We start from the raw sequence: 54487 nt of genomic DNA on the forward strand, positions 1-54487 counted from the left end.
GCTGCGCCGCGCCGCCGAACTCACCGCTCCCGGCCCGCAGCGCGACGGAAGATTGCTGGCGGCGGCCGGAGCCGCCCTCACGGCCGGTGCGCCGCGACTGGCCGAACAGCTGCTCGACCGGCTCACCCCGGATCTCGGCATCGCCGCGCTCGACGCCTACGCCATGCGGCTGCGCGGTTTCATGCATGTGATCCTGGGCCGGGAGGGTGCGGTGCCGCTGCTCTTCGACGCCGCCACCGTCTTCGCCGCCACCGATTCCCGCGCCGCGCGCGATACGTTGCTGGAGGCATTCGACGCGGTCATCGTGGTCGCCCGGATCGGTCCGGGGGTGAGCGCGCGGCGCATCGCCGAGGCCGCGCTCACCCTGCCGCCCGCTCCCGGCGCACCGTTCATCGCGGACCTGCTGCTCGACGCCCACGCCGAACTGGTGGGCCGCGACTACGCGGCGGCGGTGCCGCTCATGCGGCGCGGGTTGGCGGCCATGCTGGCCGAGGGCGCGGAGGACGGCGATGCCGCCCGCTGGTTCCTGCTGGGTGTGCTGCTCGCGATCGAACTCTGGGATATCGACGCCCTGGGCGCGTGCTCACGCCGCTACGCCGCGACGGCCCGCCGGCACGGCGCGCTGCGCATGCTCCAGGCCGCGACCCACGGGCTGGCCACTACCCTGCCGCCCGGCAGGCGGCGCTCACCGTATTCGACGAGGACCCACCGCATTTCGGCAACACGGTGCTCCCCGACCTGATCGAGGCGGCCGTGCGCTGCGGTGACACCGCGACCGCCGCACAAGCCCTGGACCGCTTGGCCCGGCGCGCGAGCGCGAGTGGAACCCCGTGGGCGCTGGGTGTTCTCGCTCGCGGGCGCGCCCTGCTCGCCGACGACGCCGAGGCGGAGCGGTACTACCGCGAGGCCCTCGAGCTGCTCGGCTCCACGCCGCTGACCACCGAGATCGCGCGCACCCGGCTGCTCTACGGTGAATGGCTGCGCCGCCGCCGTCGCCGCCGCGATGCCCGCGATCAATTGCACGGCGCCCATGAGCTTTTCCTCGATATGGGTGCGAGCGGTTTCGCCGAACGGGCCCGCACCGAATTGGCGGGCACCGGCGAGACCGCCCGCGAGCGCAGCCCCGGCTCCGCCCGGCGGCTCACGCCCCGGGAGCTCCAGATAGCCCACCTGGCCGCCACCGGCATCACCAATCAGCAGATCGCCGCCGAACTGTTCCTGAGTACCGCCACCGTCGAATACCACCTCCGCAAGGTCTTCCGAAAACTGGATGTCACTTCCCGCAGGGAACTGCCCCGGCAGCTCTGACCCGCCCGTGCGCCGAGTCGCTCACCCGGCGGCGGGCGGGTGTCATGACGGCGTCCCACCATGACGCCAGCGGGCTGGGTTCGGGCCAGTGCACCACCGGCACGTCCCCGGACTCTGTTGCGGCCGTGTCTCTTCGGCGCACGGCCGGGGTCCGGGGCGAGTGGTCGAGACGGCCGTGGGCGCGAGGCATCGCTGTCATGGCGCGGTCGCGGGTCAGGCGTTGATGGCCTGGTGCTCGCGATCGTGGCGGGTGACCTCGATCTTGCGGGGCTTGGCCTGTTCGGCGACCGGGATGGTCAGCCGCAGCACGCCGTCGCGGTAGTCGGCCTGGATGCGGTCGGTGTCGAGGTTCTCGCCCAGGAACAGCTGGCGGCTGAAGACGCCGCGGGTGCGTTCGGCGGCGATCATCGAGCGGCCCGCGTCCAGTTCCGGGCGGGAGGCGCGCACGGTGATCACATTGCGCTCGACGTCCAGGTCGAGGGAGTCCGGGTCGATGCCGGGCAGGTCGAACTCCACGAAGAACTCGTCACCGTCGCGCCAGGCATCCATCGGCATCACGGCCGGTCGGGCTGATGTGCCGAAAACCTGCTGCGTCAGTCGATCCAGGTCACGGAAGGGATCGGTACGCATCAGCATGGTCGCCACCTCCAACTCACTCCATTCTCGATCGAAGAGTTATCAGATAATCTCTGTCATCTGACAGAGATATTATTTAGCACTCTGGCCATGAGAGTGCAAGACGGATGGAGAGGTAATCTCGAGGCAGGTGAACATGCGGGAGAACGGGGAGACGAACAGGATGCTGGGGCGCGAGCAGGGCCACTTTCCGCCGTCGGGACAGGCGGTGTACGCGATCTCGGTGGCCGCCGAACTCTCCGGCGTCGGAGTGCAGACCTTGCGTCTGTACGAGCAGCACGGGCTGATCACCCCCGCACGCAGCGCCGGGGGCACGCGGCGCTACAGCGGTGACGATCTCGCCCGGCTGGCCCGCATCATCGCCCTGGCCGGGGAGGGCATCAACCTGGCGGGGATCGGGCGCATACTCGACCTGGAGGACGCCAACTCCGCTCTCACCGCCGAACGCGACCGGCTGCGCGACCAGCGCTAGCGGGCGGGACCTGGGATACGGACCGGACCCGGCTCAGCCGTCGGCGTCCTCGTCGAGGTCCACCTCGACCCGGTCGCGGTCGACCCACTCCAGCAGCGGCGCGATATCGAAGACCGCCTCGTCGATACCGGCGTGCAGATCGCCGAGTTCCGCGTAGCGGGCGGGCACCGTGGCCATGGTGAAATCGCGCGGATCGATCTCCGGGATCTCCGCCCAGCGCACCGGCGTGGAGACCGTCGCCGCCGCCACGCCGCGCACCGAGTACGCGGCCGCGATGGTGTGATCGCGCGCGTTCTGGTTGTAGTCGACGAACAGCATGGCCGGATCGCGGTCGCGCCGCCACCACGCGGTGGTCACATCGTCGGGGGCGCGGCGTTCCACCTCCCGCGCGAAGGCGAGCGCGGCCCGGCGCACCTCCTGGAATCCGTAGCGCGGCTCGATGCGCACGTAGACGTGCAATCCCTTGCCGCCGGAGGTCTTCGGCCAGCCGACCGCGCCGAGTTCGTCGAGTATCTCGTGCACGACACCGGCCACCCGGCGCACCCGCGACCATGGGCAGTCCGGCATGGGATCCAGGTCGATCCGCCATTCGTCGGGCAGTTCGGTGTCGAAGCGCCGGGAGTTCCAGGGGTGGAACTCCACGGTCGACATCTGCACCGCCCAGATCACGTCGGCCAGTTTCTCGACGCACAGTTCGTCGGCGGTGCGGCCGTAGCGCGGAAAGTACAGCCGCACGGTGGGTATCCAGTCCGGGGCGCCGCCCGGCAGTCGCTTCTGGTGCACCTTTCCCCCGGGCAGGCCCTTGGGAAAGCGGTGCAGCATGCACGGCCGGTCCCGCAGCGCGTTGACGATGCCGTCACCCACGCTCAGGTAGTACCGCACGAGATCGAGCTTGGTCGCCCCGGTCTCGGGGAAGTACACCCGGTCCGGGTTGGATACGCGCACCGCGTGCTCGCCGACCGTCAACTCCACGGCAGGTGCCGACTTGCTGGCCACCCGTCCGACCATAACGGGCGAATCGCCCCCACGCGTGTCAAAACACGGCCGCCCGGTATTCCAGCGCGACGATCGGGTAGTTCCCGAACGTCGCGGGATGTGGTAATTTGGGCGAACGCCCAAGGCAAATGCCCAAGCATCAGGGCGCATCGAGAGACCCATGGCAACGGCGATCGAACAGGGCAGACAGACACGCGCCCGGCTGATGGCGGCCGCGGTGGAACTGATCGTCGAACGCGGCTGGGGTGCGGTGACCACCCGCATGGTGGCCGACCGCGCGGGCGTGCGACCCGGACTGGTGCACTACCACTTCCCGTCGGTCACCGACCTGCTGATCGAATCGGCCCTGGACGTGGCCCGCACCGAATTCGACGCCGTCATGGCGCGATTGACCGAGGTGGACGGCCCGGAGGGGATGCGCCGCGTGCTCGCCACGGTCGGCTCCTACTCCGCCACCGATCCCTCGATGGTGGCCCTGAGCGAGATGATGCTCGCCGCCACCCGGCACCAGCGGCTGCGCGACGAACTCGGCCGCTTCGTCGCCCAGGCCCGCGCCGGGCTCACCGACTGGTTCCGCGCCCAGCCCGGCGACGCCGATCCGGAGGCCACCGCCGCCGCGGTGCTGGCGCTGCTCGACGGCTTGATACTGCACCGCCTGATCGACCCTACGCTGGCCGCCGTGGATGTGACGGGTCCGCTGCTACGCGCCGCGGGACTCACCGACGACGAGGGGAAATCCCATGTCCGACAACACGACAGCGCACCCGACGACTGATGCTCCGCGCGGCGGAATCCGCCTGCGCGGGGTCGGCAAGACCTACGGCACCGGCGAGGCCGCCGTGCACGCCCTCACCGACGTCGATCTCGATATCGCGCCCGGCGAACTGGTCGCGGTGCTCGGGGCCAGCGGCTCCGGCAAGACCACCCTGCTCAATATCGCGGGCGGAATCGAAACCGCCGATACCGGCACCATCGAGGTTGCCGGACAGGACATCTCGCGACGCCACCCCGCCTCCCTCGGCGAATTCCGGCGCGACCACATCGGATTCGTCTTCCAGTTCTTCAACCTCATCCCGAGCCTCACCGCCCGCGAAAACGTCGAGGTCATCATCGAATTGACCGGCCGCGGCAACCGCCGTGCGGTTCCGGACCTACTGGCGTCGGTCGGGCTGGGCGAGCGCGCCGACCACTTCCCGGCGCAGCTGTCGGGCGGGCAGCAGCAGCGGGTGTCCGTCGCTCGCGCCCTGGCCACCGACCCGGACCTGCTGCTGGCCGACGAGCCCACGGGCGCACTGGATGTCGCCACCGGCCGCGAGGTACTGGTGGTCCTGCAGGAGACCAGCCGAGCGGGCCGCGGTGTGGTCATGGTGACGCACAACGAGGCCGCCGCCGCCATCGCGGACCGGATCGTGCGCATGCGGGACGGGCGGGTGGTCGCCAGCGACCCCAATCCCGAGCCCGCCGACGCCGCGACGATTCGGTGGTGAGCACCCATGCTCCGACATCCGGTGCTGTTCAGAAAGATTCGTCGCGAGTTGCGGCGGCGGCCCGCGCAGGTCGTCGCCATCGCCGTCACGGTACTGCTGGGCGTGCTGCTGTTCATCGCCAGCTACGACTCGTTCCGCAACCTCGAAACCTCCTACAACCACACCTACGACCGGCTGCACCTGGCCGACTACACCGCCAGCGGTGGTGATCCGGAGGCGCTGGCGGCGGCCGTGCGCGGCCTGGACGGCGTCGACCGGGTAATGGTCCGCACCCAGGCCGATGTGCCGTTCACCATCGGTGACACCAAACTGCTCGGCCGTGTCACCGGTCTGTCCGCACCCGGCGCACCGGCGGTCGACGAGATCGACCTCACCAGCGGCACCCTCCCGAACCCCGAGCGTCCCGAGGTGGTCCTCGAACACCATGCCGCCGATACCTTCGGACTCGGTGCGGGCGACAGCTTCCGGATCTTCGACGGCGACTCCTGGCAGTCGGTCACCGTCAGCGGCGTCGCCCGCTCGGCGGAGTACCTGTGGCCCGCGCGCAGCCGCCAGGAGGTGCTGGCCGATCCGCACTCCTTCGCGGTCGCCTTCGCCCCGCAGTCCCGGGCACTCACGCTGACCGGGCGGCCCGGTCCGAATCAGACCCTGGTCGAGATGTCGGATGCCGCGACCGATGCCGAGCGGGACCGGGTCACCGCCGCATTGCGTTCGGCCGGGGCGACGGCGATCGAACCGCAGTCCGAGCAGCCCTCCAATGCCGCTCTGCGCGAGGATCTTTCCGGCTTCTCCAGTATCGCCGTCGGCTTTCCGGCGCTGTTCCTGACCGCCGCCGCCATCGCCGAGTACATCCTCATCACCCGACTGGTGCAGACCGAACGCCCGATCATCGGCACCGTGCTGGCCATGGGCGCGAGGCGGCGCACGGTCGTCGGCCACTACGTCACCTACGGTGTCGCCATCACGATCGCGGGCGCGGTGCTCGGCGTGCTCGGCGGGTTCGTGGCCACCTCGGCGGTGACCTCGGCCTACACCTCCACAATCGGTATTCCGGACACCGTGGTCGAGCACCGGATCGACACGGCCGCCATCGGTTTGGCGCTGGGGTTGCTGGCCGGGCTGATCGCGGCGCTCGCACCCGCCGTCGCGGCGGCGCGCACGGCTCCCGCGCAGGCCATGCGCGGTGACGGCGGCGTGCCCACGCGTCCGGGGGCAGTCGCGCGACTGTCGGCACGCTGGACCCGGGTGCCCGTGGTCGTCCGGATGGCCGCGCGCTCCATGGCGCGTGGCCGCCGCCGCACCCTGGCCACCATGACCGGCACCGTGTTGGCGCTGGTACTGATCCTGACCTCCGTCGGGATGATCACCAGCATGCGCAATGTGCTGCACCTGCAATTCGATGTCATCGAATTGCAGGACGCCACCGTGCTGGTGGACGGCCGCGACCCTCGACTCGCGGACGCGCTGTCGGCGGTACCCGGCGTCGTCGCGGTGGAAGCGGGCAGCATCACGCCGGTAACGCTTGCCGCCCACGGGAATTCGTACTCGACCACACTCAACGGCCTGCCACCCGACACCACCATGCACGGCTTCCGCACCGCCGCGGGTGCTTCCGGCCTGCCCGCCGAGGGCCTGATCACCGGGAGCGCGCTCGCCGACCGCCTGGATGTCGCGGTGGGCGACACCCTCACCGTCACAACGGCTTTCGGCGCACCACAGGATATCCGACTGGCCGGGCTGGTCGACGAGCCGCTGGGCACCTTCGCCTACGCCAGCAGCGATACCGCGGAACGGATCGGCGGCACCGGCATGCGGGGGTATCTGCTGCGCTTCGCCCCCGACGCCGATCGCGACGCGGTGCGCGCGGCCGTCACCGGCATGCCCGGCGTCGCCGCGTATACCGACACTCACGCCCTCCAGGCCCAGTTCGACCAATTCCTGGGTCTGTTCTGGATTTTCGTCATCGTCATGCTGGCCCTGGGTGCCGTGTTGGCCTTCACCGTCATCTACGTGACCATGACGGTCAGCTTCACCGAGCGCACCATCGAACTCGCCACGCTGCGCGCCACCGGCGTCCCCGCCCGCCGCATCACCGCCATGCTCGCCCTGGAGAACCTGGCCGCCACGGCACTCGCCGTTCCCATCGGCTTGGCCGCCGGCCTGCTGTCCGCCTGGGCGTTCCTGAACTCCTTCGACAGCGACATGTTCGATATCGAACTCACCCTGGGCTGGATCGCCCCATTCCTCGCGATCGCCGCGGTACTGGCCGCGGCGGCACTGTCCCAGCTACCGGGCACCCGCATGGTCCGCGGCATCGACGTCGCCCGCGTCGTGCGCGAACGTGCCCAGTAGTCGTGTCAACGGCGAAAGACCAGCCAGCGCATGCAGGCGTACAGGTAGACGCCTTCGCCGAGGCCGCCGACCATGCGGGCCAGGTGGTATTCCACGCCGAGAGCCGCCATACCGCTGGTCACGCCCAGGATGAAAACCAGATAGTTCACCGTCACCACCACGATGTAGACGGCCAGTTGTGGGCCGACGGGGGCGTGCGAGGAGAAGTTGAGTATCCGGTTCAGCAGGAAGCTGGTGGCGAATGCCGTGACGTACCCGAGGGTGACCGAGACCGGCAGCGGCAGGCCCAATCCCGTGTGCAGGGCGGTGATCAGCAACAGGTCGAGGGTGAAGGTGCAGGCGCTCACCAGCAGGTAGCCGACGAAGGTCGGGGGCACCACGCGGGCCAGTCCGAACGGCAGACGGGCGGCAACCCCCCAGCTCACCCGGTGAAACCACCGTACCGGGGCCGAGTCGCTGGGCCGCGCCGCCGGGATGTCGATCCGCACCCCGTTCACGGTGTCAGCGACAGGTGGCGACCGGGTGATCACGAAGCCAACAGCGGTTGTGCGCTCGGTGGTGCCCGATTACCAGGGCTCCGGCAGCGGTGGGGCGGGCGTGAAGGTGACCGGAAGGGCGGTCAGGGCGCGATGGAACGGTCCGGGCCGCCAGGACAGTTCATCCGACGGTACCGCCAGCCGGATGTCCGGGAGGGCGTCGAGGAGCTGGTCGATGGCCTCCTGGGCGATGAGGTACGCCAGCGAACTGGCGGGGCAGGCGTGCGGACCCGCGCCGAAGGCCAGATGGGAGCGGTTGCCCGCGAGCTGCCCGGAGCGGATCTCCGGATCGGTGTTGCAGGCCGCCATACTGATGACGACCGGCTGATGCGCGGGCAGCCAGACATTGTCGAGCACGACGGGCTGCCGCGGAAAGCTGATGCAGAAGTTGGCCATCGGCGGATCGTCGAACAGCACCTCGTCCAGGGCGTCGCGGGTGGACAGGCTGCCGCCGAGCACGTCCCCGCCGAAGCGGCCGTCGAGCAGAATCAGCAAGAGCGCGTTGACGATCAGGTTCTGCTGCGGCTCGATGCCCGCGCCGTAGAGCGTGGCCAACTGATGCACCATCTCGATATCGCTGAGGTCGGCGGGGTGGCGCAGCAGCCGGGTGGTGATGTCGTCGCCGGGCTGCGCCCGCTTCTGCCGGGCCAAGCGCGACAGGGCGTCCACGAGCAGACCGTTGCCGCGGTCGGCGCCGATGCCCTCGAAGATGGCGCGCAACCCCTCGGCCGCTTGCGCGGCGATATCGACCGGACAGCCGAGCAGATGGTTGAGCACGTCGAATGCCAGCGGGAAGGCGTAATCGCGCACCAGATCCGCCGCACCGGCCACGCAGATCTCATTGATGAGCGGTACCGCGATCTGCTCCACGACACCCGGCAGTGCGAACTGGTCGATACCGGCCAAGCCCGCGGTATTGGCCTGCCGGTAGCGCGCGTGCGCGGCACCGGCATTGCGCAGGGCATTGGGCCGCCACTGCATCATCGGCAGGACCGGGCAGTCGGCGGGCACGCTCTCCTGCCATATCCGCGGATCGGCCGGAAAGCGGTCCGGATCATTGAAAATCCGCACCGCCGTGCGATATCCGAGCACCAGGGTGGCGGGTATACCCGGGGCCAATTCCACGGGTGCCATCGCCCCGAACTTCTGTCGCATCTCCCGGTAGGCCCGATGCGGGTCGGCGGCGAATTCCGGAGCGTACAGCGGTACACGCGGTCCGACCACCTCGAACGGCGCGGTATGCGACGGATGGACGGGCAGCGAATCTGACATCGACAAGTGACTCCCCGCGGTGCACGACACGTCACCGCTGCCGAACACCGCATATCCCGGACGCGGACCGGGGCCACCCTACCGACGCGGTTGCCCGAATGTGCCGGAATCGGCGAGGATTTTTCGTGTAAGCCCCCTAGGCGGAAAACCCGCCTTTCCGCCGTATAGTGATAGTTTCTGGCTATGGTCGAACGGACCTGATACCCAATGCGCATCACAGGGAGAAGCCGGTGTGCACGGCTGCGAAGGTTGCCGCCGCACGAATGTGCGGAGTAATTCTCGGACTCGTCGTCTGCGTGTTCGGCGCGGGCGCGGCCCACGCCGAGCGCGCGCCCGGCCCGATACTGGTCGGGGACACCGCGTATTTCGCCATGGGCGGGTGGAACTGTTCGATCCGCTCGACCGGCGCCGTGGGCTGCGACCTGGAGGTTCCGGCCGCGTCGATGAACGTGCTCTTCGCCGGTATGCAGATTCCGCTGCCCCATGTGCCCGCCATCGTCATCGATTCCGTCATGTGGCCCGCGCATCCCCAATGGAACTCCCATGGCAGTCATACGCTGCCCGGCGGGAATCCGCCGCTGCCGCGACTCGCGGCGGTGAACTTTCACGACCCGAGGATGTCGGTCACCCATGCCGGGGCGACCTGCCAAATCACTTTCACGGGTGCGGCCGTGTGCACCTCGATGGGGCATGGATTCAGTCAATGGGGACCGGTGCCGCATGGCTACTGATCCCCATGACCGCTACCGGTTACCGGTACCAGACGCCGGAATCCCAAGGGCCGTAATTCCACACGTTGAAATCGTAACGACTGTGCGCACCACCGAAGAAGTAGCCCCACCAGCCCGCGGAGGTATCGCAGATCTGATCGTCACGGTTGCACACAGTCAGCACCGGAAAGCCGCCGAACCAATCGTCGACACCGGCCAGCGGATATCCGACGATGCCACTGCCGGGAGTCGACGACAATCCGCCCCACCCGGGGCCGGGAGCCCGTTTCGGATCGGACAGCAGAATGGCGTTGGCATTGCCGACATCCTGATGCGCGGTGACCCAGGCGTGCAGGATGCCCGCGCCCTCACTGTGTCCGATGAGCCGGATGTGGTCACCCGGGCACTGATTGCGATGCGACCAGAACAGCCGGTCGAGTTCGTTCAACCCCGACATCGGGTCGAGCGAGTTGTAACCGACGGGCTGATTCACGAACGGGACGAACACCGACGATGTGTTGTCCCCGAGGCCGCCGATTCCGATGGCCCAGTCGCCGCCGCAGGGATCGGCGTGCGCGGTCGGGCTCATCGGGTGTGCGATGGAAAGGAAAAATGCCAGCAGTAATGCGGCGAAGAGCGCCGTTGCTCTACGCATGGTCGTAACTTTCTGAAATTGTCAGGACTCCGGGTCCGGCCCGGCTTCAGCCCCGGGTACCCGGAAATTGCTGGTGTTCTTGATTCCTGGCACAACGGTTACACAGGCCGTGCGCTCCGATGCCATTACGCGATGTCGTGGGCCGACGGCCCCATCCGGGTCCGGACTTGCCGGACATTTTCCGGGCCGGGCACCCTGGCGCGGACCGCGCCGCGCGAGGACACTGAGGGCGTAGCGCCGAATTCGTCCCCCAGGAGTAGATGCGATGGCGAACAACGGGCCCTTCGGGGTCGATCCGGAAGACTTCGAACGCGCCCTGCGGGAGGCGGGCATCGAAATCCGCGACCTGCTCGACAAGGCGTCGGAGTACCTCGACCGCACCAGCGCGAATCCGCTGACATCCCTGCTGGGCCAGTTCGTCGCGCCACAGCGGCCCCGGCCGCCGCAGCCGGAGGGCGAGACCACCGGCGAGACCGGCAGCGGAGTGTGGGCCATCTACACCATCGAGGAAGACGGCGGGGCGCGGGTGGACCAGGTGTTTCCCAATGAACTCGAGGCCCTGCGCGCGCACCGCGACAACACCGACGCTCGCCGCCGGGTGCGCTTCCTGCCCTACGGGGTGCCCGCCAGCGTGCTCGACACCCCGTGAGGGTCGTTCAGTCCTTGCCGCGACCGGCTCGAATGTCGAAGCCCCAGTTGTAGAGTCGGGCGATCTCGGCGACACCCGCCCCCGGCTGCCCGGCGGGCGGCCGGATGAAGGTGCACTCGCGACGAACGACCAGTTCGCCGTTGATGTTCTCGATGACCGCGAGGACCGCGTCGCGGGAATCGTCGACGCAGCCGTCCAAGGTCATCTCGATCGGGGCGCTGTTGACCGGGTACAGGGTCGCGGTCGCCTGCACGCCCCGGAAATCCCTGGCGCCCTCGTAGATCGAGGTGAACACCAGGATGCGGCGGAAGAATTTGGTGAAATCCAGGTTGATGTCGAGGTTTTCACCGGTGGCGCTGGAGCCGGTGCGGTCGTCCTGGTCCAGTCGGATGAACGGCGGGTTGTGCAGGTCGCCGAAGCGTCGGTCCAGGGCGCGCACGGAACCGATCGCGCCGTTGATCAATTCGTAGAAACAGCACAGATCCAGGTCCAGGCTGTTGCGTTTGCGGCCGAACAGACCCGCGCCACGGGCGGTGGTCCAGTTCAGGTTGACCCGCATGGTGCCGCCGGTGACGCCCGATTTGGTGAGCGAGACGGTGGGGGCTTCCTTGGTCAGCGAGATTTTGGTCAGGTTGACCGGAGCCGGTGGCGGGGTGTGTTGCGGCGGGGGTGGTGCGAACTGCTGCTGGGGCAGCGGCGTGGGCTGCTGCTGGGGCGGCGGCGGTGTGTGCCGCTGCTGGGGCGCGGGCGGCGGTGGCGCGTACTGCTGCTGAGGCTGCGGCGGTGTGTGCCGCTGCGGCGTATGCGGCTGTGCGGGGGCGGGTTCGTCATCGACGGAGATGCCGAAATCCGTTGCCAGTCCCGCCAATCCGGAGTCGTACCCCTGTCCGACGGCCCGGAATTTCCAGGCACCCTGCCGCCGGTACAGCTCACCGAGTACGAAGGCGGTCTCGGTGGTGGCGTCCGCGCTGTCGAAACGCGCCAGTTCCGCGCCGTTCGCGGCATCGAGCACCCGCACGTACAGGCCCCGGAACTGCCGGAAGGTCCCGCCGGTCGTGGAGGCCGCGAGCACGATGGTCTCGATCTGCGGCTCGACCTGCGCCAGCCGCACCGACAGCACATCCAGCACCGTCGGCCCGTGCTGCTTGCCCTCGTGACCGACCGCGCCGGACGGATGCGCGGGCTGGTTGTAGAACACGAAATCGGCGTCGGAGCGGACCTTTCCGCCCACCAGCAGCAGCGCCGACGCGTCGGCATCCGGAACACCCTGGCCCGCTTGCCATCCCAGTTCGACCCGCACCGCGTTCGCCGGGACCGCTACATTGGCCCCCTTCATCATCCCCACGGCAGTCAACATATACGATCCGGCCGCTCATCGCCCCCGACACCGTGGAGTTCCGCCGACGCGACGTCGGCCATCGCCCACGGCACCGTGGAGTGCCGCCGACGCGAAGCGCTCATCGCCCCGGCACCACGGAGTTTCACCGACGCGACGTCGGCCATCGCCCACGGCACCGTGGAGTTCCACCGACGCGACGTCGGCCATCGCCCACGGCACCGTGGAGTTCCACCGACGCGAGGCGCTCATCGCCCCGGCACCATGGAGTGCTGCCGACGCGACATCGCCCCTGTCGACGGACTCCCCGACCGTGCTGGACCTTCGGCCGACCCGCGACGTCGCCGTGGTCTGTCACGGACCGGTGGCGCACCCGTCCTCGGCGGGCATCCACGCACCCGAGGTCTCCCCCCTCATTTGGCGTCGCCGTAGCACTCCACCACCGCCGTGGTGAACGGAAAGCGCACCGGGGTGCGGCCGAACGCGATCCGGCCCGCGGTGTCCGCCGCCTCGGTGATCGCCGTGGCGACCGTCGCCGCCTCCTCCTCCGGACAGTGCACGATCACCTCGTCGTGCTGGAAGAAGACCAGTTCCGCGCGCAGCCCCGCGCGGTGCAGGGTGTGCCGCAGGCCCGCGAGTACGAGCAGCGTCCAGTCGGCGGCACTGCCCTGCACCACGAAATTGCGGGTGAACCGGCCGCGGGCGCGGGCGGCGGCGCTACCGCCGTATCCGCCGGACCGGTCCCGCTCGGCGTCGGTCTCGTGGTCGACGGCGGCGGCGGGCGGGCAGGTGCGGCCGAGCCAGGTGCGCACCAGGCGGCCCTCCACACCGGCATGGGCCGCATTGTCGACGTACGCCATGGCGGCCGGATAGCGGCGGCGGAGTTCGGCGATATGGGTGAGGGCGTCCCCCGAGGTCTGGCCGTAGAGCGCGCCCAGCATGGCGAGTTTCGCCTGGGCGCGGTCGCCGCCGAAGGCGCGGGCCGCCAGATCCGCGTACATGTCCTCGTCGCGCCCGGCCACCTCCATCAGTCCCGGATCGCGCGAGATCGCGGCGAGCACCCGCGGCTCCATCTGATCCACGTCGGCGACCACCAGTCGCCAGCCCGGATCGGCGCGGATGGCGGGCCGGATCACTTTCGGAATCTGCAGCGCGCCACCTCCATTGGTGGTCCAGCGACCGGTCACCGTGCCGCCGGGCAGATATTCGGGCCGGAAGCGACCGTCGCGCACCCACTGGTCGATCCAGGACCAGCCGTGCGCGGTGTGCAGGCGATACAGCGATTTGTAGGCCAGCAGCGGCGCGACCGCCGGATGGTCGATCTCCTGGAGCTCCCATTTCCTGGTGGAGGACAGTGAGATTCCGGCACGGCCGAAGGCGCGGATGATGTCCTGGGGCAGGTCCGGCCGGACCCGCGCGCCGAAGGCCCGTGACACGGCGTCGGCCAGCTCGGCCATGCGCCGCGGTTCCGTCCCGCCCGAGACGCGTTCGCCCAGCATCGAATCGAGTAGTTCACGGTGGATATCGGCCCGCCACGGTATGCCGGCGCGGGACATCTCCGCGGCCACCAGCATGCCCGCCGATTCGGCGGCGAGCAGCAGCCACATCCGTTCCGGGTGCTCGGTCCGCGCCACCCGGGCCACCTGCCCCGCGTAGACCTCCAGCAACGCCGTCAACTCGTCGGTGTCGGGCGGGAGCGGCACCGGACCCGAGTCGAACAGGGTGGGCTCGGTGTCGGCGGCGCGGGCGGGCGCGTCCGGCGGCACCGGCAGCCCGCGCGACCGCGCCCAGGCGGCCGCCAGGGAGCGCGCCTGCCCCGACTGCCCCTCCTCGTGCCCGATCAGCAGCGCCTCGGCGGCTTCCACGTCGTAGCAGCGTTCGACCCGCACGCCCGCCGCGAGCAGACGCCGATAGATCTCGCCGGTGGATCGCCAGACCCAGCGCTGCACCTCCGGGCGCGAGCGCACCGCATCGGCCAGTGCGGGCTCGTGCACCACCGGACCCGCGGGTCGGCCGTCCGGACCCAGCGGACACAGACGTGCCCCGCCGTCACCGGACTCCGCCACCGCCCATCGCATGGTCAGAGTCTCGCACCGGGCACGGACATCCTTCGCCCGTCCACCGTGGGACGGGCTCGGCGGCGCGTCGGTTCAGAGCACCTTCACGCTGAGCACCTGGTAACTGCCGCCGCGGTAGCCGCCCATGATGCAGCCGGTGACGGCCGCCGGACTCACCTCCGGAGGTGCGGTCACGACCTGCAGCATCTTGCCCGACCCCAGGCCGCCGACGATCTTCAGATGATTGGTCGCCTGCTGACCAAGCGTCCACTCCCAGGAGCCGATCACATGGCTGTTCACGCCGTTGTCCCAGATGACGAGCAGATCGGCACGTCCACCGCGACTGCCGTAACAGGTCGCGGCCGGTTCGAAGGTGGTGCCGATGATGGTTCCGACCCCGATATCGTCGGGAGCCCCGTAGCAGCCCACCAGGTGGCCACCGATATTGCTGGCCACCGGTGCCTGGGAGCTGCCCGTGATCCCCGGTCCGTTCGCCTGCCAGGCGATCGAGCCCGCCGTGCAGCCGCCGCTGTCGAGTTCCGGCTGAGCCGATGCGATGCCGCCGGTGCACACCCCGGCGACCGAGAAACCCGCCGCCACCGCGGCGATGAGCGAACCTCGAAGAGTCGACATGTCCCACACCTCTCTGGAGATCATCGTTGATCGAACAAGAGCGGCTTCAACATCGTCTGATTCGAGATTAGGCAGCGACGATCCGGCGCGCAATCGGGGTACGGGTAGTGCGATCCCGATTGATGTGACACGCTGTTACGTCAATACCGTGAGCACAAGGAGGTGCACATGTCGACCGCCGCCGACCCATCCGCACGCGACCAGGACGACAGCCCGCGCCGCATCACCGCCTTCCACCGCGACGGCCTGACCTTCCCCGTCACCGATTCCGGTCCGCTCGACGGCGCGCCGGTCCTGCTGCTGCACGGCTGGCCGCAGGACTCGCGCAGCTGGGACGCGGTGGCTGCCGCCCTGAATCGGCATGGCTACCGCACCTTCTCGCCGAACATGCGCGGCGCCAGCCCCACCGCCGCACCCCGCTGGCGCTGGTCCTATCGACTCGACGAACTGGCCCGGGACGTGCTGACCATGGCCGACGCGATCGGACGGCCGGTGCACGTGGTCGGCCACGACTGGGGCGCGGCCGCCGCCTGGGCCGCAGCCACCGACGGGCAGCACCGAATGCGTTCTCTCACCGCCCTTTCCGTCCCGCACCCGACCGCGTTCCTGCGCGCCATGCTCACCAGCCGCCAAGCCCTGGCCTCCTGGTACATGTACGTCTTCCAGCTCCCCCTGCTCCCGGAACTGATGGTCCGCACCCCGCTGTTCCGCCGCATGCTGGAACGCACCGGCCAACCGGCCGATGTCGCCCGGCGCGACGGAAACCGCCTGCGCGACAGGACAATCGCCCGCGGCGGCCTGCACTGGTACCGCGGCATGCCCTTCTCCGCCCCCGGCCGCCTCCGCGCCCGCGTCACCATCCCCACCCTCCAGATCTGGAGCGACGGCGACACCGCCGTCCTCGCCACCGGCCCGAAACTGTCGAGCCGCTACGTGGATGGCCCCTTCCGCTTCGAGGTGCTGCCCGGGGTCTCCCATTGGATCCCCGACGAGGCACCCGAGACCGTAACTCGGCTGCTGGTCGAGCATTTCGAGGCGAACAGGAGCGGAGACGACGCACCGTAGGGCGGGACCGGTCACTGCCTCATGACGCGCCGCCACGACGCGCCAGCCAGACCGCACACGCCGCACATGCGCCCGCGACGATCAAGCCGGGGACGACCAGGTCCGGACGCGGGACGAACGGCGGCGGTGGCGTAACCGCCCAAGCGATGAGGGTATGCGACGACTCCGCCACGGTCCCCGACTGCGGGTAGACATCCGGCCGGTACGCCCAGTCGGTCACCGTGGGAATCGAATCCGCGTCTGTTCGCGACGACAGTTCACGCGCCGTCAGCACTGCCAGCATCGGCAGCACGGACCAGCCCGCGAGCAGTGCGGGCTCCGCGAGTACCACGGACGCACCGGCCATCGCGATGGCGAACAGCACCAGCGCACCGGCGCCGAGCCGCACCCAGCCGAGGTCGGAGAGCTGGGACAGTGCGGCCCCCACGGCCGCGACGGCGCACACCCCGACCGCGAGCGCCGGTTGCCCCACTCGCCAGCCTGCGGTGAGGCCGCCGACCACCGCGGCGCAGCCCACGGCGAACCCGGCGGCCGACGACTCCCGATCCCATCCGGGATCGACGACCACCAATGCCGCCGCGGCCGTCATAGCCGCCAGTGCCACGGCCGACCGCTCCGGCAGCCATCGGGTGCCCGCCACGCACACCGCCACCGCCAACGCGGCCGCCGCCCACGGCAGCCATCCCGTTCCAGCCCACCACCACACGACCAATAACGCCGCGACCGCCAGTCCGACGCCTACCGCCACCGACGGACCCGAAACCTGTGGTTCGACGCGTTCACCACGCCACCACCACATCGCCGCCAGCAACGCACCGACCAGCACGAGCGCCACCAGCAACTGCCACGACTGTCCGTTCACGCCCACCGCCGACGGAAAATCGCGGTACCGATAGCGTTCGGAATCGACGAGATTGTCCACCTGGTAACCCAGCACCACGGCCGCGATCAGAGCACCGAAGAACCAGATCCGCGCCGACCCGAGCACTACCGCCGGCACGATCAGCGCCCCGAACCCCACCCCGAACGCGATCGGAAACTCGTCCCACTCGTCCGGAGCCGGCAACGCCGCCACGGCGCACAACACGGCGACCCCGCCCAGCCCCGCCCCGAACACCACCGCGTACCGGACCCGCCCCCACTCGAACAACCACACGGCCACCAGCGCGGTCAGGGCGCAGACCACCGCCACGGTCATCGCGGCACTCCCCTGACCGCCCGCAATCGATCTCCACCCGGCACCCACCGTGCGCTGCACGCCATACCCCGTCCAGGCACCGCCCAGCGCACCGATAACGGCCGCCACCGCTCGTCCCCCGTAACGCACAATCCCTCATCTCGAGTGCGTCTCGCGAATCCTCACCACGCTGCTGTGAAGATCCCTCTGCATCGAGTTAGCAACCCAACGGCTAACCAGTCCGCAACACGATATCCAATGCCGTGCACCGTGGACAGGCGCGAACGACTCATCAGGGCATCCGATACGCGGCGTCCAGCGGAACCCAAGACCACGTATTGACCCCGCCGTGACAGATTGAGAATCTTTGAGCTTCATCTACTCAACTACGGCGGGAGAAACCGATATGGCCGACGACGGCGGACGCTTCGGCGAGGAGACGTATTCGACGATCACCTATGCGGTCGAGGAGGCCGTCGCGACCATCACGCTCGCTCGCCCGCACGCCCGCAACGGCTTCACGCTCACCATGGCCGATGAGCTGGGCGCGGCGCTGACGGCCGCGGACCGGGACGATGCGGTGCGGGTGGTCCTTCTGACTGCGCAGGGTGAATACTTCTGCGTCGGCATGGATTTCGCCGAACCGTCGATCGGCGACCACCACGCGCCGGACTGGGACGAGCCCGCACGCCGCCGGCCTGATCACCAGCGTGCACTCCCCCGACGACCTCCTGCCCGCGGCCTACGCGCTCGCCCGCGAACTAGCCGTCGCCATCGCCCCGAACTCCGCCGCCGTCATCCGCCGGGCCCTGGTGGCCATGGCCGCCCACGGCAGCCCCGAAGCGGCCTTCGCCCTCGACAAGAAGACGATCCCGCACGCCTCCACCAGTCCCGATCTGGCCGAAGGAATCTCCTCCTTCCTGGAGAAGCGTCCACCCCGGTTCACCGGCGTCGCCGCCACCGACCTGCCGGACCTGGCCGCCTGGTTGAATCGGTAGCGCCGCGCGGCCGACGCGACCACCCCGCGCCCACCCGTTCCGGCCCCCGAGCACGTCATCTGCGCATATCCACCCATATCGAGTGGGACGGGAATGGGTGGATCGGCCGATGTGCGACCGGGCGGTGCACCCATAGCGTCGGTGTCCTCACCAGCACGTCAGGGAGGCCGCCATGGTCACGCAACATATCGAGACGCTCATCATCGGGGCCGGACAGGCCGGACTGTCGACCGGACACCACCTGCGGCGGCTCGGGCGACCGTTTCTGATCGTCGACCGCGACAAGCGGATCGGGGACAACTGGCGCAGGCACTACGACTCGCTGCGGCTCTACACCCCCGCCAAGTACACGCGCCTGCCCGGCATGCCGTTCCCGGCGGCCGACCGCTGGAGTTATCCGAGCAAGGACGAGGTGGCCGACTTCCTGGAGCGGTATGCGCTGCACCAGGAGCTGCCCGTGCGCATGAGCACCGGGGTGGACCGGCTGACGGCGCGCCCGGGAGGCGGCTACCGCGCCCGGATCGGCGCGGACACGATCACGTGTGACAACGTGGTCGTCGCGACGGGCACCTTCGGTCGCACCCCGTATCGGCCGGAGTTCGCATCGGAACTGGATCCCGGCATCACCCAACTGCATTCGAGCGAGTACCGGCGGCCGGACCAGCTCCGGGAAGGTCCGGCGCTGGTTGTCGGCGCCTCGCATTCGGGGACCGATATCGCGTATGAGCTGGCCGCCACGCGCCCGACGATCCTGTGTGGGCGCGATTGCGGGCAGATTCCCTTGCGCTGGGACTCGCGCCGGATCAGGGTCGCACTACCGGTACTGGTGTTCCTGTGGCGTCACATCCTCACCCGCCGCACGCCCATGGGCCGCAAGGAGATGCGCGAGGTGCGGTTCCACGGTGGACCGATGCTGCGGGTCAAACGCGCCGACCTCGCCGCGCGCGACGTGCGACGGTCGACCGCCCGGGTGAGCGGAGTCCGCGACGGCATGCCGGAACTGGACGACGGCACCGTGCTGGATGTGCGAAACGTCATCTGGGCGACGGGTTTCCGGCAGGTATTCGACTGGATCGAGGTGCCCGTCATCGGTGCCGACGGCTGGCCGCGGGAGTACCGGGGCGTGGTCGACGAGGCGCCCGGATTGTTCTTCTGCGGCCTCAGCTTCCAGTACGCGTTCTCCTCCATGGTGTTCCCCGGCGTGGGGCGAGACGCGGAGTACGTCGCACGCCGGATCGCCGCGCGGGCGAAGGAGCGGACTGCCCACCGGGAAGCGGCATGAGCCGACCGGCGTCACGCACCGCGCGTATCCTTCCTACCAGGAGTGATGCGCGATGGGCGTGGTCGACAACCTGCTGCGAGCTCGGGAGGCATACGAGCGCCGGGAGTGGCTGGCCGCCTTCGGCACCCTATCCGACCTGGACGCGGACGCACTCGATGGCGACGATTTCACACGCCTGGCGACGGCGGCCTATCTGACGGGACGCACCAATGACTGCGTCCACGCGTTGCAGCGCGCCTACCAGCGGAATCTGGATTCGGGCGAGCCGCTGGCCGCCGTCCGCAGCGCGTTCTGGCTGGCACAGACCTTACTGTTCACCGGGGAGTCCGTCGTCGGCGGCGGTTGGGTGACCAGAGCGCAGCGGTTGCTGGAAGAGGTGCCGGATGATGTGGTCGAGCGCGGTTACGTCCTGGTCGCGGCGATGTTCCGCCATATCTTCGCGGGCGAGTTCCCCGCCGCCGCCCGATGCGCCGACGAGGTCACCGACTACGGACACCGCTTCGCCGAACCGGATCTGACCGCGATGGGACTGTGCGCCCAGGGCAGATTGGCGCTGTACTCCGGTCACGTTCGGGAGGGGCTGGCGCTGCTGGACGAGGCGATGACCTGCATTACGACCGGCTGCGTGTCGACGATGTTCGTCGGCCACATCTATTGCGCCATGATCGAGGCCTGCCAAGAGATCTCGGACTTCGGCCGGGCCGAGACGTGGACGATCGCATTGACCACCTGGTGTGCCGATCAACCCGGCCTGGTGATGTTCACCGGCCAGTGCGCCGTGCACCGTGGCCAGCTGATGCGCATGCACGGCGCCTACGACGCGGCGCTCGAGGAGTTCGAGCTCGCGATACGCCGCTACACCGACACCGAGGCTCCTGCCGCCGCGGGTTTGGCCATGGCCGAACGAGCGGATGTGCTGCGCATTCGGGGCGCGTACGACGAGGCCGACCACGCCTACCATGACGCGCTGGCCTTCGGTCACGAGCCACAGCCCGGACTGGCGCTGCTCTGGCTGGCCCGCGGCCGACAAGCGGCCGCCCTCGGTGCCGCACGCCGCCTGCTCGCCGAAGCGGACGATCCGGTGCATCGGTCCCGGTTGCTGCCCGCCGCGATCGAAATCCTGCTCGCCGTCGGCGAATCCGAGGAGGCCGCCGAGCTCGGCGTCGAGTTGACCCGGATCGGCGCGAGCTTCGGCTGTGCCGCGCTGCGGGCGATGGCCGGTCACGCCCGAGGTTGTATCGCGACGGTACGCGACGACTACCCCGCCGCCATCACCGAACTGCGCCACGCGGCGCGGATCTGGTCCGAGCTGGGAGCGCCCTACGAGACAGCGCGGTGTCGAGTGGCGATCGGCCGCGCGCTGCGCGCACTCGGCGACGAGGAATCCGCCCGCTCCGAGCTGACCGCCGCCCGCCGCGTCTTCACCGAACTCGGCGCCGCCCCGGCGGAACAGGCGGCCGACGAATTCCTGCGCCCGACCAACCCCTGCGGACTGACCGCGCGCGAGCTGGAAGTGCTGCGGCTGGTGGCCGCCGGACACACCAATCCGGAGATCGCGGCCACCCTGGTCCTCAGCGAGAAGACCGTGGCACGGCACCTTTCCAACATCTTCACCAAGATCGACGTGACCTCCCGGACCGCGGCCGCCGCCTTCGCCTACGAACACAATCTGTACCGCGCCACCGACTGAACGGGGCGAACGACGGTGTGGGCCGTACCCGAGCGCCATGCTAGGCGCGCGGCGAGGCAGACCCGGCGGAGTGGTGTCCGCCTGCCGCGAGCGCGGCCAGGGCGGACACCGAATCCCGGACGATCCTTCGCTGGGTCTCCAGCCGGGCGGCCTCGGTATCCGGCAGCTCGACGTGGACGTGTATGTCGGTGCCGGAAGGTGCGGGCACCAGACGCCACTCGAAGCGCAGGTCCGAGATCAGACAGGATATGATCACGCGGCGGTCGTGCCGGTCGGTGCGCAGCGTCTGGGGCATCGGGAAGTCGGGATAGCCGTCGGGGTACATGGTGTATCGGTCCGGCTGGGCATCCGGTGCGGGATCGACGGATCCGATGCCCGCCCACCATTCGGGGAACCGGCCGGGGTCGTAGAGCAGCTGCCAGACATCCTCTGGAGCGGCGGCGCTGTGCGCGTGGTCATCGAAGCTCGGCATGGTCGCTCCCGGCGGCGTCGACGGATGACAGATCCGCGAGCACAAGGGCGAGCTCACGTTCGGGCTCCACGAAGGCGGCCAGCGGTGGACGGCCCAGATCGACGATGGCCGCCGAATAGCGTTCCCCGGTAAGGCTTCCCGCGTCCACGCGCCGCCGCCAGGCACGCTCCGCCTGCCGCAGGCGCATCACGGCCAGCCCCCGATCATCGCGGGCGAGGGCGATCAGGCCCTGGATGCGCTGCATCCGCGCCACCAGGATGTCGGGAAAGTCGCCCGCCGTCACGGGTTCCAGGGCGACCTCCCGGAGCTCTTCCTCCGCCGCCGTGAGATCTCCCGTGCGGGTCAGCATTTCGGCGCAGTGCAGCCTGGTCAGCGCTCGGCTGATCGGCGCGTCGGAATTCAGCGCCCGCCGGAACTGTGCGATGGCCTCGTCCGGATCCCCGCACGCCCGAGCGAGCAGACCTCGATCGTGCCGCACGAGTCCCGCCAGATCCGCGCTACCGAGACGTTCCGCTGCCGCCGCCGCTCCGTCCAGCGCCGCACGGGCTTCGGGCACCCGGTCGAGCCGCAGCAGCAGCGCGCAGCGACCGGACTGGGTATAGACGACCAGTCGCAGCAGATCGTTCGGCACCACCAGCGACAGGCACCGATCGGCGAAATCCAGCGCCCGCTCGAACTTTCCGGCGCACGCCGCCGCACCCGCCGCATTGATCAGGCAGCTGTACGCCAGATCGGGTCGCCCCGCCCGGTCTGCCGCTGCCGCCGCGTCGAGCAGCGGGCCGAAACTCTCGGTGAACCGACCGGCACGCAGCAGGGCGTGCGCGCGTGCGATCTCCACGTCATGGGAGAGCAGGTCACCGATAGCTCTGCCGTCCATGAGTTCGCCCACCGCACCGAGCAGTTCGGCGACCGCACCCGGGTCACCCGCCACCGATTCGGCCCACGCCAGTCCCGCCAGCACCGCGGCCCGGATGGTGGGATCCGAATCCGTTTCGCGTTCGAGCAGATCCAGTGCCGCACGGTAGGAACGCCGCGACTCGCGCGGATGACAGATACCGCCGCGCAACCACATTCCGCGCCGTAGCCAGGCGGCGACCAACGCGCCGGTGTCCTGCGGCGAGAGCAGCCGCAGCGCCCGGTCGAACGCGGCATCGGAGGCATCCAATCGCCCGCGCCACGCCTCCACCTCACCCAATTCGATCAACGCGTCAGGGTTGTCCGGCTCCACCTCGAGTGCCTCACGAAGGAAGCCGGCAGCCTCGGCGAGCGCCGCCATCGCACGGGCTTCGGCGGCCGCGTGAACAAGGTGGCCGACCGCCAGATCATCGCGACCGGCCTTGCGCAGATGTCCCGCGATCTCGGCGGCGCGCCGTGTGCCCGGCACGCCCCGCGCCCGCAACACAGCGGCCAGATCCTCGTGCATCCGGGCCCGTAGCGGTTCGGCGATATCCTCGTACACCGCCACTCGCAGCCGCTCATGCCGAAACCCGATGGCTCCCTCCCGAATTCGTAACAGCCCCGACCCCAGGGCCTCGGTGGCCGCGCGATCCGCATCGCCCAGCGCGGGCAGGCGCACGATCTCCGCGCGACCCACATCGTGCCCGGCCACAGCCACCAGCTCCACGAACAGCCGAGCGGACCCGCTCAATCGCGCCAACTCCGCCCGAGTCGCAGCACGCAGATCCGTGGCGAAACCTTCGTTGCCGAGGGCGAACTGCCGCGCGGCGGCCACAGCGAGCAGCGGGCTGCCACCCGCCACCGCGATGACCCCCGCCAGCTGCGCCGGGCTCAGCGCGCCGCCCCGCTCAGCAGGATCAGATGCGGAGGACAGCTCAGCCACAGCGATTACCGTGGACGGCTCGGTGGGAGTCCGGTAGGCCGTCGTCTCGGCGGGACCCGTCGCGGCGATCGGTTCGACCCGAGCGTGGGCAGCGGGCATCCCGGTCGCGGTCCGGACCGCGGTGAGCTGTGCGAGGGCACGGATCTCAGCGGAATCCATTGGTCCCAACTCTATTTCGGCCGCCAGGGCGCCCTTGGCGCGGAGTGCGCCCAATACTGCCTCGGCGCGCGGGCTCGGTGGAAGACGGCGGCGGGTGACGACGAAAAGGATTGGCAGGCGGGTGATTCGACGGGTCACGTAGCCCAGGAGGTCCAGGCTGGAGGGGTCGGCGAGGTGCAGGTCCTCCAGGGCGAGCGCCAGCGGGTGGCGTGCGGACAGGGTGCCCAGCAGGGCGATCACCGCTTCGAACAGGCGGATGCGATCGTGCTCCGGTCCGACGGCGGGGGCTCGGCGCGCTACGGCGGGGACCAGGCGGGCGAGATCGGCGACCCAGGGCGCTCCCGGGGGTAGCGGGTCGGTAGCGGCGAGCAGGTCGGTCAACAGTGCCGACCACACCTCGAAGGGCATTCCGCCGGGGCCACCGGCCGCACCGCCCGCGGTCCGGGCGCCGTGATGTGCTGCGGCGTCCAGTATCTCCTCGGTCAGCGCTGTCTTGCCTATGCCGCCCTCGCCCGTGATGGTGGCGACCAGGCCGAGGCCGGTTTCGGTGCGTGCCAGGCACTTTCGCAGTTGCTCCAGTTCACGAGTGCGCCCGATGAACTCCGGACGGGGCTGCACAGGCGGGGTCCACGGGGCGAGCACCGGTTCGTGTGGGCGGAGCCGGTGGATGAGGGCTGTCGTCTCGGCGGAGGGGCGCAAGTCCAGTTCCGTGCTCAATGCCCGTCGCAGACGTGCGTAGGCCGCTATCGCACCCTGCTCGTCCCCGGCGAGGCAGAGGAGCCGGATCAGCTCCCGTCCGGCGCATTCGTTCGCCGGGTCGAGGTCGACGCGCCGACGGGCCCAGCCGATGGCGGCTCGCACACTTCCCTCGGCCCCGGGCTCTGTCTCGGTCCCGGATTCACCCCTGGCCCCGGTCACAGGCCCGGTCCTGATACCGGCCTCGGCGCGAGCGGCCAAGTCGCCCAGCGCCGCGGCCAGCCGACGAGCGTGCTCGGTGCGCAGCTCGAGGACCCAGTCCTCGTGCCACCCGGCCAGCAGTTCGCCACGGCACAGGTCCACAGCCGCGACGCAATCGCCGGAGGTGGCCAAACGATCGAACTCCGCGAGGTCAACCCATGGGTCGCCGCCGAGGCGCACGGTATCGCGGTCCGCTTCGAGGCAAACGCCCGCCGGGCCCAGCGCGGCTCGCAATGCCCACACCGCGCTGCGGAGGCTGGCTCGCGCATTGGCTTCCGGGACCTCCGGCCAGAACTCGCCCGCCAGGCGCGAACGGTGATGCGGGCCGGGGTGGACGGCGAGCCAGGCCAGCAGGGCGCACACGCGTTGCCGCCGATCCGGCAGTTCCACCGATCTTCCGTCGAGTTCGACCCGCAGTGGGCCGAGGACCTGTATCCGCAGCATCGCGCGCCCTCTCCGCGAGACTTCAGTCTCTGCCCCCGGCACCGTGCTGGCAACCCCCGACGTGCTGCCGGATCGGGGTTGACGGGCATTTGACGGAAGCCGCGCACACTTCCTCCGCCAGCGAAAACACCAAGAAGAGGGGCATCATGAGCAGCACCGAAGCCGCCCGGGGATTCGATCTCGACGAATTCCGCCGCAGCACCGAGGAGCGCGATGCGGCGGGATTGCGCGCGCTCTACGCCGAGGACGCGGAGATCCGGCTCATCGACCAGAACAATCCGCCGAGCCACCCGCTCGTCCTGCGCGGCCGCGACCAGATCGGGGCTTATCTGGACGATGTGTGCGGGCGGGAGATGACACATGAGATCCAGCACGCCGTCACCGACGGGGTGACGGTGAACTTCTTCGAGTCCTGCCGGTACCCGGACGGCACCCGGGTGCTGTGCGCGGCCACCCTGGATCTCGCCGACGGCCGCATCATCCGGGAGACCGGCGTCCAAGCATGGGATCAGTGAGCGCGATGAACACCGAACATCGTGATTTCGCCGCACCCGACGAGGTGCGCGCCTTCGAATACGGCCGGGCCGAGATCCTGAAGGTCGGCGGCCGGGAGATCGGCAGGCTCGTCCTGCGACCCGGCTGGCGGTGGTCCGAGCACGTCAAGCCGGTCGCGGGCACGGACTGGTGCCTGGCCCCGCACTTCCAATACCACGTGGCGGGCACGATCCACATTCAGATGGCCGACGGCACCGAATTCGACGCCGGGCCCGGACAGGTCACCGCACTGCCCTCCGGACACGACGCCTGGGTGGTCGGCGACGAGGAGGTGATCCTCGTCGACTGGTGGGGCGCGAGCGATTACGCCAAGTAGCTCAACCGATCTCGACGACCCACCTCCGCCACGCGGGTGCGGCGCGGCTCGAGGACACCGGCTTCGCATCGCCGCCAGAAAACAGAAGAAGCCGTAGGTCACTGACCTACGGCTTCTTCTCGAGTGGTTCTAGCTGGGTTCGAACCAGCGACCCCTCGCGTGTGAGGCGAGTGCTCTCCCACTGAGCTATAGAACCGTAGCCCGCCGCCGGAGCGGCTGTTCGTCTCGGCTCTTCGTGCCGCTCCGAACGAGACAGAACATTAACACGCTCCCCCGGCGTCACACCAAATCGCGTGCATATGGGCACAAAAGGTGGGTTCGACCGGGGCGGCAGGGGACTCGCCCGGGGGTGTCGCCGGTAAGGCAACCGGCGGAGCCTCGCATGGTTCGGTGACCGCCGGACCCCGGATGGGCGAGCACCGTGTGGCGGTGCGTTTGCGGGTGCGTGAACTACACCGGTGTAGTTCGGTTTCACCCCCTCCTACCAGGCGATTTGTTGCCGACGCCGATTGTCGGCTAATGTTCTCTCTCGTCAGCGGGACAGCCGAGAGGCGCCCGAGGTGACATGCGGATGTAGCGCAGCTGGTAGCGCATCACCTTGCCAAGGTGAGGGTCGCGGGTTCGAATCCCGTCATCCGCTCGAGAGGCCAACACGGCCTGCTTGGCGGTGTGGCCGAGTGGTGAGGCAACGGCCTGCAAAGCCGTGCACACGGGTTCGATTCCCGTCGCCGCCTCTTCTTCATGAAGAGACAAGACTCGCGCGATTAGCTCAGCGGGAGAGCGCTTCCCTGACACGGAAGAGGTCACTGGTTCAATCCCAGTATCGCGCACCAAGAAATACCAGATCAGGCCCGGTTTTCACCGGGCCTTTCTGCTGTCGTGCACCCATCAGCCCATACGGGTCCAACCGGCTTCGTCGACGGCGGCGTGCAGGGCGTCCAGGCCGAATGCCTCGACCGGGCCCAGAGCGCCGGTGGTGAGCAGGCCGTCGTTCAGGGCCGTGTGTGCGGCCCAGGCCAGCAGGTGAGCGGTGAATTCGTAGGGGTCGCCGCCGGTGAGGGTGACCGAGGCCAGGAGGTGGTCGGAGACGTCGTAGGCTTCGGCGACGACCCAGCCGCGGATGCGGGCGCGAGTGCGGGCGTCGGGGCCTCCGGTGGAGCCCTTGACGATTCGCGCCAGTGCGGATTCGAGTCCGTGTTTCAGCGGCGGGAGTTGCGCCGCGGTGGCGGCGAGTCTCGAACCGAGCCGCAGGCCGTGGGCAGCGACCCGCGGCAGGCCGAGGAACACGTCGATCGAGCGCAGGTTCGGGTGGGTGCGCGGCAGGGCGAAGTGCTCGGAGCCGGGAATGGAGACGGCGGTGCGGGGTTTTCCGGCGACGTCGAAGTCGCGCAGGTGCGCGGCGGCGGGTTCGGTGACGACCTTCCCGTCGCGCAGGGCGAAGCCGCGCTCGAAGAGCATCCCGGCCACCGAGGCGCGAGTGCCACCACTGGTGGCGGGACCGTCCATGAAATAGCCGACGTCGACGCGGACCGCCGAGGGCGCCTCGCGCAGCGCCAGTCCGGCGGCCAGATTGCCTGGGACGTAATCGAATCCGAGCGCGGTCAGCAGCGCCACCCCGGCGGCGCGGGCCTGCTCGTCGTGGTCGAACACGGTGCGGACGAACGGGCCCTCGCCGGTCGAGTCGAGGTAGTGGGCTCCGGCGGCCAGCGCGGCGGCCAGGGCCGGACCGCCGTGGCGCAGGAAGGGCCCGACCGTCGTCACGAGCACGTCGCCACGCTCGAGCAGGGCGGTCACCGAGGCGGGGTCGGCGGCATCGGCGACGGCGGTCGCGGCGCCGCCGAGTTCGGCGGCGAGCGTCGCCAGCGCGGCGGCATCACGTCCGGCCAGCACCGGTGAATCACCGTGTGCGATCAGGGCTTCGGCGGTCAGGCGTCCGGTGTACCCGGTCGCCCCGAACACGACGATCTTCGGCATCGGCTGCCACCTGCTTTCCGTTCGGCGTCCAGGGTGCATGTCTAGCACGCTGCGACAGATTGCTCACATCTTGTTGACATGTCGCCAACAATGCCGCCAGGCTCTCACGGATGCCGATAGGCGAGGTCGGTGCGTTTGCGGAGGTGAGATGACACAGTCGGTGAGCAGGGAGTGCGCTGGGCCGCCGCACGTGCAGGACCGTCCGCGCCTCGGTGCGGATCAGCGGGCGGAGCGGGCGGCGCAGCGCCTGCGGGTGCTGGCGGCGGCGTCCGGGATCTTCGGCCGTCGCGGGTACCACGCGGCCCAGATGGACGAGATCGCCGACGGCGCGGGGATCAGCAAACCCACCGTGTACAAGCACTTTCCGAGCAAGATCGACCTGTACCTCGCGGTGATCCAGTCGCGACTGGACCGGTTGGTCGACGACATTCGCTCCGCGCTGACCGCTCCCGGCGACAATCGGACCCGCACCCGGTCCGCGGTCGCGGTCTACTTCGATTTCATCGACAGCGACCCCGACGGGTTCCGCATGGTGTTCGAAACCGAGGTGCCGAGCGAGCCGGAGGTGCGCGTGCGCGTCGACCACGCCATCGACAACTGCGTCATGGCGGTCGCGGGGCTGTTGACCCGCGACCTCGGGGCGGATGTGGCTCGGGTCCGCGTGCTGGCGGCCGGCCTGGTGGGAATCTGCCGGTTCACCGCGCGGCAGTGGCTCGATACCGACCGGCCGATTCCCAAGTCCCACGCGATCGACCTGACGGCGAAACTGTGCGCACAGGGCCTGTCGGGAGTGCCGCTGATACGACCCCGCGAGGCCGCGAACTGATTCCGGCGGACCCGTCGCACGAATGACCGGCCGCCACCCCGGCTGCCCACGCGACTCCGGTTGCCCCGCCACTCATCGCCTGGTTGGCACCGAGCAGTGAACAGACGTACTCTCAACCTGCGTTGACATGGCGAATGTTTCTACTGGTGGAGGTTGTTCGATCATGCGGCCATCAGCCGTGAGGGAACACTCGTTCACCAGCTCGATAATGGAGGTGCGGATTCGATGAGCGGATTCGGGGAGTTGGCGCGGGAGCTGTCCCGGGTGGGGCGGCGCAGCGGTCGGCGGCTGTCCAGGGTCGGGGCCGACGCCGCCAGTCGGACCGCCGCCGAGGTGCAGGAACTGCTCACCGAGAGCGGGCATCTCGTCCTCGGGGCGGTGCGGGCGAAGGCGCATGACCTGGGACTGCGGGACAAGCGCTGACTCAGCGCAGGTAGGACGCTCCGTTGACGTCCAGTACCGCGCCGGAGGTCCACGCGGCATCCGGCGAGGCGAGATAGCGGACAGCGGAGGCGATCTCCTCCGGGGTGCCGACGCGACCGAAGGGGCTCTGCGCCCGTACCGCGTCGGTGACCCGGTCGGCGACGCGCTCGGTGGCGACGAAACCCGGAGCGACCGAGGCCACGCGGATACCGTGCGGGGCCAGTGACACCGCCAGCGACTGTCCGAGCGCGTGCACGGCCGCCTTGCTGGCACCGTAGGCCGGGTGGTCGGGTTCGCCGCGGAAGGCCCCGCGGGAACCGATGTTCACAATGGTCCCGGCGATACCGCGATCGATCATGTGCCGAGCCACCTGGTACGACACATTCGCGGTGCCGAGCAGGTTCACGTCCACGGTCTGCCGCCAGATCCGCTGCCAGTCCGCGTAATCCGTCTCCGCCAGCGGGTGGGCGATATTCACGGCCGCATTGTTGACCAGCACGTGCACCGTACCGAGCGCCTCGACCGCCGCCGTCACGATCGCCTCGGCGCCGTCGGCCGTGCCGAGGTCACCGCCGATCAGCGTGTGCCCGTCCCCGGACAGGTGCCGCAACGTCGCCTCCGCGTCCTCGCGACGCGAGGAGTAGTGCACCGCCACCCGGTCGCCCTGCGCGGCGAAGGCCGACGCCACCGCCCGGCCGATCCCCCGCGAAGCACCCGTCACCAACACGCCACGACTCTCGTTCACCATGGCCCCACCCTGTCAGGCGGGCGGACCGTCGGCCAATTCGGTGCGCTCGGGTCAGCGGGGCCAGTGGTTCTCCGGCCCCGCCTCGGAGACGGCGGCCTCGGCGGCGGCGTCGAGCCAGTCGGTGATGTCGGTGTCCTCGGTCAGGTTGATGTAGAGGGCCGTGGATTTGTAGACGTAGCGGTAGCTCTTGGAGCCCCAGCCGCTGCGGGTGGCGGCGCCGATGTAGCTGTCGCAGACCGATGCGCCGGGGCCCTGCTGCGGGCACCAGACCGCCCAGTCCTGGACTTGGCCCTTCATGGTCTCGTAGAGGCTGTCGGCGTCGGAGCTGGTGGGCAGGGCGAGCACGTTCACCGAGACCAGGATCTGGTTGGAGTGGTCGACGTAGGAGCCCGCGACCATGTGCGTGCAGTTGTACTGCGCCAGAATGTCTTTGACATTCTGCGACATCTCCGTGGTGATACAGTCCTGGACGCCGCCCGCGCGCAGCGTGTACTCGACGTTCATGGCGTCGCGGAACGAGTGCGGCAGCAGCGCTTCCGATGTGAACGGGGTGGTGTCGGTGGTGGCCGACTGCAGCGTGCCCCAGTCGAAGGCCGGAGCCGTGCTGACCGGAGCGCGGGCCTCGGGGGCGAGCGCCTGCTGACTGGTGGCCGACGATGTCAGGTCGGGCGCGGCGGTTTCGCGCAGGGTGACGGCGACGAGAGCGATGCCCGCGACGGCCAGCGCGACGAGGGCCAGCACCACCGTGCCACGAGAGCCGGTATTCACCGGGGCCACAGCGGGTGTCGGCGCAGGCCGATGGGCGTCCACCGGCCAGGCGCGCTCGAGCGGTGAGCGCGCCGCGTACGAACCGTGCGGCTCGTCGGTCACGACCGGATCGTCGGGCTCGTCGGTCGTGCTCCGATCACCCGGATCATCGGTCGCGACCGGACCGTCCGTCGCGTCGATCCTCGGCGGATCGGCGTCCCCCGCCGCGGAGAATCCCGTGTCGATCGGCCCTGTGGTGTCCTCCGCACGGACGCGCTGGGTGTGCCGGTCGAGCACGGCCACCGCGGCCTGGTTGTAGAACGAGCCGTCGCCCAGCAGGTAGGCGTCCTGGAGCGCATCCAGCCACTCGCTGGCGCGGGGGCGGTCGTCGGTGGCGGTGGGATCGGTGAAGGCGCGGTCGAACAGGGCGCGCAGGCGGGGGTCGAGCTCGGGCGGAAAGCCCGACGGTGCCCGCCAACCGCTGCGGACGCGGGCGGGGGCTTCGGTGGCGAGGAAGAGGCAGCGGTACAGCAGGGCGGCCACGCCGAAGCGGTCGCTGAAGCGGTCGGGCCCGGGGACAGCTCCGGTGAGAAGCCTTGGATCGCACCACTTCTCGAGCAGGATGCCCTCGGGTGCGGCCACCCGCCCGTACCGCAGGCCATCGCATTCGAGCAGGTAGACGTGCGGTTGAAAACGGCTCCAGAGCAGGTTTCGCGGGAACAGCGCACCGTGGACGAGATCGCGCTCCTCGAGCGCGGTGGCGATCTCGCAGATCCGAATCGCCACGGCGACACGGTAATACGCGTCCGGCGGCTGTTGTCCGGCCAGGCACAGTCGGTGCAGGGTCAGCGGCGACCCGTCGGGTTCGAGGAATTCACCCGGCGTCAGCGGCAGGATCGCGCCCAGCAGGTCCCCGTCGCGTCGGACCAGGTCGAGCGGCCAGCCGATCGAGCTCTCGGGTGTGGCCGCTACTCCCCCGCGCCGTTCCGCCGGGAGCACGATCTCGCGGCCGAAATGCGCTGCGCGGGCCGCCCATCCGATGGCGTGCGCATCGGTGACGGCCGTGCCGTACAGCTTGTAGACGCGTTCGCGGCCGTGTCGGTCGCGGCACCGGAACAGCCGCGACCGCCCGCCCGCCGTGCCGTACGGGTTACCCGCGACGAAGTAGACGTCACCGGACGTGCCGGTCACCGAGAAGAATCCCTGCCCTGTTGGCTGCGACGGGTCCGATGCCATCCCCGAGCTGCCCCTCCCTTCACACCACCCTGCTTCGGGAACCGACTGTGCCACAACGGACAAAGGGGCACAAACGCACGAAATACCCGGTCGAGGGGCCGTAGACCAGCCCGATTTGGAGTCTTCACGGTGTTGTGGCTATGGTTCTTCCTCGCGAGCCGGAGCCGAAAAGCCACCGGACGTGCGGATGTAGCGCAGCTGGTAGCGCATCACCTTGCCAAGGTGAGGGTCGCGGGTTCGAATCCCGTCATCCGCTCTGTGGGGGTCCCGCGCGATTAGCTCAGCGGGAGAGCGCTTCCCTGACACGGAAGAGGTCACTGGTTCAATCCCAGTATCGCGCACCAGAGAAATACCAGATCAGGCCCGGTTTCCACCGGGCCTTTCTGCTGTTCTGACCTACTTATGACCTGACTGGCTCTCAGGCGTCCACCTCGAACGCGGCCCTGAAACTGCCGCAGAGGATCGGTGCCTGCTCGTAGACGCTGCATGAGACCTGGGATCTTGCGCCCGCAGTCGTACTCAGCAGACACGCCGTTGTTGTTGAACCTGCGGGCCGCCACGCCGGTTCGATCCCCGGCGACGGTAGGCCCCAGCGCGAATCCCAGTTCGTCCAGTTCCCGCCGGTAGTAGTCGCTGGTCTGCGGTGGAACGGTGGTGGTCGACCATCCGATGATCTTCAGGTCCTGGGTGAGGTAAGCCCGAGTTCTTCGCTCAGGGCGCGGAAGCGTTCGTTGTGTCGGCAGCCCTGACGACTGACGTCCTTGCTGCCGCGTGTGACGGCGACGCCGTGGGCGGCCTCGTGCAGCAGGGTGCCGAGCACGTCGGCCGCATCGCGCTAGAGACCTACTCGCCGTCTACCCACCGGTTCTGGGAGAAGTGCTTGAGGGTGAGGTCTCTGCCGCGGTTCGATCCGACCCTGACGGTTGGTACCACCTCGGGCACGTCGGGATGGCGGGTGCGGATGGCGGACCAAAGTCTTCCAGAGCGCTGCGGTCACTGACTGTGTACTTCGGCAGCGACGAGGCAGGCGGTGAGAGTGTTAGCACCCTTCGCGGGAGACATTGACACGTACGTGTCAACAGGGTGGCAGTCCCGGCAGAGCGCGGAGGTTCGCTGGGCACAAACCGAGAGCAGTATCGCACCAGCCTGTGCACCCTACCACCGTCACACAGATCCGTGTTTGCAAGGCAATGCTTCAAGTTGGCCAGTTGACCGAACAATGATAAGGTCCTCGAAAATGGCTTGAATGGTGTAGACAGGGGGATTTGTTTACTAAGATGACAATCAACTACGTGAATTTCGGATTCAATAGCGACGATCGAGACGACGAGTTCTATTTTACGCCCGGGAAACCCGCTGCTATCCAAAAGCCTACGACGGTAGATCAAACATTAAAGCCTAACGCATCAGGATCTTCCTTCGTATCGATGGATGTCGACAACGGTTTACTTCCTGTACGTTTTGAATTCAGCAACCATTGGCGGCACTATGTTTCCCCCAGCGAGGTAGGCCGAGAGCTTCTTACGGCGTACCGACACGCTGTAAATAGACACCTAAGCCAGTTTAAACAATCCGACTACGATCAGTCATCTTTGACATATCCACATGCGCACTTCATTCCTCATCGACAAAGGCTGATCCTTCTACTGGAGGCCGAAACGTGGACACAGTATTGCAAAATACGAGATGGCCTGTTCAATCTGACCGATTACACAGTCACTGGATACTCAATAGTAGATGATGAACCAGTAGTTATCATCTCCGGCGACAAGGAAGCAATTCGGTCTATCAGGGTGTGGCCCCAGTGGCAAGGGTGCACCGATCCATATGCCATTGAAGGTGAAATATTGGCGTGCACCGCCAAAATTAGAGCCAGTCAGCTCAAATTTGCGATTCATGGCGATTGGTCACAATACTCCGATGAGCAGTTATCTGAATTGAAGGATCGGCATCAGTACCGACTAATAGAAAGCAGGTCGTAGCGAGATGGCAGATGCTTTTGAACTGAAGCTGGGGGTCTTGAAGGGCGCCGCAGATAATTGGCTTATGGCTAAATTGCATATGTATAGCGCCGCCAATAGGGTCAGCAATAGTACGAGTTTGAACCCCAATGAAATGGGACTATTCAGCGAATTCTACAAGAACTACGCAGTAGTCAGCCCGTTTGCGCGAGACCGATTGTATGAAGGCGGGAAGGTATGCAATACAGTTGCCGAAGTACTTCTAACTGGACATGAGACTTACCAAGCTGCTGAGGAACAGAACCGAGAATCCTTCACTGGTTTGAATTAAGGGGAAAAGTGACAACTCAGCAGACGTTAAGATCTTACATCGATCCAATCAAGGAAAAAGAACTAAACATCCTAAATCTAGCGGCTACCGCTGCACGCAACATTAACGATCGACAAAATGAGATCGCTTTCGCGACCTCATTGACAGGAAGCCCGCTTCCAGCTCTAGTAATCAATATCACTATCGACAAGAATCAAAACAAGATTATCGACGCGATAAACAAATGTGTCGACGGTGATCCCGCCAACAATAAGCCTGGTCTGAAGCAGTTTATTGAAGGGATGTATCTGCCCGTCACTCTCATCACTATTGCAGCTGAGTGGGGGAATATCGAAAACGACATACAAACCGCCAAAAACTCTGTCATCGCGGCTAGACTGTCGGGTGACTGGAGAGGCGATGGGCATGATGCCTACGAGGACGTTCGTTATAAAGACCAGCTTCCGGCGTTTACTGGAATGGTTGGATTCGCTAAATCGACTGCCAAGATCCTCCAAGACTTCGCCACGGATGTCCTCGACTTTTACAAGGATCTCCATACAAATGTTCTAAGTTTGATCAACGCCGTTGAGGATGGTCTTGCGAAGCTAGCGTCCCTTCAGTTCCTCGAAGCCTTTGTTGGACTAATACAGGAACTAACAGGAACAATTGTGAATTTAATTCAAAATATAGTGACAGCTCTAGCAAAAGCGGAGATTCATGGTGGGAACCTGGTAACCAACACAAAAGCCGTCGACGGCCTATCACCCGACAACACGTGGCCCCTTCCTAAAGGGGATAGTTTTAAAGATTTTTCAAAGCTGGACGGAGACAAGTCTGATTGGGAAATGGTATGACAATGGTTCGTTATAGCCTCGTAGCGGGTTCAATTGCCTTACTTGCACTGTCAACTGGTTGCGGATTGACTCGTAATTCGAACGAGTCCGACTACAACCGAGGGCAACTATGCGCTGAGTTTGCAGAATTCTTCCAACGCGATTTATCCCTTAGTGTCAAATATGAGGGTGAAAACGATTTCGATCGACCGGTCGAGTACGCAAGTGTTTGCATACCGGAAACACAGGCGGGATCGCGGGCAGGCCTGCTGTCAATGACCTACCATCCCGGTGGAAATATTGATGAACCCGATGCGGCCTACCAGCCTCAAAAAGGTTTTGATGAAAAAGTATGGATTGCGCATGATAATCAGTTCCGTGTCCAAATTGGATCATGGGAAGGGCGAATGAAGCTGCATGACGCTGAACTTTCCGATGAACAAACTCGAAAGTCAATTGAATTCCTAATCCAAGCGACACGCAAAGTCCATGGATGAACTAGCACATAGAATTTGCTCAGGCCCGATTTCCACCGGAACCTTTTCGCTATTCCACATATCTGGGGCCCGACTGGTTCTCAGGCGCCCGCCTCGAAACCGCTCCCGCAATTGCCACAGAGGATCGGTGCCTGTTCGTAGACGCTACGCGACACCCGAATCTTACGTCCACAGTCGCACTCGGCCGACAGGCCGTTGTTGTTCGACGTGCGGCCGCGTCGACCGGGTTCGCGGCGGCGGTAAGCCACCAGCGCAAACGCCAGTTCGTCCAGTTCCTCGCGGTAGTGGTCGCGGGTCTGTGCCGGGACGGTGGTGAGTGACCATCCGATCTTCGAGTGCTGGGTGAGGGTGAGCCCGAGTTCTTCACCGAGGATGCGGAAACGGTCGTTGTGCCAGCGGCCCTGGCGGCTGGTGTCCTTGATCCCGCGCGTGACCGCGACACCATGAGCGGCCTCGTGCAACAGCGTGCCCAGTACCTCGGTCGCGCCGCGTTGAAGTCCTTCACCGCCGATGAAGAGTTCGTGGAGCTCATATTCGCCGCGTACCCATCGATTCTGGGCGAAGTGTCCGAGGGTGAGGTCACTGCCGCCGATCGACCCGGCCCCCACGGTGAGAACGACTTCGGGGACGTCGGGGTGACGGGTGCGGATGGCGGCCCAGGTGTTTTCCAGGGCGGTGACGAGTAGGCCGGTGATGGTGTCGGAGTCGGTCATGGTCCCGGTGTCCTTCACAAGAGGGCATTGACACGTACGTGTCAACCGGCGGCCCAACGGGTTTGACACGTACGTGTCAAGCGGGGGTGGGGTCCCGGCAGAGCGTGGAAGTTCTCTGGGCGCGCGCCGCGCTCTGTCGGGGCAGGCCGCTCGGGGGCCTGCCCGCACCGCCTGCCCAGGGGCCGCAGAGGCTCCAGATTCCAGGAGACGCGCCACGGCGTGCACGACCGAATTTCCCTACCCCTGCCCGCGGCTCCAGTGCTTGCCGTCAGGCGGGAAATTCGGTCGTGCCGGGCGCGGTCCCTGGAATCGCTGGAGGGGCGGCCCCGCACAATGCGGCGCGCGCCCAGCACCACCGGACCGCAGCGCAGCACCGGCCCAAGTCACCTACCCGACCAGCAACGCGACTTAACGCACCTGACCGGACCGCCCATGCCGCCGCGTTCGCACCAGGCGTGCCCGGTGCCCGCTCCGGACGCCACCACCTACTCAACCGCCACGAACGCACCCTTCGTCACACCACGTCGCCATGCACCCAACCGCAACGTTCTACACCCCACGTAACCCCTATTCCCCACATATCCCAAAGTTTGCTTCTCTCTTCCGTTTCCGTCCGCCCCGCCCCTGATCTGTTCTTATTGCTTCACTTGCCGAGGACACCAAAGACCACCGAAGGGGGCCTTTGGTGTCCTCGGCAAGTGAAGCGCCATTCACGGAGACATCCTTGGTCAGGGGCGGGGCGGACGGAACGCGCCGTTGCACAAGGTGATGAATGATGTGTTCGCCCTGCGCGTGGGTTTTGCCGAGGTGTACGCAGTTATGCTCCGGTTGTGCATCCGACGTCCGGACTTCTGCATGCCCAGTGCCTCAATTGTGCAACCGATTTCAATGGTCACAAGCCGGGCTAAGCGGCCTCCCGATCGGCGAGCCAGCCCGCAGACCGGTTAGCTACCGAATGCCCGTCACGTTCGCATGTTCAGGTTGGGGCGCGGGATTGTGCGGGTGCCGCCCCTCCAGCGATTCCAGGGTCCGCGCGCCCACTCGACCGAATCTCCCCGTACGGACGGTGCTCCCGCGACTGTTGGGCGTAGGAGATTCGGTCGGCGCGTCCCCTGGAATCGGGAGCCTCTGCGGCACCCTCCGGCGGGCCGATGAGCGGGCGGGCGACGCCCGCCCGCCGCTGCCCGCGCCCCTCGATCGTCAGGAGTGAAGCCGGGTATCCAACTTCGAAACCGGGCACGCTTACAGAGTGACCAGCAGGCCAGTATCGTTCGCGTAGCGAAAGATAAGCGTTTCCGGTCACCACCTTGCGATAGTATGGCTGCAAGCACACGGTGATACCAGCGCGGTAGTGTCAAGCTGTGAACGACTCAGATTCTGGTCGACGTAGAGCACTGGATGACGAACTACAGCGACTTGAGGAAAGCGCGAAGTATAGCGCCCAGAACCAGTTTGAACAAGCGAAACAGTGGCGCGGAATTAATCTGATGCTAGGTATACCTGCCAGTGCATTGGCTGCTATCGCTGGTGCAGCCGCCTTAGCTTCAACCGCAAGCGCATTTTGGGCAGGCATGCTAGCCCTGGGCGCTGCGGCTTTTGGTGCAGTGTTAACAACAGTGAATGCTAGTCATCGGACCAATCAAGCAGCATCGGCAGCAAACGCCTACCTTGAGATACAGACGGCTGCACGGCAAGCCCGTCTACTCGATTTACCCACGTCCGACATTGATGAAATGCGAGCAATAGTTGCCGAGATTACCGCAAGACGCGATGAGCAGAACAAGACAGCGGAACCCCCTAACCGCTGGGCTCGCAAACGCGCACAAAAGAATATTAAAGATGGAGGACAGACGTACGATGTCGATTCTTCGGATAATGACGGGTGACACTAATGCCTAGAACAGTGGCTCAAGGATTTGACGAATTTCTGAGCCGACTTACTCCGCTGTCCTCACAGCTAAGCGCAGCCAAGGCGCATAGATCACGCATCGAAACCTCCCTTAGCAATGCCCTATCCATTTTTGTCATGAGGGAGACTGGGTCATTTCACCATGGCACGGGTGTTCGCCACCATAGCGATATCGATGTTCTGATTGGCATTGGGAACCCACAGCCAACCCCCGATACTGCGCTAAAGTGGGTTAAGGATGCGCTCTCAGCCTCATTTCCCACAACGACTGTTCGCATCAGTCGTCCCGCAGTCGTGGTTGAGTTCGCAAATGGGGACGAAACCTGGGAGGTTTTACCTGGGTTCATCAAGTCGGCAACACCATCTAGTGTATACGAGATCCCCGGGCCTGCCGGCGGCTGGATTGAGACTGCACCCACGGAGCACTTAGACTATGTGAATGAGTGCAATAGAAAGGCGGGCGCAGAGGGTGGAACAAAGAAGCTAGCTCGCCTAATAAAGGCCTGGAAGTACTACTGCAATGTTCCTATTTCATCGTTCTACTTGGAAATGCGTGCCGCACAACACATGGCTGGACAGGATTCCTTCATAGCAATATGGGACATTTGTTGGCTTCTAGAGTTTTTAGATAGAAACCAGCTGTGTGCAATGAATGACCCCAAGGGTAGAACTGGCCGATTTCAAGCATGCTCGTCCGACTACAAAAAGACTGAGGCTCTTTCTAAGCTGAATACTGCCGCTACCCGAGCCAATAAGGCCCTCAAAGCCTATCAAGACAATGATCATGAAGAAGCATTCCATTATTTAGATCTACTCTTCGGCGGTAAGTTCCCCGCTAGATAGAATAGCAATTAATATGTTGGCAATGGCAACAAAGTTCCATCCCAATCGCGCGTCTGCTAGAACGCACATGGTATGAAAGGCACGGAGACCGTGCCAGGTCGCATGGCACGGTCTCCGCTTGTTCAGTGTTCAGTTGTGTCCGGAGTGGTTCAGTCGAACAGGGTCAGCTGGTGCTGGTGGGCTTTCCGGTCGCAGTCGGTGCGGTAGAGCTTGGCCAGGCGTTGCACCGTGGTCTTCGACAGGTCGAAGTCGACGGCGATCGCGGCCCAGCTGCGGCCCTGGTCGTACTGCTGTTGGATCTCCCGCCCGAGCGTCAACTGTCTGCGCGGACTGAGGGGTTTCCTACGGCGAGCCATGATCGGTGTCCCGATCGGGCTCGTGTGTGGCACATCGACCGCACAGGACGCATACCTCGGTGTATTCGTCGATGCGTTCGGTCCAGTGCTCACACTCGCTGTCAGCGTCGGCGCGCTGGCAATCGCTGTCGCCGATCACGCACCCTGCCTCGTCGCAGAGTCCGCACAGCGACTGTGTGCCGAGGGTTCCCACGGTGATGTCGAAACAGCCTCCGCACCCGCAATACTGGTATTCGCTGTTCATGCCGGCACCTCCTGGGTGTCGGTGAACACCGTGGGCCAGCGGGTGCCGATCGCGGTCACGATCTGTTCGTCGGCGACATCGATGTCACCCACGATCACCCCGACCTCGGCCAGATCGGCGAGAGCGGTTCCGATCACCGCGTACAGCTGTGATCGGTCGATGACATGCACATCGACGAGCATGAACATCACCGCCTTCCCGCGCCGTGTGCCCACCACTCGGGCAGACTTTCACCGCGCGAGAGCCACTGATCCAAGCGGTTCACCTCGTGGGCGAGATCCGCCAGAATCTCGATGACCGGGTCACCGTCGTGACGCTCGTGCACGCGCTCGTCGAGGTCGTAGAAGGCATCGACAAGCTCCCGGATTCGGGTCAGGGCCGCGTTCGGGTCCATTACCGCCTCCTGCGTGTGGTGGGCTGTGGGCAGTGGTCGTGCTGAGCTTGGAGCGCTCCGAGGTCCCATTGCAGGCACTGCACCTGATCGAGCAGTTCGGTGCACTGTTGCTTGAGGTCGTCGCGTTCCTTGATCAGCTCGGCCACGTCGATGGCGCTGCCGCCGCCGTTGAGGACCCGGACCCGTTCGGCCGCAGCATCTTTGCTGCCGTGATCGGACTCGGGTTCCCAGTGCCCATCGGGGGTGTAGAACCCGACCGTCCACAACCGGGGCTCGGTGCGCAGATAGACATAGGTCATCAGGCCACCTCCGCACCAGTCTCAGCCTCGGGTTCGGGTTCGGGTTCGGCGGGGATGGCGTCGTGAGAGCGCTGGTCCTCGTACTCGTGCATCCACCAGTCCGGGGTACTACCCACTCGCCAGATGCGGCCGTGGCAGATCCGGCAGAACACGAACTCCTCCGGCTCGAACCCCGCGGCACCCACGTCAATGGGGGTGTCGGGGTCCTCGACGTCGTTGTCGATGCCGAAGTACTGGTTGATCACCCGGGTCAGGTTGTCCCGCAGGGTGCGGGCCTCGCTGACCGTGACGCCCGCGCGCACGCCGTCGTAGAACGTGACGCGCCAGCGGATCTCGATGTCACCGCGAATGTCCCCGGCCGGGAACAGGGTCACGATGGCCTCGGGCATGTCGTGCCAATAGGTTTCGACATAGCCACGCCCGCCCCGACCGGTGTCGTCGTGGTCTTCGACACGAGCGGCGGTGCTCAGGTACGCCATGATCAGATTCCTTTCTGGGTGTGGTGGTGGTAGGCGTCATCGAGGGCACCGTCGAACAGGTCGTGAACCGCCAGGGCCTGGTCCAGGCTCATCGCGGTCATCAACTCGCAGCCGCAGCCGAACACGATCCCGAACATCACCTGATCGAGGGTTTCGTCGTAGGAGGTGTAGAACCTCGCCGACATGCCACCCTCGGGCAGATGCGTGTTCTCGGGGTGGGCGTCGTTGTTGTGTTCGAAAGGGTTCGACATGATTACGCCACCTCGTCCGGGGTGTGGTCGGGCCACGGGTCGTCACCGACACCGCGTCCGGTCTTGGTCACCCCGCTCGTGGTGGTGCGCTGACCGCCGCCGCTGTTTCCGCCGCCGCTGGTGCGGGTGCGGGTGGATCGTTTGATCGGTTTGGCGACGGCGTATTTGAGTGACACGCCCACCTCGTCGGCGACCAGTTCCACGACGGTGCGTTTGTTGCCCTCGCGGTCGTCGTAGCTGCGCTGCTGGAGCTTGCCGCACACGATTACTCGTGCGCCCTTGGTGAGGGATTCGGCGATGTTCTCCGCGGCATCGCGCCACATCTGACAACGCATGAACAACGCGGCCCCGTCGGTCCACTGATTGGTGCTGCGGTCGAACACGCGCGGGGTCGCCGCGACGGTGAAGTTCACCACCGCATGCCCACCCGAGGTCTCACGCAACTCCGGGTCGGAGGTCAGGTTGCCGACAATGGTGAGAGTGGTCTCTCCGGACATGTCATGTCTCCTAAACATGCTGTGCTAATAAGGTTTTCGAGACTCTGGTCTCGACGGTGAAGCGGTCCGCGAACTCGGATAGGCTGCGGGCGTTCACCGGGTGTCAGGTGTCGTGGCGGTATCTCCTTTCTGGTTGTTGTGGTTGAAACCTCTTGGGCCACACCGGCAGTCGTCACGCCTCGGCCTCCATCTGGGCCTGACCATCGCTGTGGCCGGGGTCGATATCGGCCTCGGCCGCCCGTTGCTTGGTCTGCTGCTCGGTCTGCTGGGCGTGCTGGTCGGCCTGCTGCTGCCCGGTCGCCGAGTGCTGGCCGTTGGTCGATGCCTGCGCTGTGGCGTGGGCGGCGGCCTGGGCTTCGAGCGTGGCCACCTGCGTCTGGAGCGCGGTGTTCTCGGCGGTGAGTTGCTGGACTTGTTTGGTGAGTGCGGCGTTGGCCTTCTTCAACGCGGCCACGCTCCCGGCACCGTCAGCGGGTACGGCGTATTCGGTGGCGACCAGGCGCGTGGCCTGTTGTTCCTGACGGTCGATCGTGGCGGCTTCCGAGCGGGCGGCGGCCTGACGGGCACTCGCTTGCTCCCGCTTGGTCATCGACGGGAACACCCCGTGCTCGAAACGGACTCGTGGGTCGGCTTCGATCTGGTCGAGGGCTTGCACGATCTGCCCGCGTTCCTCGGGGCTCAACGCGTGCACGGTGTGGACGGAGTGCTCGATATCGGCGCGCATCCCATCCAGGAACGCTCTGCGGCGTGATTCTTCGTCGATGCTGAAGTCCCCCGCCGCGATGCCGTGGGCCAGCACCGAGGCTTCCCGCTGGTAATCGGCGACGCGTGCGGTGTACCAGGCTTGGGCGTTCGTGCGGTCGTACTGGTCCAACCGCACCCGCTCTTCCAGATCACGCTGGAACTGCCGGTACTGCTCACGAGTCATCTTCGGCAACCGCTGCCTCGTGCGCGCGTACTGGTAAGCCAAGTGCACGAGCATCTGCATCAACTGCTGATAACTGCGGCTCGTCTCATCAACCTCATTGCCGGGCATCGCAATTCACTCCTCGCGGGGTCAGATAGTGGTGGCGGGCGCGGGCCGGACAGCGGCGGCACGATCGCGGGCGCGGGCGGCCTGCCAGGCCCGCCAGCGGGCACGCGCAGGGCGGGAATGCCGGAACGCGAACCGCGACCCGGCGCGGAAGCCGTGGACGGTGAGGGTGTGGAGGGTGTGGGCGGTGGTGGCGGTGTCGGGGCGACCGAACCCGATCCACACCCAGTAACCGATCCAACCGGTCAGCCACACCAGCAACGGCACCGTCGCCGCCGCCGGGGCACCGGCGTGGGCGACCCACCACATCCCGACTCCGGTGACACCGATCCCGAACAACACCGGCCGTGCGGTGTGCAGGCGGCGGCGGATTCGTGTCGTCCAGGTGGGGCGGTCGGCGTAGCGGGGTTCGATGCCGCTGGCTTCCATCAATGCTTGTAGTTCGCCGTCCCAGTCGATACCGGGGGCAGGATTCGGGTTGTGCGCGTGGCTCATAGCAGGGTTCCTTCGAGGGGCTGGTGGTGGTTGGTGTTGATTTCCGGCACCGACGGCACGGGGCCGGTGCGGTCGGGGGTGGACATCGCGGGAGCGCTGTCGTGGCCGGTGTCCGCCGGGGTGGCCAGGTAGCGGCGCACCGTGCGCTTGCTGACCTGGAGGTCGGCCGCGATCCGCCCGTGTGACCACCCTCGGGCGTGCAGTTCGTGGGCGCGGGTACGGCGGGTGTCCGCCCCGCTGTCCTCGCCTTCCGTGTCGGTGTCCGCCTGTCCGGACACCGGGGACACTCCATGACCGGGGTTGGTGGCCACGGATACAATCGGCTCGTCCGGGGTGGCCACGACCGAATCAAGATGGTGGGGGTCGGTGATCTTTAGTGCCGCTGCTGTTTTCGACGCAGACTGGAGGTCGATGGCGGTTGACCCGTTGTCGGTGGTGGTCATCGACAGCAGGGCGAATCCTGAGATGACCATCAGTCCGTCCAGGGTGAGCGGGCCGACCGACGCCCCCAACGGCCCGTATCCCCACGCCAGCAGCACGTCTCGCACATGGCCGTAGGAGATGACCGCTGATCCGAGAGCGACGGTGCCCGCGCCGCCGTAGCGGGCCAGCGCCCACAACCCACCCCTCCGCCACCGCGCCCGCGACAGCACCTCGACACTGAGCAGCAGGCCGATGGGCCAGATGGCGGCCCCGATCTGCGGGGCGATACCCGGTGTCCACCCCGGCGGCATCGTGTCCGCCGGAAGCCAGGCGTGTAGGACGTTGGCCGCGATGGAGGTCACCGACCCGAACACGAACCCCGCCCACGCCACCACCCGACCGTGCGCCGAACCAGGGATCGTGACCGGGCTGTCTACCCTGTGACCACCCTGAGTGTGCGCGCGGCCACCTCGGGCGTCCGCTCGACCGCTTCGGATGTCCGCGTGTCCGCTGCGGGTGTCGGAGTCTCCGTTGCGGGTGTCCGCGCTGTCCGGGCGCGGCCTCGGGGCGGTCATCGGGGCTCCGGGAAGTTGTCGGCGCTGAACCCGCCCTTGGGCCGCAACAGCTTCGCCACACTGCGCCCGCGTCGCCACAGGTTCCAGGCAGTCACGATCAACCCGATCTGATCCCGATCACTGGTACGCACTCCCGTGCGATGCAGGATGTCCAGGCGTTGCCGCAACGCCAGGATCGGCGACCCCGCGGGCAGGCCCGCCCCGGAATCCCACAGGCGCACGAACTCCGCGGCGGCGGTCTCATCGACCTCACTCAGGCGGATCAGGACCGCGCACGCCACCGCCGGGCGCGCCTTCAACCGGGCGGCGACGGAAGTGAACCGTTCAGCGCGAGCGACGGTCTCGGGGTAGACGGTCGCGTATTCCACGATCCGCGTGGTCGAGATCTTGTTGCGCATGTAGTCGCCGAACAGGTTGCCCTCCAACCACGGGATGTAGACCCGCAGCGCGGCGGCCACGAGGGTGGTGTTGTGGCCGGTGATCCCGGAAATCGTCAACTGGTCGGCGGGGGTGCGGCGCGCGCCCTGATCCATCGTCACCTGCGTATCGCGAGCCAGGCCGCGCACGACCAGCATCGGGAACACCTGTCCGCTGGTGCGGGCGATGGCGGCCAGGCGGTGCTGGCCGTCGAGGAGTTCACCGTCGGGGCCGAACTTGATCGCTTCACCGTTGAACCGCCACCGGCTCGAGGTCATATCCTCGAAGTACTGCTGCACCCGCGCCTGACGAATCGGACGATTGTTGCGATTGTGTTCGAGCATCCGCCGCGCCATCGCGGCATCGATCTCGATGATCTGACTGACCACCCGCTCCGGCTGATCAGGATTGACAAGATGCATGAGAATTCACTCCTTCGTGGTGGGGTCGGGGAGACGGTCGAGAACGGTTTGGATCGCGTCACGCGCCCGGATCAAGTCACCGCGATACCGGTGCGCGAGCTGGGCGGCGTGACGGTCGAACCGGTCATCAGCGGCCAGCCGTGCCAGGGACTCAGCCCGCCTGCCCAGCTCGTAGCGGGTGGTATCGAACGCCTCGGTGATCGGGCGACGCCGCCGCGTCCCAGCTGCACTGTCGTCGGCATGCGAAGGTGAATCACCCTGTCGTGCAGCCGGTTTGGTCGGATACTGCTTGTCGTCCAGGCCGGTGACCGGGCCAGGTGGACAATCTTGTCCACCTGCGGCCAGGTCGTTCTGCACGGTGCCCTTGCTCACCCCGGTCGCGGCGGCGATGGCGCGGGTGCTCATCCCGATCTCCCGCATCGACGCCACGACCTCAGCGCGTTCCTCACGGGGGATGCGCAGTCGGGAGCGGTCGAACTCGCTGGCGCAGTACGCATCCCAGCTCGGATAGCCCAACGCCACCCACGCCCGCGCGGTGAACGCCTGCTCGATCAACGCCCAGACCTGCTCGACACAGGCGCGGATCTGCGCGGTCAATTCCTGCGCCGCCTCGGCGGTGAGGGGCGTCGCCGTTGTGTCTGGGGTGTCGGGGGTGTGGTCGTTCATGCGGTGTCACCGCCCTCGAACCCCAGATCGGCCTGCCGAGTCCGCCCGGAATCCAGGTCTCGCACCCGCAGCAACGGCACCCGTGGGCGTGTACTGTCCGCCCACCGCTTCGGCTGTGGGTCGGCCGGGAGCGGGGCCAGCTCGTCCAGGTCGATCGGGACGACGTGGCCCCAGTGGGCTTGGCGGGCGTGCACCCACACCACGTCGCCGCGTTCGAATTCGGCGAGTTGGTTGGGGTCGATGAAGAACGTCTCCCGCTGCCCCAGCGACCCTTCGTCCCCGAGGCGACCGTGTTTGGTGTGGCGGGTGTTCTCGGTGACCGGGCGGGACCCGAACACCTCCGACACCTTCCCCGCCCCTTCCAACTTCATCAGCAGCGCGCCGGAGGGGCAGGACTCCAGGAGACGGCGGCGGTCATCAGGGGTTTGGCCGAGGCCGAATTGGTTCTGGGCGGCGAAGATCGCCACCACCCCCATCCCCAACAACCGCTCGGCGATGTTGGTTTGGTTGATGCCACCGGTCTTGTCCGCCACCGCCGACATCTCATCGATGATCAACACAACCTGCCGGTCATGCTCACCACACGCGAACTGCTCGATCAACGTCACCAGGGCGGCGACCTGGGCACGGGCGTACTCCCCGCGTACCGTGCCCGGCACCGTCGCATAAATCATGTCGAAACTGTTGAGAGGTCTGCCGCCGTCGAACCCTTCGCCGATGGCGGCGAAGATGTTGCGGAACTTCCCGCTCACGTCCCCTACGGCGGGGGGTTTGTTCTTCTCCAGGGCGTCGATCTCGTCCAGCACCGACTGATCCGCCTTGTATGCGGTTTTCAGCCACGACACCGACAGTCGGTCCAGGAACGCCTGTTTCGAGCGCGGCGGCCCACCCGGGGCCAGGACCGCGAGCTTGGTGACCCGGATGCGGTTCTGCTTGAAATGCTCGGCGCCCGCGTCGGTGGAGGCGACAGGGTTGATCATCGATTCGAGGGTGGCGCACATGTCCTCGGCGTCCATCGCCCACAAATCCAGCCGATTCGTCACCGGCCAGAGAGCGACGCGGCGCGGGTCGACCTTGAGTCGGGCGGCGATCTTCACCAACTCCCGCCCGGTGGCCAGGCCGGGTTTGCCGCCCTTGCAATCCACGAAGATCAACAGCGGGCGCTTCTCGCCGGTGCGGACGTAGCGGTGCCAGTACGCGCAGTACAGGGCGGTACCGAAGCGGGTGAGCAGGGTGGTCTTCCCGGCTCGCTGGGACATGCCCAGCAACACCATGTGGCCTAGGCCCTCGATCGGGATCGCGAGCTTCGAGCCCCGGCGTCCGGCGAGTTCGGTGACCGTGGTCGGCTGGGTGGCGTCGGTGTACTCCGACAGCGTGCCCAATACGGCTTTGGAGTGCAGCCAGCCCGCCGTGATCGGGGCACCGTACTTCGCCGCCTTCCGCGCGGCGCGGGCTTTACCGAGCTGCTGGCGGCGTTGCAGGCGACGGGTCTTCGACGGGGAACCCACGCCCTCGGTGCCGAGCCTGCCGAGGAACCGTGCCCGCCAGGCGGCGGCGGCCCAGAACGCAACCGGGACACCGCCCGCAGCCATTGCCGCCAACGCCCCCGACGCGAGCCCGTGGTCCAGCAGCACACCCGCGCCGTCCCACCACAAACTCAACGGCGCCGTCCAGGAATCCGACGCCCAGATCGCGCCGACCGGCAACACCAACGACCCGGTCGCGTAGTTGCGGACCTGCCGCGCCTCCCACCGTCGCCGCGCCGCCAGGACGTTCATGCCGACTCCGAGAGCGGTGAGAAATCCGGCACCGGCCAGGGAAGTGCCCGCGAACTCGAACGCCTCCGGCACCGACGGCAACCCCACACTCCAGTCCGGAGCCTGCCACCCGTTGGGCAGCGTCGCGTTCTCAAACACCGGCGTACGCGTCGGTTCCGGCGGCACCGCCGCCGCACCCGCGACACCGATCGGCACCTCCGGAATCTCCGGCACCGGCGCAGGCACCGGAGGCGATTCGACCGGCGGCCCGGCCGGGGCGGGCGCGACCGCGTCGCCGCAGTCGTACGGGGTGATCAACGGTGTGCAGTCGCTCATCACCGCTCACCGCCCCGCGCGCTCGGATCGAGTAGGTGTTCCAGGACCGTGCGCATCTCCTGCGCGGGCAGCCGCAGCACGCCCACGTGGCCGGTGCCGGACCAGATCGTGTAGCGGTCGGCTCGTATGCCGGAGCGGGCGAGGGCGTCGGTGAGGCGGCGGGTGATCCGCGACGGGTCTTCCCCACCCGTCGTGTCCGCCACCACCACCAACGGCCGATGCTCGTCTGTCATGTCAGCGCACTCCTTTCCGCGCTAAAGTCACATCCAGGTCATGGATTTCGAGATTCGCCAGCACATCCACCCCCCGCCGACGCGCCAGCTGGGCCGCGATGCCCTCCAGGGCACGGCGCAGTGACTCGCCGCGCACGAAGTACAAGACGCCCGCCAGGTCGTGACGGTCGGCGGACTCCAACGCCGCCGACACCGACCGCAACAACCGGCCCTCACCACGCTTGCGGGACAACTCCACCTCGATCGCCCACACCTTGTCCGGATCAGTGAAGTCCCGACACCACGCGTCATGAACATGCGAACCTGGCTGTCCACCAGTCGGTTTCACGATTCGCCGGAGCAGGCGTTCGCTGGTCCAGATCTCCGGATCGGTCTCCAGGCCGGTCAACGCCAGTCGTAGTTCCGATACCGCTGTCAGGTGCGCGGCAGTAGAGGCTTTCAGGTGCCACTCCCCCGGATCGAAACCCAGATACCCCCACGCGATCTCACGCGTCGGGTACAGCCACAGCGGGCCGTGCGGAGTCTCGTCGGCGGTGTTGAAGTGCTTGGAGCGCCGCCACGGTCCCGGGGACCCGTAACCGACCCGACTCACCTGCGCGCGCCCGGCGTCTTTAAGGCGCTTCGCGAAGGCGTACGCGGTGCGTGGTCGCCGCTGCATCATCGTCATCAGCAGCGACAGCGGCAGCCCGTACTGCTGGGCGGTCCACTCCTCGAGCAGCGTCTGCCACGGCTGCAACCGCAACTCCCGCGCGCTCACGGTGCCACCACCTCACGCGGGCACTCCCGCGGCCACGCCGCGACGTTCTCCGTGCCCGGCGCGGGGCAGACCACCACGGTCTTGGGCAGGCCCTCCCGGGCACCGAACAGCAGCACGCCGAGGAACAGGCCCGCGACGAACACGAACCCGATCAGCACCAGCGCCGCCATCACCGGCGACGGCACCGAGGTCATCGTCCGATGTCGCGACGTACCCAACAGGTCTTCGGTCATCGCCGATCACCCCGCCACCGCCGCCGCGTCGACCACCGCACCTGACGCATGCCGACCCACACGACACCGGCCAGCACCACAAGCACGAACGCCGCCGATGCCAGGCCCGGAACAACCGCACCCGCCACGACCAGCGCGAACCCGATCAACAGTGCCCGCATCATGCCGCACCACCTGCTGTCGGGATGGGGCGCAGCAGGTCCATGACCTCATCGCGGCGTACTCGAATGGTGTTTGGTCCGACCATGTAGCCGGTCAACCGGCCTGCGGATATCCAGCGTCGAACCGTACATTCGTGAACACCGAACAGGTCGGCAACGTCCTTCAGGCGCATATACGCGCTAGTGGACCTGCGGTTCTCGCCTCCCCGCTGCTTCTTCGAACTTGCCAAGACAATCGCTCCTTCCTGTCGCTGCGGGGACGAAACCCGCTGCAATACAGGAGAACTCGCGATCACCCGTCCACATCAGAGGTAGAAGAGAGCAGGGGTGTACGCCGGGCCGCACCGTACGACCTCCGTACGCCCCCCAGATGATTCATCCCACGTTCTCTGCGGGCGCGGTATCTTGGTTCGCGTGGACCATCTGCTACCAGGCGCTACCTCCGCAGACGTACGGGCACAGAACCCCACCGTCGCTGTCTTGCCTATCGGAAGCTTCGAGCAGCATGGCGAATTCCATCCGCTCATAACGGATACCGCGATCGCCTGCGCAATCGCACAGAGGATCGCAATAGACTACGGCTTGTTCTTGCTTCCGCCTGTAACCTTTTCCTGCTCACATGAGCACACAGGGTTTCCTGGTTCGGTCAGCATTCGGGCGACGACGCTCGCACTGGTAATCAGCGATATACAAGAGTCGCTGAAAGCCTCTGGTATAAGGCATTTGGTGCTCGTCAATGGTCACGGCGGAAACTATGTTCTGCAGAATGTTGTTCAGGAGGCGAACACGACTGAGCGCCGGATGACGTTATTCCCACTGCCCCTCGACTGGAATCATGCGCGCACCAAAGCGAAGATGGAAACGAACGCGCACGAGGACATGCACGCCGGAGAACTGGAAACTTCCATCCTGTTGCACATCTCGCCAGATTCCCTTCGGCCCGGCTATCAGACCGCAGACTGGCGCGCGGACGACAGAAAGTTCCTCCTCATCAAGGGGATGACCGACTATACAACCAGCGGCGTAATCGGATTTCCTTCCCTTGGAACTCCCGAGAAAGGCAAAATCGCTCTCGAATCACTCTCGGAATCATTCAAAAGCCATCTTCAAGCGCTGACCGAATAGCCTCGGGGTACCTGGACCGCTCTGGCCAATAGCCCCTTCAGTTCGTTGACTTGCTTTCCGCGAGCGGTTGACAACCGCTTGGACAGATCACGCAATACTGACAATGATCGTGCCGACGGTGCCAGCTGGTACAACTCGACTGCGCGTGTGGCCACCCGCATGGCCTCTTCGAGTTCTCCGACGCGCACGTAGGCCGATGCCAGGCGCGCCGAACACAGCCCTTGATCTCGGCGTTGCGCCTCCGGCCAATCAGCAAGTCCAGAACTGTAAGTCGTGATTGCACGCTCCGGCTCTCCCAGCAAAACCCAACTCTGCGCTGCCTCCATTTCGATATACGATGGCGTGCAGTATTTCGCCAGACGTCCGGGTTCATTCGGATCAGCGTCGAGAACCTGCGCCATAGCACTGTCCAGTGCTCTACGACATTCGTCCTTCTCACCGAAAAGCGCATGGGCGTTCGAGAGCTGCCGGAGGGCTACGGCGCGCAGTTCGGGGGTTATCTCGTCCCATCGCCGCAGCGCGGCATTCGCCAGCCCCAAGCCCTGCGCCGCCTTACCGGCATCGGTCAAGATGTTGCTCTTGCGCATCAGCACATAGGAGATGAGGTGGGTGTCGCCCAACTCTTCCGCGTAGTCCATCGCCTGGTTGGTCCAGTACAACGCCGCCTTCAGGTCGCCGGAGTCCTGGAACAACCAGCCCGCGAACTCGCAAAAGCGGGCTCCGATTTCCAGTAATGACACTCGCATTTCGCCGCGCGCTTTTCCGCACAGGTCTTCGACCAGGGTCAGCTGACCGCGAAGGGATTCGATGATGTATCGCGGTCCTGCCCATGCGTCCATTCGGACGTGTTCGGTCAGCATGAGCTGGAGGTGTTGTACAAAGGCCGGATCGATCGGCTCAGGTACCAGAGTGAGCACGGTCGGACGAACCAATGAAAGGCTCTCATCGACGCCTTGCACCAGTGGTGACTCCGGCTCGGCATACCCCAGCTCCGCGGCTGTCACTTCGCGACCTGCGAACTGACTGAGCACGGCCAGCAGTACTTCGAGGCTCCGTTCCTTGGGTCGGTGGACGCCCGCCTTGTATCTCGCGATCGTGCTGCCGTCCGGACTGATGGGCTCACGGCCATCGGACTGGCTGTGCTCGACCATTTTCCGAGCAAGCGCCTTGTTGGGCAGGTTCAGTTCCGCGAGCAACTCAGCCAAAGGTGTTTGGTGCCTACCAGATTGACGTTCGCCTGTGCTCATCGCCGCCTCCCCATGCTGAACAAGTACAGCATGACCGAGCGACATATTTTCAGGATTCCTCGCATCTCCCCCGTCATGTTCTCGGTCGCCTCCGCTGTGATGTTCCGTTCGAACGTGACCGGCGCGCCTGTCTTCCCTTTGCGCGACCGTTGCCGGTGTCGACGCTGTCGGCCTCGGGTTCAACGAACTTCGACAACGCTACGGCGATGGCCATGTCACGGTCATTCGCTGCGTGCTGATAACGCATCGCTGCCGCCGGAGTCGAGTGTCCAAGGCGGTCCATCAGCTCCTTCAACGTCGCACCCGTCAACGCTGCCAGCACTGCGCCGGTATGCCGAAGGTCGTGCAATGTCAGATCGGCCTTGCCGTCGCCATCCGTGTCTTCACCGTCGCCCTCCGTCCAGCGTCCGGCTGCGCGGCATGCCCGGTACCAATGACGAGCGAACGTGGAGGGCGCAAGATGTCCACCGTGCACCGCAGGGAATAGCAGCGCACTCGGTTCGGGATCTACATGGTCACGGAGGTGATCTTCAACCGCTGGGATCAAGTGCGGCGGCACGGAAACGTACCGCACCCCAGCTTCGGACTTCGGCGCTTTGACCTTGCGGACCGCAACGCCCTTCTCGGTGCTCTTGAGACGAATCACCCCTCGTTCGACGTAGATCCGCCTCCGCCCTAGATCGACATCCTTCCGACGGAGCTCGGCCAATTCGCCGAATCGCAGCGCACACCATGTTGCGAGCAAGGCCATCAGTTGGAACCTTCTGGGCAGAGTCGCGACGATCGTTTCGAGTTCGCCCAGGGTGGCTGGACGGATGATGCGCGCTCGCTTGACGGTGCCAGCGCCCCGTATCCGACATGGGTTTCGATGAACCGGAACCTTCTTGTCGTCAACGGCGGTATTGAAGATCGTGGAGCACAGACCGTAGACCCGCGCACGCAAGGTAGGCGTCTGAGAATTCAGATTGGCGTACCACTTCCTGATGTCTTCTTCTTCAATCGAGCTAATCGGGTACTCACCAAGCACCGGAAGGATATGAGCGTCAAGCCAATCCCGATAGTCGCCTCGGGTCCGGTCTCCAAGGTCACGCTCCTTGATCCACCGTTCGGCGTACTCACGGAAGGTCATTCTGACCTCAATCGGAGTCTCGATATCCGGTGGCTGCCACCGCTTTCGGATGATGTCCGCCTGCACCACCGACAGCCAGGCGCGTGCGTCCTGCTGTGTCAGAAAATAGGTCGGCGCTTTGTACCGCCGTCCATTGGGACCGTAGTAGCGCGCTCGAAACCGCCCGGTCGGCAATTCATCGACCGACCCGAACGTCCCCGACTTCCGGCGCTTGCGGCCCTCCCCACGGACCATAAGAGTTCACCTCAGACTTGCGTACTGACCTGACCCTGACCTCGGCTGACCTAGATTCTGACCCGAGGTAATGACCTAGATCTGACCTGAGAAAAGTGTATCGGTGCAGATCGGTGCCGCCTAGCGCAAAAGACGCATCATCGAAAATTCGCTGGTAACACTGGGTTTCAGCTGGTCAAGGTCACGAAACATAGAACACGCGTCACTGGTTCAATCCCAGTATCGCGCACCGAAGTGTTCACGTACGTCGCTGCCGCAACACGCGCCACGCGAGCGCGCCCTGCCGATCCGGCAATATGGGACGATCTGCGGAGTGACCAGCAGACCCGAGCAGCAGCGGCTACGCGACCTCGCGGTATTGCGGCGCGTCCGGGACCGGATCGACCGGGAGTACGCCCAACCCCTGGATGTCGAACGGCTCGCCCGGGACGCGCACATGTCGGCGGGACATCTCAGCCGCCAGTTCCGGGCCGCCTACGGCGAGTCGCCCTACTCGTATCTGATGACGCGGCGGATCGAACGCGCCATGGCGCTGCTGCGGCGCGGCGATCTGAGTGTCACCGAGGTCTGCTTCGAGGTGGGCTGCGCCTCGCTGGGCACGTTCAGCACCCGGTTCACCGAACTGGTCGGAATGCCGCCCAGCGTGTACAAGCGGGAGGCCGCGAACGAGGCGGCCGGCATCCCGGCCTGCGTGGCCAAGCAGATCACCAGACCGATCAGGAATCGAGAAGCCTCGACCGGCGGCCGGTAACTACCGTGATCAGCATGGACATCAGCATCAATGCCTCCTATCTGCCCCAGGACGATCCGGACGCCGCGCTGGCGTTCTACCGGGACACCCTCGGCTTCGAGGTCCGCAACGACGTCGGCTACGAGGGCATGCGCTGGATCACCGTCGGGCCGGTCGGCCAGCCCGATGTCTCCATCGTGCTGCATCCCCCGGCCGCCGATCCCGGCATCACCGACGACGAGCGGCGCGTCATCGCCGAGATGATGGCCAAGGGCACCTACGCCGGAATCAATCTGGCCACCCGCGACCTCGACGGCGTCTTCGAGAAGGTGCAGGCCAGCGACGCCGCCGAGGTGGTGCAGGAACCGACCGACCAGCCGTACGGGGTTCGGGACTGCGCCTTCCGCGATCCCGCGGGCAATATGGTCCGCATCAAGCAGCTGGATTGAGAGCCGTCCGACCGAACAAGAGGAAGACACCACGAGCTATGGCCAAGAAGACGGACACGCGGTCGCCCGCGCACGCGGCCGACACCCACGATCTGATCCGGGTGGTCGGCGCGCGGGAGAACAACCTGAAGGACGTCAGCGTCGAGATCCCCAAGCGCCGGTTGACCGTGTTCACCGGCGTATCGGGCTCGGGCAAGAGCTCGCTGGTGTTCGACACCATCGCCGCGGAGTCGCGGCGGCTCATCAACGAGACCTACAGCACCTTCATCCAGGGCTTCATGCCGACCCAGGCGCGACCCGACGTGGACGTGCTGGACGGTCTGACCACCGCCATCATCGTCGACCAGGAGCGAATGGGCTCCGACCCCCGCTCCACGGTCGGCACCGCCACCGACGCCAATGCCATGCTGCGCATTCTGTTCAGCCGACTCGGCACGCCGCATATCGGTTCCCCGCAGGCGTTCTCCT

60 protein-coding genes, 6 tRNA genes and 2 pseudogenes (1 of these 68 cut by a window edge) are annotated in these 54487 nt (G+C 66.6%); 31 read left to right on the top strand and 37 right to left on the bottom strand.

The genetic code is table 11. From position 1 onward, the window contains the following. Positions 1-742: pseudogene (locus ON31_RS32730) on the top strand (hypothetical protein); the annotation flags it as partial. After that, positions 727-1308: a helix-turn-helix transcriptional regulator gene (locus ON31_RS32735; RefSeq protein ID WP_039819115.1), complete on the top strand. Its 582-nt coding sequence runs from the start codon at positions 727-729 to the stop codon at positions 1306-1308. The pseudogene ON31_RS32730 and the gene ON31_RS32735, both read left to right, overlap by 16 nt. Positions 1309-1521: 213 nt before the next feature. On the opposite strand, the gene ON31_RS32740 is transcribed toward ON31_RS32735, so the two are convergent. Continuing rightward, a complete protein-coding gene (locus ON31_RS32740) occupies positions 1522-1944 on the bottom strand; it encodes an Hsp20/alpha crystallin family protein (protein WP_029924201.1) in 423 nt (140 codons plus the stop codon). A gap of 163 nt (positions 1945-2107) precedes the next feature. On the opposite strand from ON31_RS32740, the gene ON31_RS32745 reads away from it, so the two are divergent. Continuing rightward, a complete protein-coding gene (locus tag ON31_RS32745) occupies positions 2108-2416 on the top strand; it encodes a MerR family transcriptional regulator (protein WP_029924200.1) in 309 nt (102 codons plus the stop codon). Positions 2417-2449: 33 nt separating this feature from the next. Here the strand turns inward: ON31_RS32745 and ligD are convergent, their stop codons facing one another. Beyond that, the gene (gene ligD / locus ON31_RS32750; protein WP_039819118.1) at positions 2450-3424 is read right to left on the bottom strand and encodes a non-homologous end-joining DNA ligase; all 975 of its coding nucleotides are present in this window, start codon (positions 3422-3424) and stop codon (positions 2450-2452) included. Positions 3425-3572: 148 nt separating this feature from the next. On the opposite strand from ligD, the gene ON31_RS32755 reads away from it, so the two are divergent. From ON31_RS32755 to ON31_RS32765, 3 genes are read left to right on the top strand one after another with little or no spacing between them, the layout of a single operon-like run. Further along, positions 3573-4187, top strand: a complete 615-nt coding sequence (locus ON31_RS32755) for a TetR/AcrR family transcriptional regulator (protein ID WP_051038221.1) — start codon at positions 3573-3575, stop codon at positions 4185-4187. Next, complete coding sequence (locus ON31_RS32760) at positions 4153-4899, top strand: ABC transporter ATP-binding protein (RefSeq protein ID WP_051038222.1); 747 nt, start codon at positions 4153-4155, stop codon at positions 4897-4899. The genes ON31_RS32755 and ON31_RS32760 overlap by 35 nt, the downstream gene beginning before the upstream one ends. Before the next feature lie 6 nt (positions 4900-4905). After that, complete coding sequence (locus ON31_RS32765; protein WP_039819119.1) at positions 4906-7251, top strand: ABC transporter permease; 2346 nt, start codon at positions 4906-4908, stop codon at positions 7249-7251. 5 nt (positions 7252-7256) lie between these two features. On the opposite strand, the gene ON31_RS32770 is transcribed toward ON31_RS32765, so the two are convergent. Together ON31_RS32770 and ON31_RS32775 are read right to left on the bottom strand one after the other, a co-directional pair. After that, the gene (locus ON31_RS32770) at positions 7257-7676 is read right to left on the bottom strand and encodes a GtrA family protein (RefSeq protein WP_255222355.1); all 420 of its coding nucleotides are present in this window, start codon (positions 7674-7676) and stop codon (positions 7257-7259) included. Between the two features lie 141 nt (positions 7677-7817). After that, positions 7818-9059: a cytochrome P450 gene (locus ON31_RS32775; RefSeq protein ID WP_039819120.1), complete on the bottom strand. Its 1242-nt coding sequence runs from the start codon at positions 9057-9059 to the stop codon at positions 7818-7820. Between the two features lie 263 nt (positions 9060-9322). On the opposite strand from ON31_RS32775, the gene ON31_RS32780 reads away from it, so the two are divergent. Then, positions 9323-9790: a hypothetical protein gene (locus ON31_RS32780; RefSeq protein WP_147287147.1), complete on the top strand. Its 468-nt coding sequence runs from the start codon at positions 9323-9325 to the stop codon at positions 9788-9790. Positions 9791-9809: 19 nt separating this feature from the next. Here ON31_RS32780 and ON31_RS32785 read toward each other — a convergent pair whose 3' ends face one another. Then, the gene (locus tag ON31_RS32785; RefSeq protein WP_029924180.1) at positions 9810-10424 is read right to left on the bottom strand and encodes an alpha/beta hydrolase family protein; all 615 of its coding nucleotides are present in this window, start codon (positions 10422-10424) and stop codon (positions 9810-9812) included. A gap of 265 nt (positions 10425-10689) precedes the next feature. On the opposite strand from ON31_RS32785, the gene ON31_RS32790 reads away from it, so the two are divergent. Next, positions 10690-11073: an Rv0313 family protein gene (locus tag ON31_RS32790; RefSeq protein WP_039819121.1), complete on the top strand. Its 384-nt coding sequence runs from the start codon at positions 10690-10692 to the stop codon at positions 11071-11073. A 7-nt stretch (positions 11074-11080) separates the two neighbouring features. Here the strand turns inward: ON31_RS32790 and ON31_RS32795 are convergent, their stop codons facing one another. From ON31_RS32795 to ON31_RS32805, 3 genes are all read right to left on the bottom strand, one after another. Next, complete coding sequence (locus ON31_RS32795) at positions 11081-12412, bottom strand: TerD family protein (RefSeq protein ID WP_063821604.1); 1332 nt, start codon at positions 12410-12412, stop codon at positions 11081-11083. Between the two features lie 410 nt (positions 12413-12822). Beyond that, entirely contained in the window at positions 12823-14487 is a 1665-nt protein-coding gene (locus tag ON31_RS32800; protein ID WP_039819122.1) for a bifunctional 3'-5' exonuclease/DNA polymerase, read from the bottom strand. A 72-nt stretch (positions 14488-14559) separates the two neighbouring features. Continuing rightward, positions 14560-15099 carry a hypothetical protein gene (locus ON31_RS32805; protein ID WP_039819123.1) on the bottom strand — a complete coding sequence of 180 codons (540 nt, stop codon included), beginning with the start codon at positions 15097-15099 and terminating at the stop codon, positions 14560-14562. A 168-nt stretch (positions 15100-15267) separates the two neighbouring features. Here ON31_RS32805 and ON31_RS32810 point away from each other — a divergent pair, with 168 nt between their 5' ends. Continuing rightward, entirely contained in the window at positions 15268-16164 is an 897-nt protein-coding gene (locus ON31_RS32810) for an alpha/beta fold hydrolase (RefSeq protein ID WP_051038224.1), read from the top strand. 19 nt (positions 16165-16183) lie between these two features. On the opposite strand, the gene ON31_RS32815 is transcribed toward ON31_RS32810, so the two are convergent. Further along, complete coding sequence (locus ON31_RS32815; protein ID WP_039819124.1) at positions 16184-17362, bottom strand: hypothetical protein; 1179 nt, start codon at positions 17360-17362, stop codon at positions 16184-16186. 385 nt (positions 17363-17747) lie between these two features. Here ON31_RS32815 and ON31_RS38345 point away from each other — a divergent pair. The 4 genes and pseudogenes from ON31_RS38345 to ON31_RS32830 form a co-directional block, all read left to right on the top strand. After that, positions 17748-17924: pseudogene (locus ON31_RS38345) on the top strand (hypothetical protein); the annotation flags it as partial. Between the two features lie 25 nt (positions 17925-17949). Next, positions 17950-18339, top strand: coding sequence for an enoyl-CoA hydratase-related protein (locus ON31_RS38350; protein WP_370450427.1), 390 nt, complete (start codon positions 17950-17952; stop codon positions 18337-18339). Between the two features lie 172 nt (positions 18340-18511). Further along, positions 18512-19621 carry a flavin-containing monooxygenase gene (locus ON31_RS32825; protein ID WP_039819127.1) on the top strand — a complete coding sequence of 370 codons (1110 nt, stop codon included), beginning with the start codon at positions 18512-18514 and terminating at the stop codon, positions 19619-19621. 52 nt (positions 19622-19673) lie between these two features. Next, positions 19674-21311: a LuxR family transcriptional regulator gene (locus tag ON31_RS32830; RefSeq protein ID WP_051038225.1), complete on the top strand. Its 1638-nt coding sequence runs from the start codon at positions 19674-19676 to the stop codon at positions 21309-21311. Positions 21312-21351: 40 nt separating this feature from the next. On the opposite strand, the gene ON31_RS32835 is transcribed toward ON31_RS32830, so the two are convergent. Continuing rightward, a complete protein-coding gene (locus ON31_RS32835) occupies positions 21352-21783 on the bottom strand; it encodes an SRPBCC family protein (protein WP_051038226.1) in 432 nt (143 codons plus the stop codon). Beyond that, the gene (locus ON31_RS32840) at positions 21767-25183 is read right to left on the bottom strand and encodes an ATP-binding protein (RefSeq protein WP_039819128.1); all 3417 of its coding nucleotides are present in this window, start codon (positions 25181-25183) and stop codon (positions 21767-21769) included. Before ON31_RS32840 ends, ON31_RS32835 begins: the two co-directional genes overlap by 17 nt. A gap of 146 nt (positions 25184-25329) precedes the next feature. Here ON31_RS32840 and ON31_RS32845 point away from each other — a divergent pair, with 146 nt between their 5' ends. Both ON31_RS32845 and ON31_RS32850 read left to right on the top strand, forming a co-directional pair. Then, positions 25330-25698 (top strand): nuclear transport factor 2 family protein, encoded by a 369-nt coding sequence (locus ON31_RS32845; RefSeq protein ID WP_039819185.1) that lies wholly within the window; start codon positions 25330-25332, stop codon positions 25696-25698. A 5-nt stretch (positions 25699-25703) separates the two neighbouring features. Beyond that, complete coding sequence (locus tag ON31_RS32850) at positions 25704-26054, top strand: cupin domain-containing protein (RefSeq protein ID WP_039819129.1); 351 nt, start codon at positions 25704-25706, stop codon at positions 26052-26054. 124 nt (positions 26055-26178) lie between these two features. Here ON31_RS32850 and ON31_RS32855 read toward each other — a convergent pair. Continuing rightward, positions 26179-26250, bottom strand: a tRNA-Val gene (locus tag ON31_RS32855). Positions 26251-26621: 371 nt separating this feature from the next. Here ON31_RS32855 and ON31_RS32860 point away from each other — a divergent pair. The 3 genes from ON31_RS32860 to ON31_RS32870 all read left to right on the top strand — a co-directional run bounded on the left by ON31_RS32860 (position 26622) and on the right by ON31_RS32870 (position 26887). Next, a tRNA-Gly gene (locus tag ON31_RS32860) sits at positions 26622-26694 on the top strand. A gap of 23 nt (positions 26695-26717) precedes the next feature. Continuing rightward, a tRNA-Cys gene (locus ON31_RS32865) sits at positions 26718-26788 on the top strand. A gap of 24 nt (positions 26789-26812) precedes the next feature. Then, positions 26813-26887: transfer RNA gene (locus ON31_RS32870), tRNA-Val, on the top strand. Positions 26888-26942: 55 nt separating this feature from the next. Here the strand turns inward: ON31_RS32870 and ON31_RS32875 are convergent. Next, positions 26943-28028, bottom strand: coding sequence for a saccharopine dehydrogenase family protein (locus ON31_RS32875; RefSeq protein WP_039819130.1), 1086 nt, complete (start codon positions 28026-28028; stop codon positions 26943-26945). A 148-nt stretch (positions 28029-28176) separates the two neighbouring features. Between ON31_RS32875 and ON31_RS32880 the strand changes: the two genes are divergently transcribed. Then, positions 28177-28854, top strand: a complete 678-nt coding sequence (locus ON31_RS32880) for a TetR/AcrR family transcriptional regulator (RefSeq protein WP_081592920.1) — start codon at positions 28177-28179, stop codon at positions 28852-28854. A 225-nt stretch (positions 28855-29079) separates the two neighbouring features. Continuing rightward, a complete protein-coding gene (locus ON31_RS32885) occupies positions 29080-29277 on the top strand; it encodes a hypothetical protein (protein ID WP_029924169.1) in 198 nt (65 codons plus the stop codon). A gap of 1 nt (position 29278) precedes the next feature. Here ON31_RS32885 and ON31_RS32890 read toward each other — a convergent pair whose 3' ends face one another. After that, positions 29279-30025, bottom strand: a complete 747-nt coding sequence (locus ON31_RS32890; protein WP_039819132.1) for an SDR family NAD(P)-dependent oxidoreductase — start codon at positions 30023-30025, stop codon at positions 29279-29281. Between the two features lie 51 nt (positions 30026-30076). Then, positions 30077-31963, bottom strand: a complete 1887-nt coding sequence (locus ON31_RS32895; RefSeq protein ID WP_039819134.1) for a hypothetical protein — start codon at positions 31961-31963, stop codon at positions 30077-30079. Between the two features lie 228 nt (positions 31964-32191). Here ON31_RS32895 and ON31_RS32900 point away from each other — a divergent pair. The 5 genes from ON31_RS32900 to ON31_RS37195 all read left to right on the top strand — a co-directional run bounded on the left by ON31_RS32900 (position 32192) and on the right by ON31_RS37195 (position 35612). Next, positions 32192-32264, top strand: a tRNA-Gly gene (locus ON31_RS32900). 13 nt (positions 32265-32277) lie between these two features. After that, positions 32278-32352: transfer RNA gene (locus ON31_RS32905), tRNA-Val, on the top strand. A gap of 933 nt (positions 32353-33285) precedes the next feature. Further along, on the top strand, positions 33286-33990 hold the full coding sequence (locus ON31_RS37185; RefSeq protein ID WP_157533839.1) for a hypothetical protein: 705 nt from the start codon (positions 33286-33288) through the stop codon (positions 33988-33990). Between the two features lie 318 nt (positions 33991-34308). Further along, positions 34309-35136 (top strand): hypothetical protein, encoded by an 828-nt coding sequence (locus ON31_RS37190; protein WP_147287144.1) that lies wholly within the window; start codon positions 34309-34311, stop codon positions 35134-35136. Continuing rightward, positions 35133-35612: a hypothetical protein gene (locus tag ON31_RS37195; protein WP_147287143.1), complete on the top strand. Its 480-nt coding sequence runs from the start codon at positions 35133-35135 to the stop codon at positions 35610-35612. The genes ON31_RS37190 and ON31_RS37195 overlap by 4 nt, the downstream gene beginning before the upstream one ends. A gap of 80 nt (positions 35613-35692) precedes the next feature. Here ON31_RS37195 and ON31_RS32915 read toward each other — a convergent pair whose 3' ends face one another. Then, positions 35693-36325, bottom strand: coding sequence for a hypothetical protein (locus ON31_RS32915; protein WP_039819186.1), 633 nt, complete (start codon positions 36323-36325; stop codon positions 35693-35695). A gap of 1361 nt (positions 36326-37686) precedes the next feature. Here ON31_RS32915 and ON31_RS36110 point away from each other — a divergent pair. Both ON31_RS36110 and ON31_RS36115 read left to right on the top strand, forming a co-directional pair. Next, entirely contained in the window at positions 37687-38211 is a 525-nt protein-coding gene (locus ON31_RS36110; RefSeq protein WP_081592921.1) for an SLATT domain-containing protein, read from the top strand. 5 nt (positions 38212-38216) lie between these two features. Further along, on the top strand, positions 38217-39077 hold the full coding sequence (locus ON31_RS36115) for an SMODS domain-containing nucleotidyltransferase (protein WP_169335063.1): 861 nt from the start codon (positions 38217-38219) through the stop codon (positions 39075-39077). Between the two features lie 149 nt (positions 39078-39226). On the opposite strand, the gene ON31_RS37200 is transcribed toward ON31_RS36115, so the two are convergent. The 19 genes from ON31_RS37200 to ON31_RS36125 all read right to left on the bottom strand — a co-directional run bounded on the left by ON31_RS37200 (position 39227) and on the right by ON31_RS36125 (position 49278). Beyond that, complete coding sequence (locus ON31_RS37200) at positions 39227-39433, bottom strand: hypothetical protein (protein ID WP_147287142.1); 207 nt, start codon at positions 39431-39433, stop codon at positions 39227-39229. Beyond that, complete coding sequence (locus ON31_RS32920; protein ID WP_039819136.1) at positions 39420-39677, bottom strand: hypothetical protein; 258 nt, start codon at positions 39675-39677, stop codon at positions 39420-39422. Before ON31_RS32920 ends, ON31_RS37200 begins: the two co-directional genes overlap by 14 nt. Then, positions 39674-39859, bottom strand: a complete 186-nt coding sequence (locus ON31_RS32925; protein ID WP_147287141.1) for a hypothetical protein — start codon at positions 39857-39859, stop codon at positions 39674-39676. Before ON31_RS32925 ends, ON31_RS32920 begins: the two co-directional genes overlap by 4 nt. Before the next feature lie 5 nt (positions 39860-39864). Continuing rightward, entirely contained in the window at positions 39865-40071 is a 207-nt protein-coding gene (locus tag ON31_RS32930; protein WP_039819138.1) for a hypothetical protein, read from the bottom strand. Continuing rightward, entirely contained in the window at positions 40071-40370 is a 300-nt protein-coding gene (locus ON31_RS32935; protein ID WP_039819139.1) for a hypothetical protein, read from the bottom strand. Before ON31_RS32935 ends, ON31_RS32930 begins: the two co-directional genes overlap by 1 nt. Continuing rightward, complete coding sequence (locus ON31_RS32940) at positions 40370-40849, bottom strand: hypothetical protein (RefSeq protein WP_039819140.1); 480 nt, start codon at positions 40847-40849, stop codon at positions 40370-40372. The genes ON31_RS32935 and ON31_RS32940 overlap by 1 nt, the downstream gene beginning before the upstream one ends. A gap of 2 nt (positions 40850-40851) precedes the next feature. Then, positions 40852-41100: a hypothetical protein gene (locus tag ON31_RS32945; protein WP_039819141.1), complete on the bottom strand. Its 249-nt coding sequence runs from the start codon at positions 41098-41100 to the stop codon at positions 40852-40854. 2 nt (positions 41101-41102) lie between these two features. Beyond that, the gene (locus tag ON31_RS32950; RefSeq protein WP_039819142.1) at positions 41103-41597 is read right to left on the bottom strand and encodes a single-stranded DNA-binding protein; all 495 of its coding nucleotides are present in this window, start codon (positions 41595-41597) and stop codon (positions 41103-41105) included. Positions 41598-41769: 172 nt separating this feature from the next. After that, positions 41770-42633, bottom strand: coding sequence for a hypothetical protein (locus ON31_RS36375; RefSeq protein WP_039819143.1), 864 nt, complete (start codon positions 42631-42633; stop codon positions 41770-41772). Positions 42634-42654: 21 nt separating this feature from the next. Then, a complete protein-coding gene (locus ON31_RS32960; RefSeq protein WP_147287140.1) occupies positions 42655-43125 on the bottom strand; it encodes a hypothetical protein in 471 nt (156 codons plus the stop codon). After that, positions 43122-43940, bottom strand: a complete 819-nt coding sequence (locus ON31_RS35120; protein WP_157533840.1) for a helix-turn-helix domain-containing protein — start codon at positions 43938-43940, stop codon at positions 43122-43124. The genes ON31_RS32960 and ON31_RS35120 overlap by 4 nt, the downstream gene beginning before the upstream one ends. A gap of 179 nt (positions 43941-44119) precedes the next feature. After that, entirely contained in the window at positions 44120-44962 is an 843-nt protein-coding gene (locus ON31_RS32970; protein WP_115061573.1) for a hypothetical protein, read from the bottom strand. Positions 44963-44968: 6 nt separating this feature from the next. Next, positions 44969-45628: a hypothetical protein gene (locus ON31_RS35125; RefSeq protein WP_051038229.1), complete on the bottom strand. Its 660-nt coding sequence runs from the start codon at positions 45626-45628 to the stop codon at positions 44969-44971. Beyond that, the gene (locus ON31_RS32980) at positions 45625-47721 is read right to left on the bottom strand and encodes a hypothetical protein (protein ID WP_039819147.1); all 2097 of its coding nucleotides are present in this window, start codon (positions 47719-47721) and stop codon (positions 45625-45627) included. The genes ON31_RS35125 and ON31_RS32980 overlap by 4 nt, the downstream gene beginning before the upstream one ends. Continuing rightward, complete coding sequence (locus ON31_RS32985) at positions 47721-47954, bottom strand: hypothetical protein (RefSeq protein WP_039819148.1); 234 nt, start codon at positions 47952-47954, stop codon at positions 47721-47723. The genes ON31_RS32980 and ON31_RS32985 overlap by 1 nt, the downstream gene beginning before the upstream one ends. 1 nt (position 47955) lies before the next feature. Further along, on the bottom strand, positions 47956-48711 hold the full coding sequence (locus ON31_RS32990) for a hypothetical protein (protein WP_039819149.1): 756 nt from the start codon (positions 48709-48711) through the stop codon (positions 47956-47958). Further along, entirely contained in the window at positions 48708-48944 is a 237-nt protein-coding gene (locus ON31_RS32995) for a hypothetical protein (RefSeq protein WP_147287139.1), read from the bottom strand. The genes ON31_RS32990 and ON31_RS32995 overlap by 4 nt, the downstream gene beginning before the upstream one ends. Continuing rightward, positions 48941-49108: a hypothetical protein gene (locus tag ON31_RS37205; protein ID WP_157533841.1), complete on the bottom strand. Its 168-nt coding sequence runs from the start codon at positions 49106-49108 to the stop codon at positions 48941-48943. Before ON31_RS37205 ends, ON31_RS32995 begins: the two co-directional genes overlap by 4 nt. Beyond that, positions 49105-49278 (bottom strand): helix-turn-helix domain-containing protein, encoded by a 174-nt coding sequence (locus tag ON31_RS36125; RefSeq protein WP_081592923.1) that lies wholly within the window; start codon positions 49276-49278, stop codon positions 49105-49107. The genes ON31_RS37205 and ON31_RS36125 overlap by 4 nt, the downstream gene beginning before the upstream one ends. Before the next feature lie 241 nt (positions 49279-49519). Here ON31_RS36125 and ON31_RS36130 point away from each other — a divergent pair, with 241 nt between their 5' ends. Continuing rightward, positions 49520-50230 carry a creatininase family protein gene (locus ON31_RS36130; protein WP_081592924.1) on the top strand — a complete coding sequence of 237 codons (711 nt, stop codon included), beginning with the start codon at positions 49520-49522 and terminating at the stop codon, positions 50228-50230. Here ON31_RS36130 and ON31_RS33000 read toward each other — a convergent pair. Both ON31_RS33000 and ON31_RS36135 read right to left on the bottom strand, forming a co-directional pair. After that, a complete protein-coding gene (locus ON31_RS33000; RefSeq protein ID WP_147287135.1) occupies positions 50212-51477 on the bottom strand; it encodes a tetratricopeptide repeat protein in 1266 nt (421 codons plus the stop codon). The two genes, ON31_RS36130 and ON31_RS33000, sit on opposite strands and share 19 nt — an antisense overlap. Positions 51478-51550: 73 nt before the next feature. After that, complete coding sequence (locus ON31_RS36135) at positions 51551-52840, bottom strand: tyrosine-type recombinase/integrase (RefSeq protein ID WP_081592925.1); 1290 nt, start codon at positions 52838-52840, stop codon at positions 51551-51553. Between the two features lie 313 nt (positions 52841-53153). Here ON31_RS36135 and ON31_RS33005 point away from each other — a divergent pair, with 313 nt between their 5' ends. The 3 genes in view from ON31_RS33005 to ON31_RS33015 are tightly spaced (at most 38 nt apart) and all read left to right on the top strand, a layout consistent with a single transcriptional unit that may run on beyond the window. Continuing rightward, the gene (locus ON31_RS33005; RefSeq protein WP_039819153.1) at positions 53154-53591 is read left to right on the top strand and encodes a helix-turn-helix transcriptional regulator; all 438 of its coding nucleotides are present in this window, start codon (positions 53154-53156) and stop codon (positions 53589-53591) included. Positions 53592-53605: 14 nt separating this feature from the next. Then, entirely contained in the window at positions 53606-54019 is a 414-nt protein-coding gene (locus tag ON31_RS33010) for a VOC family protein (RefSeq protein ID WP_039819190.1), read from the top strand. A gap of 38 nt (positions 54020-54057) precedes the next feature. Beyond that, positions 54058-54487: the 5' end (the start) of an ATP-binding cassette domain-containing protein gene (locus ON31_RS33015; protein WP_039819154.1), read on the top strand. Its footprint extends 1952 nt past the window's final position; only the first 430 of its 2382 coding nucleotides appear in the window; it begins with the start codon at positions 54058-54060; its stop codon lies off the right edge, out of view.

The organism is Nocardia otitidiscaviarum NBRC 14405 (assembly GCF_000308635.1).
Classification (GTDB): Bacteria; Actinomycetota; Actinomycetes; order Mycobacteriales; family Mycobacteriaceae; genus Nocardia; species Nocardia otitidiscaviarum.

What these genes read in the sequence shown, in the direction of transcription:
- ON31_RS32740 (WP_029924201.1), bottom strand. Translation starts at nt 1,944, where the DNA reads ATGCTGATGCGTACCGATCCCTTCCGTGACCTGGATCGACTGACGCAG.
- ON31_RS32745 (WP_029924200.1), top strand. Translation starts at nt 2,108, where the DNA reads ATGCTGGGGCGCGAGCAGGGCCACTTTCCGCCGTCGGGACAGGCGGTG.
- ligD (WP_039819118.1), bottom strand. Translation starts at nt 3,424, where the DNA reads ATGGTCGGACGGGTGGCCAGCAAGTCGGCACCTGCCGTGGAGTTGACG.
- ON31_RS32755 (WP_051038221.1), top strand. Translation starts at nt 3,573, where the DNA reads ATGGCAACGGCGATCGAACAGGGCAGACAGACACGCGCCCGGCTGATG.
- ON31_RS32760 (WP_051038222.1), top strand. Translation starts at nt 4,153, where the DNA reads ATGTCCGACAACACGACAGCGCACCCGACGACTGATGCTCCGCGCGGC.
- ON31_RS32765 (WP_039819119.1), top strand. Translation starts at nt 4,906, where the DNA reads ATGCTCCGACATCCGGTGCTGTTCAGAAAGATTCGTCGCGAGTTGCGG.
- ON31_RS32775 (WP_039819120.1), bottom strand. Translation starts at nt 9,059, where the DNA reads ATGTCAGATTCGCTGCCCGTCCATCCGTCGCATACCGCGCCGTTCGAG.
- ON31_RS32780 (WP_147287147.1), top strand. Translation starts at nt 9,323, where the DNA reads ATGTGCGGAGTAATTCTCGGACTCGTCGTCTGCGTGTTCGGCGCGGGC.
- ON31_RS32785 (WP_029924180.1), bottom strand. Translation starts at nt 10,424, where the DNA reads ATGCGTAGAGCAACGGCGCTCTTCGCCGCATTACTGCTGGCATTTTTC.
- ON31_RS32790 (WP_039819121.1), top strand. Translation starts at nt 10,690, where the DNA reads ATGGCGAACAACGGGCCCTTCGGGGTCGATCCGGAAGACTTCGAACGC.
- ON31_RS32795 (WP_063821604.1), bottom strand. Translation starts at nt 12,412, where the DNA reads ATGATGAAGGGGGCCAATGTAGCGGTCCCGGCGAACGCGGTGCGGGTC.
- ON31_RS32800 (WP_039819122.1), bottom strand. Translation starts at nt 14,487, where the DNA reads ATGCGATGGGCGGTGGCGGAGTCCGGTGACGGCGGGGCACGTCTGTGT.
- ON31_RS32805 (WP_039819123.1), bottom strand. Translation starts at nt 15,099, where the DNA reads ATGTCGACTCTTCGAGGTTCGCTCATCGCCGCGGTGGCGGCGGGTTTC.
- ON31_RS32810 (WP_051038224.1), top strand. Translation starts at nt 15,268, where the DNA reads ATGTCGACCGCCGCCGACCCATCCGCACGCGACCAGGACGACAGCCCG.
- ON31_RS32815 (WP_039819124.1), bottom strand. Translation starts at nt 17,362, where the DNA reads ATGACCGTGGCGGTGGTCTGCGCCCTGACCGCGCTGGTGGCCGTGTGG.
- ON31_RS32825 (WP_039819127.1), top strand. Translation starts at nt 18,512, where the DNA reads ATGGTCACGCAACATATCGAGACGCTCATCATCGGGGCCGGACAGGCC.
- ON31_RS32830 (WP_051038225.1), top strand. Translation starts at nt 19,674, where the DNA reads ATGGGCGTGGTCGACAACCTGCTGCGAGCTCGGGAGGCATACGAGCGC.
- ON31_RS32835 (WP_051038226.1), bottom strand. Translation starts at nt 21,783, where the DNA reads ATGCCGAGCTTCGATGACCACGCGCACAGCGCCGCCGCTCCAGAGGAT.
- ON31_RS32840 (WP_039819128.1), bottom strand. Translation starts at nt 25,183, where the DNA reads ATGCTGCGGATACAGGTCCTCGGCCCACTGCGGGTCGAACTCGACGGA.
- ON31_RS32845 (WP_039819185.1), top strand. Translation starts at nt 25,330, where the DNA reads ATGAGCAGCACCGAAGCCGCCCGGGGATTCGATCTCGACGAATTCCGC.
- ON31_RS32850 (WP_039819129.1), top strand. Translation starts at nt 25,704, where the DNA reads ATGAACACCGAACATCGTGATTTCGCCGCACCCGACGAGGTGCGCGCC.
- ON31_RS32875 (WP_039819130.1), bottom strand. Translation starts at nt 28,028, where the DNA reads ATGCCGAAGATCGTCGTGTTCGGGGCGACCGGGTACACCGGACGCCTG.
- ON31_RS32880 (WP_081592920.1), top strand. Translation starts at nt 28,177, where the DNA reads ATGACACAGTCGGTGAGCAGGGAGTGCGCTGGGCCGCCGCACGTGCAG.
- ON31_RS32885 (WP_029924169.1), top strand. Translation starts at nt 29,080, where the DNA reads ATGAGCGGATTCGGGGAGTTGGCGCGGGAGCTGTCCCGGGTGGGGCGG.
- ON31_RS32890 (WP_039819132.1), bottom strand. Translation starts at nt 30,025, where the DNA reads ATGGTGAACGAGAGTCGTGGCGTGTTGGTGACGGGTGCTTCGCGGGGG.
- ON31_RS37185 (WP_157533839.1), top strand. Translation starts at nt 33,286, where the DNA reads ATGACAATCAACTACGTGAATTTCGGATTCAATAGCGACGATCGAGAC.
- ON31_RS37195 (WP_147287143.1), top strand. Translation starts at nt 35,133, where the DNA reads ATGACAATGGTTCGTTATAGCCTCGTAGCGGGTTCAATTGCCTTACTT.
- ON31_RS32915 (WP_039819186.1), bottom strand. Translation starts at nt 36,325, where the DNA reads ATGACCGACTCCGACACCATCACCGGCCTACTCGTCACCGCCCTGGAA.
- ON31_RS36115 (WP_169335063.1), top strand. Translation starts at nt 38,217, where the DNA reads ATGCCTAGAACAGTGGCTCAAGGATTTGACGAATTTCTGAGCCGACTT.
- ON31_RS37200 (WP_147287142.1), bottom strand. Translation starts at nt 39,433, where the DNA reads ATGGCTCGCCGTAGGAAACCCCTCAGTCCGCGCAGACAGTTGACGCTC.
- ON31_RS32920 (WP_039819136.1), bottom strand. Translation starts at nt 39,677, where the DNA reads ATGAACAGCGAATACCAGTATTGCGGGTGCGGAGGCTGTTTCGACATC.
- ON31_RS32925 (WP_147287141.1), bottom strand. Translation starts at nt 39,859, where the DNA reads ATGCTCGTCGATGTGCATGTCATCGACCGATCACAGCTGTACGCGGTG.
- ON31_RS32930 (WP_039819138.1), bottom strand. Translation starts at nt 40,071, where the DNA reads ATGGACCCGAACGCGGCCCTGACCCGAATCCGGGAGCTTGTCGATGCC.
- ON31_RS32935 (WP_039819139.1), bottom strand. Translation starts at nt 40,370, where the DNA reads ATGACCTATGTCTATCTGCGCACCGAGCCCCGGTTGTGGACGGTCGGG.
- ON31_RS32940 (WP_039819140.1), bottom strand. Translation starts at nt 40,849, where the DNA reads ATGGCGTACCTGAGCACCGCCGCTCGTGTCGAAGACCACGACGACACC.
- ON31_RS32945 (WP_039819141.1), bottom strand. Translation starts at nt 41,100, where the DNA reads ATGTCGAACCCTTTCGAACACAACAACGACGCCCACCCCGAGAACACG.
- ON31_RS32950 (WP_039819142.1), bottom strand. Translation starts at nt 41,597, where the DNA reads ATGTCCGGAGAGACCACTCTCACCATTGTCGGCAACCTGACCTCCGAC.
- ON31_RS36375 (WP_039819143.1), bottom strand. Translation starts at nt 42,633, where the DNA reads ATGCCCGGCAATGAGGTTGATGAGACGAGCCGCAGTTATCAGCAGTTG.
- ON31_RS32960 (WP_147287140.1), bottom strand. Translation starts at nt 43,125, where the DNA reads ATGAGCCACGCGCACAACCCGAATCCTGCCCCCGGTATCGACTGGGAC.
- ON31_RS32970 (WP_115061573.1), bottom strand. Translation starts at nt 44,962, where the DNA reads ATGCATCTTGTCAATCCTGATCAGCCGGAGCGGGTGGTCAGTCAGATC.
- ON31_RS35125 (WP_051038229.1), bottom strand. Translation starts at nt 45,628, where the DNA reads ATGAACGACCACACCCCCGACACCCCAGACACAACGGCGACGCCCCTC.
- ON31_RS32980 (WP_039819147.1), bottom strand. Translation starts at nt 47,721, where the DNA reads ATGAGCGACTGCACACCGTTGATCACCCCGTACGACTGCGGCGACGCG.
- ON31_RS32985 (WP_039819148.1), bottom strand. Translation starts at nt 47,954, where the DNA reads ATGACAGACGAGCATCGGCCGTTGGTGGTGGTGGCGGACACGACGGGT.
- ON31_RS32995 (WP_147287139.1), bottom strand. Translation starts at nt 48,944, where the DNA reads ATGACCGAAGACCTGTTGGGTACGTCGCGACATCGGACGATGACCTCG.
- ON31_RS37205 (WP_157533841.1), bottom strand. Translation starts at nt 49,108, where the DNA reads ATGATGCGGGCACTGTTGATCGGGTTCGCGCTGGTCGTGGCGGGTGCG.
- ON31_RS36125 (WP_081592923.1), bottom strand. Translation starts at nt 49,278, where the DNA reads ATGCGCCTGAAGGACGTTGCCGACCTGTTCGGTGTTCACGAATGTACG.
- ON31_RS33000 (WP_147287135.1), bottom strand. Translation starts at nt 51,477, where the DNA reads ATGAGCACAGGCGAACGTCAATCTGGTAGGCACCAAACACCTTTGGCT.
- ON31_RS36135 (WP_081592925.1), bottom strand. Translation starts at nt 52,840, where the DNA reads ATGGTCCGTGGGGAGGGCCGCAAGCGCCGGAAGTCGGGGACGTTCGGG.
- ON31_RS33010 (WP_039819190.1), top strand. Translation starts at nt 53,606, where the DNA reads ATGGACATCAGCATCAATGCCTCCTATCTGCCCCAGGACGATCCGGAC.